Genomic DNA, 57,671 nt, shown 5'->3' on the forward strand with positions numbered 1-57,671 from the left:
TTTACCATTGCATATGGCGTTAATACTAAATAACTATACATTATTGCTTTTATGTATTTTTCATCTAATCCCATGAATATTCTGTTGTCCATTTTGCTTAGTAGGTTTTCTATTTCTTTGGCAAATGGCTCTATTTTTCCATCTTCTAATATCGTTATTATTGCATTTTCTATTTCGTCTGTGTCTATATATTCTGTTAGCCTTTCTTCTATGTATTCTGTGAAGTATTCTGAGAATATTTTTTTCATTGAGTAATTGGGTATTTTTAAATATGTCCTTAATCCTTCTTTTTCAAATGTCATGAATCCAAGATAGAATAATAATGATTTTATGTCTTTTATTTCTATCCTTTTTCCTGGGTTGAACATTGTTGTTAGTTCTGGTAATGTTGTTCTTCCTGTTAATAGTATTTCATTTAGTAATTTCCCTATTATTTTTTTTGGACTTTCTTTTGCTTCTTGTTTTTCTTTTTCAGTTAGTTCTTTTTTGTTGTTTTTGTCTATTTTTACTCCAAGCAATTCACCAAGACTAAATAAATTCTGTACTTTTTTGTAATCGCTCATTATGTTGTCATCTATTATTTTTTCTGGTGGTTTTTTTTCTGAAAAATATTCTGTTATAAAATAAAATACCATGTCAGGATTATATACTTTTTCTTTTGCGTTTATGTTGAATATATATCCATTATAATTTTCCTGCATTTCTTTTAATAATTTTTCTGAATATATACCATAATATTCCAATAATTCTTTTACTTCTGCTTCTTTGAATCCAAGCATCTCGTTGAATTTTATATCTATTGTTTTATTTTTAGTTATATTAAATCCGCTGGTTAATGAGTCTAACATTATTGGACTTACACCTGTCATGAATAGTCTTTCTATTATTGTTTCTGTTCCTTTTTTTATTTCTTCATAGAATTTTCTTACAAATCCATGTTTTGTTACGCTGTCTTTGAATAAATCAAGGTTAAAACTCAATAGTTCATTTGCAAAATGATCATATTCGTCTATTAATAAGTATATTGGTTTTCTTATTTCATTCTTTATTCCGTCAAGAAATGAGCCAAGAATATCTGCTGGTTCTGTTAGTTCTTTTTCTATTTTTAGTTTTAATTTATAATCATTTTTAAAATTATCAAGAGAACGTATAACTTTATTTTTAAAACTATTTATTAATTTTTCTTTATTTTCTGTTTGTATTCCAGAAAAATTCATTTTTAAAATATAATAATTGTTTTTTAACGATGTTGGATTTTTTCCTATGTATAATTTTCCAAATAATTTTTCAAATTTCTCTGCATAATTGATATCATAATACTTTGCAAGTGTATCTAAGAACAATGTTTTTCCAAATTTCCTTGGCCTTAAAAACACTATATTTTTTTCATTTAATGATTCTAATTTTTCTATATGTTCTGTTCTATCTATGTAATAATAATTTTGCAATATTACTCTTTCAAAATTTTGTTCCCCATATGGTATTTTTTTCTTCATAAACACACCTCTTCTAATAAATAATGACAAAATCAAAAATACTTTTTTATTTTATTCTTATATATCAAGCAGAAAGCCGCTATTTTTTATTTCTTGTTTTATATATTTAAAATTTCAGATAACAATTCATTTTTTCTTTCATTTCGCTTTTATTTTAACATTTTTATCATATATTTGTCAATCAGTTTTAGAAAGATATGTGATTTCCCTACGAAAAGAGTGGATAATCAAGATTAATGAATCTGTTTTTACAGTATAAAATATTTATATTTTATCATATATTTCCTCACTTATTTTGGAAGAGAACTTAAAATATTGATAATAATAAAATAATTTGTGGTAGTTGCAATTTATTATTGTATAAATTGTTATATAATAAAAAAGAGAGGCCATTAGACCTCTCTTTTTTATTTTTAGAAAATAGTCCATGGTATAGAACCAGCTGGAACGTTTTTTACAAATCTTGCATCTTCAATAAATCCTTTTGACTCATTTTCTGGAATTATACCAATAACAGGAACTGGGTTTCCATTTATTGTTGCAATTCCTGAGAAAGTTATTTCAGAAGCTGACTTTGTAACATCTCTGTATATTATTAATTTAAATTGTCCACTTAAATTTGATAAATCAGCTGAAAATTCTGTGGCTTCTTCCGAAATAGAAAATTCTGTAGCTTCTTCTGTGGTATCAACATCTGTTACTAACAAAGTTGATCCTCCAGTTATTGTGGAATCTAATGTAATATCTAATTTAAATGTTGAATCTAATACTAAATAAATTATGGTACTTTCATCGCTTAATGTAATGTTTTTTGTTAATACAGTTGCTTCTTCTGATCTATAATTTAGTGAATCAAATTGCATATAATCAGGTCCACTTAAAACTAAAGTGTAATCTCCAGGATCTACAGAATAGAATGTGCCATATCCATCATCTGTTGTAACATAATAATTTGCTCCTTCTCCTGATTTTCTTATAAGAGAAATAAATACATTTGATAATGGTGCTCCAGCATTAGACATAACATAAAAATCATAACTTGCTCCCGATGTGGATGGTAATGTTTCATTTACAGCTGCAGCTGCATTTATTCTTCCATAACCTGCAGCATGATCCCAACCTGCAATATCTATGTCATCTGCAGTATTTTCTATCATTTTTCTTATTTGATATGGTGTTGCATTTGGATGTAATTGTTTTAACAATGCTGCCAAAGCGGAAACATGTGGTGTTGCCATTGATGTTCCGGCCCAATAATCATATGGTTCTGAATAAACACCATATATTTGAGCTGAATGTCTTGGAATAGTAGATAAGACCTTTTCTCCGGGTGCAGCTACAGAGATAGTATCACTTCTATTTGAAAAATCTGTAACTTCATCTCTTGCATTTGAAGCTGCTACTGCTATAACTCCAGGGTATGAAGAAGGATAATGCCAGTGTTGGTCAGTATGATCATTTCCTGCTGCTGCAACAAATACTGCATTGTGGAATAATGCGTAATCTATAGCAAGTTTTAGAGTTTTAGAATATCCTCCGCCACCCCAACTGTTTGATAATACTTGAGCACCGTTGTCAACAGCCCATATAATACCTCTTGCAACATACGCATCACCAATATAGTCTGGTTGGAATATTGGTATTGACATTATTTTTGCACCATATGCAAGTCCAACTACTCCATTTCCATCTTTTTTAGCAGCAATAGTTCCTGCAACATGTGTTCCATGATCATCTCCATCATCACCAGGGCCACCAATTACTGCATCATAATCTTCATCAGGCATTATTAAATTTCCACTAACTGGATCAAATCCTGCTACAAATTGACCGGCTAAATCTGGATGTTGTGCATCAATTGGTGTATCAATAACAGCAACTATAACATTTGTTCCAGTTGCAACTTTCCATGCATCAATAGCGTTAATTTTATTCATTCCCCACAAGCTATCTTCAGAAACACCATCTATATTTTTTGTAATTGTATCATCTATTATTTCAGGTTTAGGATCTATTAAATCTCTTTTAAAACTTGGCTCAACATATTTAATTCCATCAAGCTTTAATGATTTTAATTTATCATAAGCCTCTTTTAATGTTCCGTCAAATTTTATTCCAACAACCTTAATTTCTGGAATTTCAATATAAACTTCACCATTTAAAGCTTTTTTTATTTCTTCAATTGAATCTTTATTTTCGTATCCTACAAGTATTCTCCCTTCAAATACTTCTGCATTATTGAATTCGCTAAACACAACATTGTTATCTTTATCATTTTCATTCGGATTCAACAAAGTGGTCTGACAACTAGCAAAAATGAACAATATTGATAAAAGACCTATTAAAATATATTTTAAATTTTTCATATTCACCCCTCCTTATTATTGTTTTGACCAGTCATCGTCGCTTCTTAGACTGATTTCCCAATATGTTTTATAATATTTCAAAATACCTTTCACATCAAGTCTATCTCCAATAGTGGCATCTGAAGTTAATATATTAGATCCACCTTTATATACATATATTGAAGCTGTACTGTCCGTTGTGTCATATTCAAGACTTAACCCATATTTATCAATACTTGTTATTGTTCCTGATGAGCTAACTAAAGCACTTGCATAAGGATTTAATCCTATATCATTTTCCTCTAATATAGAAGGATCTAAAGGTATAGCATTTAATTCATTTCCAGATAGCTGATCTAATATCATAACATTTTTCACAGCAAATGTTTTTCCAAAAGTATCTGAATACATATCGCCTTTTACAATAAGAATATCACCGATATTTACATTATAAACATTAGAATCAAATTTCAATTTTAATGCCTTATTTGTTATAGGATCTTCTAAATATACATAATTTTTATATACATCTACTACAGAACCAACAATATTAGCACCAAATAAATATGTTGAAAGATATTTATCTTGAGATTCCTCTATGGAATATATATCATAAATATCTGTTCCAGTAGTAAATGTATTAAATGCATCGGCATCCACTCTACCAAATGGATCTACACCATATCCCTGATCTATAGAAATTGATATTGCACTTGATACATCATTTTGAGTATAAGCATATGCAAGATCTATTGCCCATGAATATGTTTTATTAGGAGCAAGTGGCTCATTATACATATATAATCCGTTAGCATTTAGTAAGAACCATTGTTGAGATGCATAATTTACTGCTAAAGGATAAGGGCCCATAACATCATACATTTGTTGATATACCTTACCATCTTCACCTATATATCCAGGCAATAAATGTTGTTCAGATTGAACTAAATCATAAATCCATAATGTATATTCAAAAATAGCATTATTCAATGAATTATCATAAACTTTTGGTCGGAATTCAAAAATAGGTTCTCTTGCAACGTTTGTTGATAACATAGATGGTGAGGTTAACTCTACATCAAACATACCAAGTGGAATTACAGAACCTAAATAATGTAATGTTGTTTCACCATCATCATAAACAGCCGTAACACCATAATGAACTTCTTTGCCAGGTTCCAACTTAGGGCTGTAGTCTCTGAAGATAAAGTTATTTTTTGAATATTGTGACACATATCCTGCTTTTTCCCAATTTAAGCCATCAAATGACCTGTATATATTATATCCATTTGGATATTGATACAATACCCCATCAGGATCAAACACATTAACAGGGATCCACCATACTTCAACCCATAAATTGGAATTTGGTTGTGCTGCTTCAATATTATAATCTAACTTTTTATTAAATTTTGACTCAAGCAATTTAATCTTATTTTCAACATTTCTTTTAATTAAATTATTTATTTTTACATTAGCTTTTTCAATATTGCTTCCTTGACTATAAAATCCTATTTCCATTCTTCTTGTGTAAGAATCCAAATTAGTTCCCATTCCGTAAGATGCCCAATCTGCAGGTGTATATTTCGGAAGAACTATGTCATTATTATTTAAAATATTTAAATACTTTACAATTTCAATTTGATTATCATTGTAATCATAAACTGTTATATGTAAATCCGTTAACCCATTGTAATCAAAAGTATTAAACACAAATGCCACTTCTGAAGCTCCTGATGTATAACCTCTATCGCCAGTCATAAACCCAGATCCTGGAGTTTTTCCTAAAGATGCATAAATAATATTTATATGATCATTTGATACAGGAGTTGCTGTAATTTCAACAAAAATAGGGTAATTAATTACAACATTATCAATATCTAAAGCTTCTGGTTTATTTTCAGGCGTTGCTCCATTTGAAGCCCAAAGATAGTAATCATTGTATTTATAAACACGAAAATCCACTTCTGGTAATTCTTGTGTATCTGGATCTGGATTTAATTCTGCTTTTCTTAATGTAATATAAACATCTTTTACTTCTCCTGCTTTAAGCTTTAGTCCATCAACTTTTGTCAATGCATGATTCAACTTAGTTGCTTCTATAGTTAATGTTGTAGAATCGGAAGTTAAATTCAATGTAATAGTCGCCATGCCATTTGCATCTGTTGTAGTTGAAATATTATTCACCAAAATATTTGCATTATCAACAGCAGGACCTGATTTTGCATCAGTTACATAAACTACAACAGTAGCATTCCCTGTTATTTCAGATGTAGGTGCAGTATATATGAATCCTTTTTCTGCTATTCCGCCAAATGGATCTTTTGCTACGATTATATAATTTCCATCTTTATTTTCAGTATTAAAGAAATTTGCATATTTTTCCCCTATTAAAGTCGAAGCTTCCTGAGTTCCTGAATATATTTCATATTTTAATTCATCGTTATCATTATCAACAGCATTCCATGTGAATTTAACTACAGAATCATTTACGGCTTCAGATGCAACTTCTGTTTCAAATACTGGTGCTGTATTTGATTTTGTTGTAAATAACCATACAGGACTTTTCGTTTCAAATCCTTTATCATCTCTAACAATAACATACCATGAAACACTATTTCCAGGTAAAAAACCGCTTATTGAAATCTGGGTTTGATCTGTTGTCGCAACAAATGTGTTATTAATATAAACATCAAATTCTAGCGGATCATCATCCACATCAGTTGCAACCCATGATAAGTTAACAACAGCACCGCTTTTAAAAGTTGAATACTCCCATGATACATCATTAGCATTATTATCTGGAATAGGTGTATCTATTTCCGGGAAATGATTATCTCCTTCATATACGCTATTAGCAACCTGAAAATTTATTTCAGGACTTTCGATTTCAATATTTCCTAATTCGACAGCTATAATTTTTACAGAATAATTACCAACTGTAATTAAGTTGGTTATTTGGTATGTTTTATTGGTTGTTGTACCATCTAAAGTAAATTCGCTTTCTCCAGGCTTTTTCATCAATATTTTATATTCATAATCTCTTCCATCTATATATGAAAATATTTCCCATGAAATAATTTTTGATGAATTTTTTAATATAGATGTGTTATTCTGAGTAAGAATTTTTATTTCTTTAACACTTGGAACAACTTTAAAAGTTAACTTGTTGGTTTTAACAGTTTGGTCTCCGGCTATAACTTCAACATAATAATCATAATCCCCTAACTCCCAAAGTATATCTTCTGGAATAGTTACATTTGTTAATTTTAAACCGCTCTTTTCAAAAACCTTTTTTCCAGATTTTTCTACAACTAATTTTGCAGTAAACGAATCAACTCCTGCAACAGACCAGCTAATATCTACAGATGTTTTTACAGGCACAACCCCGTTAATACCAGTAACAGCTTTTGTAATAGTTATAGCTATCGGTTTTTGTTGTGTTAAACATGACGTGAAAAGAAATAGTAATACAAAACTAAGGATTAGAAAAACAAGCTTTTTGCTACTTTTCATCCAACTACCCCCTTTTATAAGATATTGATAATTTACTAATTATTTAAATTTTTCTTTTTTTAATTTAACATCATATTATACAATAATTTTTTACTGTTTTCAAGTTACTTAAAGGTAAATTTAAATAATTAGGAAACCGAATATTAATTAATATAAAAAAGAAGCAACGTTAAGTTGCTTCACTCAAATAGTTTTAATATATCATCTTTTGATAAATTTTTTAGTATGGATTTTTCAACAGTTATTGCAAGATTATACAGATCTGATTTTGCCTTTTTTAATTTTAATATTTTTTCTTCTATTGAATTCTTTGTTATAAATTTATATACAAATACCGGTTTTGTTTGTCCAATTCTATAAACTCTGTCTGTTGCTTGATTCTCAACAGCTGGATTCCACCATGGATCATAATGTATTACATAATCAGCACCTGTAATATTTAACCCAGTTCCACCAGCTTTTAAACTAACTAATAGTAGTTTAATCTCATTATTTCTATTAAAATCTTCAATAATCTCTACTCTTTTTTTTGTTTGACCAATTATTTTACTATATTTTATATTCTCTTCATTCAACCATTCTTCCATAATATTAATCATTTTAACAAATTGCGAAAACACAACTATTTTATGATTTTCACTTAGTACTTCTAATACAAATTTTTTAAATTCATTAAATTTAGAAGATTCTATATTTAACCCAAGCAGTTTTGGATGATTTACAACCTGTCTTAATCTTAACAATCCTTCTAATATGCTAAAGTTTAAATTTCCCTGCGACATAGCTATTTTTTGTCTATATTCATGTAAAATTTGATGATATATTTTCACTTGATGTTGCGTCATCTCGTTAAATATATATTCTTCTGTTTTTGGCGGTAATTCGTTTAAAACATTTTCTTTTTTTCTCCTTAATATAAAAGGATTTATCTTTTCTTTTAATTTTTTTATACTTTCTTTATTTGCATAGGTATATTTTCTGTTAAATTCTTTTCTTTTTCCAAAAAAGCCTGGCATTAAAAAATCAAAGATATTGTATAAATCATTTAGTGAATTTTCTAATGGCGTTCCTGTTAAAGCTAACTTATGTTCGGCTTTTAATTTTCTAATTGTCTTATATAATTTGGTTTCATTATTTTTTATGTATTGTGCCTCATCTAAAATGATATAAAATAATTTTATTTTTTTAAATTCTTCAAATGAATTTCTTATTGTTCCGTAAGTTGTAAGTATTACATCAACATCTTCAGGTATTTCTTTTTGATTATTATGATAAATATAATATTTTATATTGGATGTAAATTTTTCTATTTCATATGCCCAGTTATATACAACAGAACGCGGAGCTATTATTAAAAATTTTCTATTATTTCCTTTTAAAGATAAAATTAAAGCTATAGTTTGAAGAGTTTTTCCGAGCCCCATATCATCTGCCAAAATTCCATTGAAATTGAGTTCTTGAAGATATCTTAAAAAATAATACCCGTATATCTGATAATCTCTCATAGGTATTTTTAATTCAGGAATTTCATACTCTTTTATTTTTTCAAAATTTTTAATATTTTCAATAAACTGTTTTGTTTTATCATCAATGGTATTTATTTTTAATTCTTTGCTATTTAATAAAGAATATATGTTATAGACTTCTATTTCTATTTTTTCATCCTTAAATTTAATTTCTTCTAATTTTTCAAGGATTTTCGGCGGGATTTTTATAAATGTTTCGTCTTTTAATATTATAAAATTATTTTTTCTATTTTTGGCAATATTTAAATCTATTTTTCTATTATCTTTTAATTCAATTTCACCATCAATATCAAACCAGTTATTCTTCAAATTCAGGTTTAATTTCATACTTTTTATTTCATGCATTTTTATATTTTTATTCATTTTTACTATTACGTTTTTATCCAGATTTTTGATTTTATTTTCTATAAAATCAAAAAATGATTCTATTTCTAAAAACCCCTTTCCCTGATTATCCAATTCAATTCCAGCATTTTTTAATGAATTAATTAATTTTTCTTCTTCTTCAAGATTTCTATGTTTGTAATCTTCATAGAATTCTACTTCATTACTATATAAAAATTTTCCTTTCAGATAGAATTTATCTTTAATAAAATTTATATATAAATTCAACTTAGGAATAAATAAATCCTTTTTTATTCCCAATTTATCGTCTATTTCAAGTTCTAACCCGTAACGTTCATATTTTATTAAATGTTCTTTTATAAATTTTTCCAATCCTTCTTTATTTTTAAAAGTTATATATGTTTTTATATTATCGTATTTTGGTAAATGGATAGAAGCTTTTGTTTTTATTAAAGATATCATGTTATTTTCAATATAAGCCATATCATTAATCGAAGAAATAATATTATCATATTTTAGTTCTGGCAATATTTCTATTGTAGCTTTATTTTCTTCTTTATCTTTTTTTAGATGTATTTTTAATTTGATATCTTCCCCCCAATTTATCATTTTTTTATTTCTAAAAAGTACTTTTTTATTATTAATTTTTTTAATATCTTCAAAACTTTTTAAGACAAGTTCATAACCTGGTTTTGTTTCTATATATCCAGGAGTCAATAATTTTTTTATATCGATTTCATCCTCAGGTACTTTTAATTTTAAAAAATCCATAACTTCATTATATGAGTTTATATCTTTTCTTAAAAGAATTCTGTTATTTTTTTTATATCCCAATTTTACTATCGTTTTTTGTCTGTCGGGATATATTAAATAATATGTATCGCCATAATCTTTAAAATTAAAATAATTGTCTAATCTATAATCCAGTGTATAATCATCATCAAATATACCCAGACTTTCAATATATTTTTCAATTTCAATAATTAAACGAACGATATGTTTACACAAAAACGGTGCCTTTATATTATCCTGGCAAGTACAGTTGTATTTTATTTCATGTTTTTTTTGATTGAATATTAATTCAGGCTTTGCATAATTAAAATATTCAAGGAAAATTACTGAAAATATTGTTTTTTCTTCATCATTGTAAATTGCAAATTCATAATCTTCATAATAATATTGAGCTAATTCAAGTTCCAATGCTTTTTTTATCAATTTTTCTGGAATTACTTTTTTTATATTTTTCAATCTTTCCAGTAATATACCGGTATTTTTTATATATATCTTTTTATCCATGATAATCTCCCCTTTTAAAAACTGAGTTTTTTTGTTATAATTATATATACAAAATTTATATATAAGGTGATAATATGGAGAATTTGACATTATCAATCCAGCCGACTATAAGTTATCTTGGATCATTTTTGGGCGGAATACTGTCATTTTTCAGCCCATGTGTTTTACCTTTAGTTCCTCTGTTTTTCGGTATATTGATACCTGATATTAAGAATTTACCCCTAACGTTAAAACGAGGTATTGCATTCTTTATCGGATTGTCAATGTTTTTTTCTTTACTTGGAGCATTAGCCGGTAGTATAGGTTTTATATTATCAAAATATCAGTTTATACTTAATATTATAGCAGGGATTTTTATTATAGCAATGGGAATATATTATTTAATTGATAAATCATTTTTTAAGGGGTTAAAATTTAATTTTTCAAAATATAAAAATACATCATTTATAAGTGCTTTTATACTTGGAATTTTGATTTCATTCATATGGATACCGTGTTCTGGACCTGTATTGGCCGCTGTTTTAGCCTTTGCCTCTACAACGTCAAATGCTTTTAAAGGTGCGTTTATGCTATTTTTGTATTCACTTGGAATTTCAATACCTTTTTTATTTTTAAGTGGCATAATCAGCAAAATAGTTTCAAAAATTACATTTGGTACCCCTAAATGGGAAAAATATTTAAGAATTACAGGAAGTGTTATTTTGATTTTAATAGGTATTTTAGTTATTTTTGGTAAATTCAATTCATTACAGGGAGTGTGATAAAATGAAAAATTTATTTGTTTTTGCGATGTTTATATTTGCAATATCTATATACAGTTATGCAGCAAACCTTGATGATTTTATTATTCATGATTTTAATACAGCTCTTAAAATAGGTGAGATAACAGGAAAAAATGTTGTCATTATGTTTTCCTCTAAAAGCTGTTATTATTGTAAAAAATTTAAAGAGGATGTATTAACAGATAAGGAAATTCAGAAATGGTTAAGAACAGAATTTATATTCGCTGAAATATATGCAGATAAGAATAAAATTGCAAATTTTAAGAATAAAAGTATGAATTATGTTGAATTATTCGGTGCTTTTGGAATACGTGGAACACCAACATTTTTCTTTTTTGATAAAGAACCACTTGCTCAATTACCAGGATTTGTTGAGAAGGATACTTTTTTGTCCATCTTAAAATATTTTAAATATTTGAAAACAAGAAATATTAAGTATCAGGATTTTGTGAAAAGCAATATAAAAGTTAATATTGAACGCAAAATTTTAAAACTAAAAAAAGAAGATATAGAGTATTTACTTTTAAATGATCCAAATACAAAAAAATACAATGAAAAAATGGATAAATATACAAATGTGATTTTGGATAAGGTTGATAAAAAATTAGAAGAAAACTTTTATGTTATAATTTATGAAAAGTAAATATAAAAAATATTGTTTTTAGTGATTTTCTATGATATAATATCCATGTAAAATAATAGTAGATATATAATAAAATCAAAGGACGGTTTTATTATGAAAATAACAAAAATAAAAAAATTATATATAAAAAACAAAAAGCCCTTTAATGGGGCTTTTTTACTTTTTTGGAGGTGAAAAGGATGAAAAGGGTTGCTATTGTTGGAGCACAATGGGGTGATGAAGGTAAAGGAAAAGTTGTTAATTATTTCTCAAATAATTATGAATGGATTGTAAGATTTTCTGGTGGAGCCAATGCAGGACATACTATATATTACAAAGGGAAAAAATATGTAAACCATTTATTACCTTCAATTATACCTGAAGGTAATTCAAAAGCTTTTTTAGGAGCAGGAATGGTTATAGATATAGAGCAATTAATAAAAGAACTGGAAATTCTGGAAAATGATTTTCCGGGTGTTTCTTCAAAAATATATATAGATTTAGAAGCTTTTATAGTTTTACCATATCATAAAGAAGAAGATGCAATTTTAGAAAGTTTAAGAAAAAATCCAATAGGAACAACAAAAAAAGGAATTGGTCCTGCATATACTGATAAGGTATCAAGAGAAGGATTCAAAGTTTACCACCTTTTTGATGAAGATTTATTAAAACAAAGACTTGAAGAGATTATTTATTTAAAAAGGAATATATTTGGTGAAAAATATAATTTTATGCCAGAAGATATTTTTAATTACCTGATAAAGCAGAAAAAAAGATTGGAAAAATTGAATGTGAATTTCACTTCTGCAATAGATATGGCTGATGTTTTCAGAAACACTTCTGTATTATTTGAGGGTGCTCAAGGTGTGTTACTTGATCTTGATTTTGGCACATATCCTTTTGTGACTTCCGGTGCAACAATGGCTCATGGTGTTTCTTCCGTCGGTTTTTCAACATTTGAGCTCGATGAAGTATTGGGTGTATTAAAAGCATATACAACACGCGTTGGCGAAGGGCCTTTCCCAACAGAAGAATTTGAAGAAATTGGTGAAGTAATAAGAAAAAAGGGAAACGAATTTGGCGCAACTACAGGAAGGCCAAGACGTGTTGGCTGGCTTGATTTACCCGCATTGAGATATGCAAAATTAAGATCTGGCTTAACAAAATTTGTCATTACAAAAGCAGATGTTTTAAATGGACTTGATGAAATAAAGGTTTGTGTTGGTTATGAAATAAATGGAAAAATAAAAGAAATTCCAACATCATCCTATGATTTTTTTGTGGCAAAACCTATATATGAAAGTTTAAAAGGATGGCCTGATACAAAACATATTAATTTCTTGAAATATATGGCATTTATTGAAGAAAAAACAGGTATTGAAATTTCTCATATATCCTACGGACCTAAAACAGAAGAAATGTGCAGTAAAAATGAGATGATATTTAATATTTAATTACAGATTATGTTATAATAAATAATAGAATAATGCTAATCGTGTATAAGGAGGGGTTTCATGTTGTATAATATGCCAACAAAATTATATTATGGAAAAAATATTATTTCGCAACATAAAAATGAAATGATCTGTGGTGAAAAAGCTTTAATTGTAACTGGTAAAAATTCTGCCAAAATAACAGGCGCTCTGGATGAGGTGATTTCTGTTCTTAATGAATTCAAGATACCCTATGTTCATTATGACGGAATTGGCGAAAATCCAACATATGATATGATCTTAAAAGGAAGAGACATTGGTTTAAAAAACGAATGTGATTTTGTTATAGCTATTGGTGGTGGAAGCCCTATGGATGCCGGAAAAGCTATAGCTGTATTAACAGCAAACCTAGATTTGATTCCTGATGATTTGTTTGATAATAATAATTATGACGTTTCACTACCAATTGTTGCTGTGCCAACGACTGCCGGAACAGGAAGCGAAGTAACTGAATATGCTGTTTTGACAAAGCCAAATGGAAGAAAAACCGGTTTTAAAAGTAATTTAATCTTTCCTGATGTCTCTTTTTTAGACCCTATATATATGTTAAAGATGAATAAAAACCTCACATTAACTACTGCGGTTGATGCGCTGTCCCATGCTGTAGAAGGGCTTCTCTCTAAAAAATCAACTCCAATATCAAATATACTTGCCAGAGAATCCATTGAATTAATATATAGATATTTACCAAAAACTTTGGAAGATCTGGAAAATATTGAATACAGAGAAAAGCTGGCTATTGCATCAACTTTAGCTGGTATGGTTATAGCACAAACAGGAACAATCTTACCTCATTCATTAGGATATAGAATTACAATACATAAAGGAATAAGACACGGACAGGCTACAGCTATATTTTTACCAATAATTGCCAAAGAGGTAAAGAAAGAAAATCCAAAAAAAGTAGAAACTCTTGAAAAAATTTTTGGAACTTTAGAAAATTTTGAAATCTTTTTAAAAGAAATAGGAACATATAATTTTAATATAGTTTTTACTGAAGAAGAATTAGAATTATTTTCTGAAGAAGTTATGAATTCATCGCATATAAAAAATACACCTGGTAATTATGATAAAAATAAAATTAAAGAAATGTATAAAAAAATTGCAAAAATATGATAAAATATTGAATAAGGGGGAAATGCATTGAAAATATATTTTGTAAGACACGGAATGACGAATTGGAATCTTCAAAAGAAATGGCAGGGTAATGTTGATACTACTTTAAATGATGTAGGTTTAAAACAGGCTGAAAATCTGGGGATAAGATTTAAAAAAGAAGATTATGATATTGTTTATTCTTCACCTTTAAAAAGAGCCTATCAAACGGCTGTTAAAATAGCTGATAATATAAAATCAAAACCTATAATCATAGAAGATTTTAAAGAAGCTCGTGTTAAATTATGGAATGGGTATAGTATAACTGAAGTAAAAGAAAAATTCCCAGAAGAATTTAAATTATGGTCTGAAGATCCCTGGGCTTTTGTAAATGGTGTTGAATCATTGGCTGAAGTTCAGCAAAGAAGTGTAAAGGCATTAAAAAAAATTATATCAGAAAATAGTGTTGATAAAAACATTGTGATTGTATCCCATGCTTTATTAATAAAAACACTGATTTGCTGGATATTGAATTTAAATTTAAATCAACACAGGAATTTTATGCTTGACAATGCATCTGTTTCGATTGTGGAATATAATGAAAATAAATTCAGATTACTGAATTTAAATGAAACATGGCATCTTGATTTAGAAAAAATAGAACATCCCAAAACGGTGGAGGAAGAAGTATGAGACTTTATACATATTTTTTACCTGATGAAAATATTGAAACTCATAAGTATTATATAGTTATAGATACATTAAGAGCTACATCCACAATTGCCACCGCATTGTCTGTCGGAGCATCTTATATTGTTGTTGCTAAAAATCCAGAAGAAGCTTTTAATCTTAAAGATAACAATACACTTCTATTAGGAGAAAGGAATGCTTTAAAAATTTCAGGGTTTGATTATTCTAACTCTCCTTCGGAAATACTAAAAAATGCGGCAGCATTTAAAAATAAAAAGGTGGTTTTATGTACTACAAATGGCTCTAAAGCATTAATAACAGCAAATCTTAGAGGGATAACTATAGCAACATCATTATTAAATTTAAAAGCCGTTTTGCAATATCTAATAGCAAAAAAAGTAGATGATATTGGATTTATCTGTAGTGGCAATGAGGGTAATATATCGCTGGAAGATGTATTTACCGCAGGAAGAATGTTAAGCGTATTATCAAAACAAGATATTACATATTTCAATGATGAATCCTATATTGCTTTAAACATGGCTAACATCCCACATACAAGAATATTACAGTATTCAACACATGCTCAGAAATTAAAGAAAATAGGGTTAGATAAGGATTTAACCATGTGTTTTAATGAAGGGCTTTTAAATGTCGTTCCAATTTCCAAGATGAATAAAAATGAGTTTAAATCTAAAATAGATATATAAAAATCTGGAGGTGTGGTATGAAAAAATTTGTTTTAGTTTTACTATTGGTTGCATTCAGTATTTTAAGTTTTTCTGAGATTATAGGTTATTTAACAAAAAATGGAAAAGTATTGGAAAATTATTATCTGGATGATAAAAGGTTTGAAATTGAGTATTTGAATAGAATCAATTCAATGCAAAAAAATGGTCAGCAGTATGATAAAATGAAAGAACCATATTATATGTTATCTACAATAAAAGATATTTTGAATTACAAAATTCTTGAATATTATGCGAAAGAAAGCGGCTATAAAATAGATATGGATAAAATTAATCAGCAAATTGAAACTTTAACTTCACAATATTTGAGTAATCCTCAAACTAAAGAACAAATAATAAAATATTTTGGTTCAGAAGATAAACTAAAAGAATATTTAAAAGATGCATTAGTTTCAAATGAATATTATAAATTTATAGACGAAAATATTGGAAAAGTTACAGAAAAAGATTTAGATGAATATATCAACAAAAATTTCGAAAATATAAAACTAAGAAATGAAAAAGTTCTTACAAGACATATATTGGTTACAGATGAAGCTACAGCTAATAAAATATTAAAAAATATTAAAAACGGAAATATTTCATTTGAAGATGCTGTAAAAAAATATTCAATAGATACACAATCTGCAAAAAATGGAGGAAAAATTGAATGGGTTGCAAAAAATCAGGTTGTTCCAGAATACTTTGATGCTGCAATTAATGCCAAAATTGGCGAAATTGTTGGGCCCATTAAAACAAACTATGGTTACCATATAATTAAAGTTGATGATAAGAAAGTATATAAATCAATTCAGGATATAAAAGCAGATAATGAACTTATAAATAATCTTAAATTAGAAATCAAAAATGAAAAATTATATAAATGGTACACAGATTATTCCAAAAATTTTGGTTATGCATTAAGATATGAGCCACTTCTTTATGAAGATAGAATTGAAAAAGCTAAAACCATAGAAGAAAAAATTACTATAGAAAAAAAATTATATGATGCTATTAGAACAAATGAAAATGCTCCAGAATTATGGAAAATAAGTTACTTAAATTTAGTAAAAGAATTAAATACATCTTTACCCGAAATGCTTAAGTTAAAAGAAACAATAAATACATATAGAAATAGCACATATATTGAAATGTCAGAAGAAGATATAAGTAAAAACATTGATGAACTTGAAAAAAACATAAAAAATATAAAAGATGAAAAAGAAAAGGCTTCAAAAGAAAAATTAAAAAGAGATATGGAAAATCTTTACTATGCAAAAATTATGTATCCGGAACTTTTTACAGAAAATATGGATATAAATAAAACTAAAGATTATATTAATGAATTGAAAAATAAAGAATTTGAAATATTAAAAGGAATATATATGAAAGATAAAGATATGAATACACTTATAAGATTATATCAATTAAACCCGGATGACCCTGAAATTTCATTTGAATATAATTATTCATATTATCAATACATTAAGCAATATATTCATACACAACCTAAAGATGTTATACAACCAGAACTGGAAAAAACACTTCAGGCATTTGAAAAAATATACTCTTCTACAGACAATTCAGATATAAAAGAAAAATCTAAGAAAGTTATAGATGAAATAAAATCTACATTAAAGAATATGATGGATATAAACGGGAAAAAATAATTTTCTGGAGGATTCATTATGGATGCATTGGGAAAAATATATAATGTTACATCAGTGGTAACAATGAATGTTGATAATAAAATAAACGGAATTACTGTAGCCTGGATAACCAGAGTATCAATAAAGCCAGCTATGATTGCAATTTCAATTGGAAAAAAAAGATACTCTTATGAATTATTAGAGAAAACTGATAGATTTGGTATATGCATATTATCTAAAAAGCAAAAAGATATAGCAAAATTATTTGGAAGCAAAAGCGGAAGAATTTTCAATAAATTTAAAAATATTGAATATGAAATGACAAAAAATAAAATTCCAAAATTAAAAGACATTATAGCTTTTTTTGAGTGTAAAATAATTAATAAAACTGATGCGGGAGATCATGTTATTTATATAGGTGAAATTGAAACTGAAGAATTATTAAGTTTTGAAAAGCCATTGCTATATGGCGAACATGCATTGATATAAGATTCTATCATATGTGTAAATATAAAAACAAGCCGTTTTACGGCTTGTTTTTATATTTCTATTAATTCATATTCTTTATTTCCAAGGCCAATTTGTTGTGCATGATTTAATCCAGCTTCCCAATCAGCATTTGGATGAACAAATTTGAATTTATCCTCCCCTACAAAATCATGAGAATTGTAAATTTTGCTTCCGGGAAGAGCAGGAGCATTTTTAACCAAGTCAACACTCGCCATATCCAGAGCTACAGGATCAAAAGAAGCAGCGATTCCAATATCCGGGACAATTGGATAATCATTATTTGACCAGCAATCGCAATCCGGGGAAACATTCATTATGAAATTTATATAAAATGCGGGTTTATCTTTTACTATAGCGTATGTGTATTCTGCGATTTTCTTATTCATTATTTCAGATGATTCATTCCAGACCACCTGTGCAGCATTATATTGACAAACAGCAATACATTGACCACAGCCAACACATTTATCGTAATCAATATATGCAATCTTTTTTTCATTGAGATGAATAGCATCATAAGCGCAATTCTTTACACATATACCACAGCCAACACAATTCTTATCTACAATTTTAGGCTGAGATGTTGAGTGTAATTCTAATTTTCCTCCTCTGGATGCACATCCCATTCCCATATTTTTTAAAGTACCACCAAATCCAGCCTGCTCATGCCCTTTAAAATGCGCCATGGAAATAATCACATCACTATCCATTATTACGGTACCAATTTTTGCAGTTTTGCAATAATGTAGATTTATAGGAACCTCTACATAATCAGTACCTTTTAAACCATCAGCTATTATAACATGACAACCTGTTGAATGTGGGTTAAATCCATTTTCATAAGCACTTTGAATATGATCCAACGCATTTGATCTTTTTCCAGAATACAAAGTATTGGCATCTGTTAAAAAAGGTTTCCCTCCAAGTTTTTTAATTAATGCCACAATTCTTGCAGCGTAATTTGGTCTTATATAGGCTAAATTCCCAGGTTCTCCAAAATGAATTTTTATTGCAACAAATTTATCTTTAAAATCAATTTTTTCAATACCAGCTTTTTTTACCAATCTTTCCAGTTTGTCGAGTAAGTTCATACCAGGTCTTGTTCTTAAATTTGTAAAATAAACCTTTGAAGCCATAAAAATCCCCCTTTTATAATATTTCAATTTTTTTCAATAAATCTTCATATGTTATTTTAGTATTATTTAGTAGAAAATATTCTTCATTATGAAATTTGATTTTTGAATTCTCAAGTAAAGGCAAATTTTTCCTTTTAAAACCTATGAAATTTGATTTTAATTTTAATGGAACTGTAAGCCTTTCTTTTTTAAATGTAATCATAATATTTTCAGCTATTTTTGTTCTGACAAGATCGCCAAAAGAATCATGATACGGGCCAGCTACTACATTGTCTCGTTCTTTTCCATATAAACATATACCAAGTCTTATAACCTTTTTTCCTGTAGATTCTATAATTTCTGTCATTTTTGCAGCTTTTTCGACAGCTGTGCCTAATGTTTCGGGAACATACTCTCCTTTTTTAAACATAATTTCCAGTTTTGAATTTTTTAATATGACTGTTGGATGGATTCTTATACTTTTTACTTTTAAAAAAGATGTAATTATTGCTGAGTTTATATCTTTATTATAAGAACTTTCAGGTAATCCAGTCATTAGATGAATGCCATAACTTATATTATTTTTTTCAAGCAGGTCAATAGCGGTCCATACGTCATTTAAAGTATGAGGTCTGTTTGCAGCTTTTAAAATATTGTCGTAAAACGATTGAACACCAATTTCAATAAAATTTATCGAATAATTTTTTAAAATATTGATTTTTTCGCTGGTTATTTCTTCTGGTGATGTGGAGAATCTTATTCCAAATGCCTTATAATTGTTAATTTTATCTTGAGCCCATTTTAAGTAATATAGCATTTCATCATCTTTCATTCCTGTAAATGTTGCACCATAAAATGCAATATAGGGTTGGGAATTTTCAGGAAAATAATTTATATATTTTTCGAAGGTTTCATTCATTTTGTTTATGTCGGGTTTTATTTTTATTCCTGTTGCAGAATATTCGTTACAAAATACGCATATTTTTTTGCATCCTGCATGTGGAATGAAAATAGGAATTATATATTCTCTTGACAAAATTCTCACCTCAAAAATCATAATAAGACTGTCTAAAAAGTCTAAAATGAAATGAAGGCTCGAAGATTGCCCTTAAAATTATGAATGGAAGCCGTCAAAAAAACAGGACGTTTTTTTGAGTGAAGCTTTTTCATGGATGAAAAATCTGAACGACGGCTGAGAATGAATAATTTTAAGGATAAGCAATCGAGCTGCCTGAGTGAATTTGACTTTTTGGACATCGTAATCATAATTTTAAACAGGCTATTATAATTTAAATATATTAAAATTATAACATAAAATTCATCTATAACCCAAAATAAATCGACGGTAAAACCGTCGATTTATTATTTTATGCCTATTAATTTTTTTACGAAATTTGGTAATGCGAAACTTGCAACGTGAATTTCTTCGTTATAATATTTTAAAGTTTCTTTCTTTTCAAAGTTTTTAATTTTTTCGGGATTAAAATCTTTTAGCGGGTCTAACCCTTTTGATGCAAAAGTATAACTCCACATACCAGATGGATATGTTGTCATGAATCCCATATAAACTTTTGTAACAGGAAATGCACTTTTTATTCTATTGTAAGCAATTCCAACCCAGGCTCTATCATAAAAAGGATCTTCTGTTTCTGCAGAAAATACACCATTTTCTGTTAATGCATTATTACATGCTTTATAGAAATCTTCAGTAAATAGATGACCGCCTTCTCCAGCTGTAGGATCTGTAGAATCTACGATTATCACATCAAAATAATTTTCAAATTGTCTTACATATTCTGCACCATTTTCATTCACTATTTTTAATTTTGGATTGTCAAATTCAACGCTTGTTGTTGGTAAATAATTTTTTGCTGCTTCAATAACCATTGGATCAATTTCACACAAAATAACTTCTTCAACGGACGGATGTTTTAAAACTTCTCTTGTAGATCCTCCATCACCACCGCCAATTACTAAAACTCTTTTAGGTTCTGGATGAATGAACATTGGAACATGGACCAACATTTCATGGTACATAAATTCATCAACTTCTGTTGTCATTGTGATACCATCCAATGAAAACACTCTACCTAATTCTGGATTTTCGAACACATCAACACGTTGATATTCACTTTGGCCTGAAAATAATATTTTATTCATTTTCATAAATAATCCAACATCTCCACCTGTGTACCATTCCATATATAATAAATGTCTTCCTGGTTCTAATTTTTTTTCCATTTTTATCCCTCCTTAAACTTCCACTTTATGTGGTGAGTTTTCAGCTATACCTATTTCTTCATAAACTCCTCTTAAATGTTCTATTGTTTGTGCTCTTTGAGAGTTAAATGCTTTTTTTAAGAATTCAAAGCTTTTCCACGGATCAACATGATCACCGCATGTATAAATATCAACAGAAGCATAACCATATTCTGGCCATGTATGAATAGCAAAATGAGATTCAGAAACTATTACAGCTCCACTCACCCCATGGGGTAAAAACCTGTGGAAAGTTGAGGTTACTATAGTTGCTCCAGATTCAATAGAAGCTTTTTTCATTAATTCTTCTATTTTGTCTACGTCGTCTAATATATCTTTGTCACATTCATAAAATTCTGCTATAATATGTCTTCCTAATGATTTTGCCATTTGCAACCCTCCCCATGGAATTTTTTTATTGTATTTCAATCCATAAAACTTTGGCTTTTTTCTTTTTGCTGGCATTTTTTATATAATGTATTTTATCAGATTTAAAATAAAAAGCATCTCCCGTTTTAGCTTTATATTTTGCATCATCTAACCATAATTCAATATTACCTTCTAAAACATAACCAAATTCAGAACCTTCATGATAATTTTCTTCTTCTGTTTGCGCCAATGGTTCTAATTCTACAATCATAGGTTCTATTTTTTTTACTTCTGTATCTGTCATAAGCAATTCTTCCTTTACACCATCTGGCGTATCATAAATAGGAACCCTTTCACTTTTTTTATAAATAACTTTTTGATCTTCAAAATCAGAAAAGAATTCTTTCAAATTTGTACCCAGTGCTCTTAAAATCATTTCTAAACTTTCAAGGGTAGGCGAAGTTAAATCTCTTTCTAATTGAGAAATAAATCCTCTTGTTAAGTCAGCTCTTACAGCTAATTCTTCTTGAGTCAACCCTCTCGAAAGTCTTAATTTTTTTAACTTTTCGCCTATTTTCATAATATCACCTGTGTTTTATATATGTCTTTTGTGTATTTTATAATAAACAGCTCAAAACCTTTTTAAAAAGTCATTTTATCATAAAACAATAAAATTTTACAATAAAAAAATCTTGTTTTTTGCAATTTTATGAGTAGTATAATAAACAGTACGTTTATTATTATAATCTTTTTTTCTTTTTATGTCAACAATATTCTTGTCAAAAACGTATTTTTAATATTAATTTTTTTTTACATATATTCTTTGTTTTATGAGAAATTAATGTTATAATCAAATTAGACGATATGTATTTAGGATATAGGAGGTATTTTTATGGATAAAATTAAGGTAAAAGTTATTTATGAATCTGATGACCAATCTTATGAAAGAGAATTTTCAAAGGAAGAATTTAATAATTTCAATGAATTGGTGAATTTTTTTCAAACAGAAAAAGCAAATTCTGTATTGACAGGAATGAAAATAAACGAAAAAGAAATTCCAATGAAATATTATGATGAAATAAAAAATGCTTTTTTCGAAGGCGGAGAGAATATAGAATTGATATTTGACGATCTTTATGGTCTTGTCAAAAAACTCTTATTGGAAGGAAAACAATACATATTCAAAATAGAAAATTCACTTAGTTCAATATCAAAGGAAATTATGCTGAATACTCAAGAAGGTCATAAAATGATAAAAGCCCTCGCTGAAGGACTACAAGCAATGAATACTATTCTTTCACAGGCATCTAAAGTATTAAATAAAACTTTTATTACAGAAGAAGAAATGGAAAAACAAAAAGAAATTCTGGAAAAAATAATAGAATCACAAAGTATTTCAGATAATGTTGAAATTTCAGATATCATTGATTATGAATTTTCTGAAATTCTGGAAATTTTCAAAAAAGCATTTGAAAGAGCCATCGATGAAATTGAATAAGAATAAAGTATATACACCGGAGGTGTGAAAATGTATCAACCAAATAATTTTCAAACAAATAATTTTCAAAACGCCAACAATAGATATGTTGAAAACATGGTTAAAACTGCAAGTCCAGCAAAATTAGTGGAATTGTTATATTTGAATTCTATAGAGCGTTTAAATAGAGCTGTTAATATGATAAAAAATAAAAAAATTGCAGAAGCTCATAATCAGATTGTTAGAGTTGAAGATATTATTATGGAATTAAATTTATCATTAGACATGGAAAAAGGAGGAGAAATTTCTAAAAATTTAAGAGCTTTATATAATTATATGTATAGACGTCTTTTAGATGCTAATTTAAATAAAGATATAGAAATATTAGAAGAAGTAAAATCACTTTTAAATACACTATTAGAAGCGTGGAGAGAAGCTATGAAGCAGGCAAGCGATGTTGTAAAACAGCAAGTTAATCAAGGGCAAAGGAAAGGTTTGGATATTTCAACATAAATAAATTTCAAAATATAATGCAAAAATAGATATCTATGAAAATATAAAAACAGATGTTAAACATCTGTTTTTATATTTTTTGTGATATAATTTTAATAGGAAGGTAAAATTTTTTTAAGTTAGGGGGGAGTTTTATGGAATTTAAAAAAGCGAGTGAAGTCCCTAAGATTACAATTGTTGATCTCGTAAATGAAACATTTAAAGACTATTCTGTTCCTATAAACTGGACTATGACATCGTTTGAATATGATTTAAGAGAAAATTCGATTTCTCTTGATGATTCCTATATAGTATATGAAGATAATAAACCAATAGGTTTTTCTCTTGTCTCAATTAGAGGTGCCAGAGGAAGAATAGATGCTTTTGGATTCTTGAAAGAATTCAGACTTAAAGGTTATGGTTCGGAATTATTATATTATACTCTGGAAAAGATGAAGTGGAAAGGTATAACTAAAATAACATTAGAAGTTGTTGATGAAGAGACAAGTGCAAAAAAATTTTATAAGAAACACGGATTTAAAGAACGTCGAATACTTGAAAGTTTTATAAAATATCTTGATAAAACTGATGATACAAAATTTAAATATGTGGAAACTGATAATAAATATATACACGATAGAGCGGTAGAAGCATTACATTATATAGGTAGAAATCCAAACTGGCAGCGAGAACCTAAAACGCTCGAATTATCCAGAGAACGTTATAAAATGGAAAGAATCATTCAAAAAGGTTTTACGATTGGTTATGTTGTATGGGGCAAAACAAAAGAAGGAGTTTTTATTGTAGATGTTTCACCAATTGTGGATACTACAAAATATGAAGAAATATTAAAGGATTTAATCAATAGATTTGCAAATATGAATTTTAAAAATATAACTATAGTATCTTTACCAGAAAATGATCCATTATATGAATTAATAAAAAAATATGAATTTACACCATTCTTAAAGCAAGTAGAGATGGAAAAAAGGATTCATTAAAAAAGCAGCGTGATTTACGCTGCTTTTTTAAAAAACATAAATTATTTAAAAAATCTAAAATGACGTCCATTCATTTCTTAACAACCCCATTATTATTTCGTCATGATATTTACCTTCTCTGAATATTTCTTCTCTAAGTATGCCTTCAATTTTGAATCCAACTTTTTCATAAGATTTTATAGCTCTTTTATTAAAACTAAAAACGTGTAACTTTACTTTATTAACATTCATTTCATTGAATATAAAATTTATCAGCACTTTCATGGCATCTGTGCCATATCCTTTATTCCAGAATGGTTTACCCAGAAAAATTCCAACAGTTGTTACAGAATTTTTCCAGTCTACACTAACAATTCCACATCCACCTATATATTTATTGTCTTCTTTTCTTTCTATAGCAAAACTGTAATTATCTGCTTTCATAGGGTTTAGTTTTTCATACCATTTTAGTTCATCTTCATAACGGAATGGAAGAGGTATTCCTGGCATTAAATATTTTTTTACATCAAAATCATTTATGTATTCTAATATATTAGCTATATCATCTTTTGAGTATGCTCTTAATCGAATTAATTTTCCTTCATACATTTGAAATCCCCCCTCTGTTATTTGCGTATATTATAACAAAATTTATTTTGTTTGTCAATAATAAAAATTTACCGAAGTTGTAAATATAAAATTTGCAAATGCTGATCTCGTTCAGACGCTCATTTGCTTATATGATTAATAATAATAACGAATTATAATCTGAGAAAAGGCTTGAAAATTCCCGAGTTAAATATTTGCGTGAGCTGTCAAAAAAACAGGACGTTTTTTTGAGCGAAACCATTGCATGNNTGATTCGTTATTATTATTTCCTCATATTTCTATAAATTTTTATTATTTACAATAAAAGATAATAATAGTAAAAAAGTATATGATTTAATATGATATAATATATCAGAAAACTTTTTTGGGAGTGATTTTATGATTTTTGATACAATTGCTGCAATTTCAAGCCCTATTGGAACAGGAGCTATAGCTGTTATAAGATTAACAGGGGAAAACACTATTAACGTTATAAAATCTCTTTTTAACATACATGCTCCTGAACCAAAAAAAATGTATTATGGCTGGATTAAAGAAAAAGATTATGTAATAGATGAAGTTACATGGGTTTATCATAAAGGGCCAAAAAGTTATACTGGAGAAGATATGCTTGAGATATTCTGCCATGGCGGTATATTAGTAACAAAAAAAATTTTAGAAAAAATAATGACGTTGAATGTAAGAGAAGCTTTACCAGGAGAGTTTTCCAAAAGAGCTGTTATGAATAGAAAAATGAATTTGTTAAAAGCGGAAGCTATTAATGAATTAATTCATGCCAATTCAGATTTCGCATTGAAAGCTGCAACAAATCAAATGGATGGTAAATTGTCAAAAAGAATAGAGATAATAAAAAAAGAATTATTTAATATTGCTGCCAGAATTGAGGTTGAAATGGATTATCCAGATGATTTTGAAGTTGATAATTTTCAATTTTTAAAATCATTAAATACAATAAAAGCAGAGTTAGAGGAATTATATGAAAACGCTGATAACGGAATATCCGCAATAGAGGGAATTAAAATGGCTATCGTCGGAAAACCAAATGCTGGTAAATCCACATTATTAAATGCTTTGTTGAGAAAAGATAGAGCAATTGTAACAGATATTCCCGGAACAACAAGAGATACGATTGAAGAGAATTTAAATATTAGAGGAATTTTTATAAAAGCTATTGATACTGCAGGGATTAGAAAAACTGAAGATGTTGTGGAGAAAATAGGTGTGACACGCTCATTAAAAGCTATTGAAGAGTCAAAACTTATATTATTTGTATTGGATAATTCAGTTGGCATAGATGAATACGATAAAGAAATATATAATAAAATAAATAAATTAAATAAAGAAGTCATTATTGTTATTAATAAATCAGATATTGTTAATGAGGATAATTTTGAAATTCCGTGGAAAGAACATGAAGTTGTTAGAATTTCAGCATCCAATGGTGAAATAAAAAATCTCGAGGATTTAATATATAAAAAATTAAAGGATACTGTAATTACAGATGAATTAACGCTTACAAACAGAAGACAAAAAAACGCTGTAAAAAAAGCCATTGATTCTATAATTAAAGCTATAGAGGGAATTGAATTAGGATTAACAAATGATGCAATAATGTTTGATGTTAGAAAAACAATAGAAGCTTTAAATGAATTAACAGGGGATGATTATACAGAAACATTATTGGACAATATTTTTGGTAATTTTTGTGTTGGAAAGTAGGTGATGATATGAACTATTTGATTTTATCTATTATTTTAGGACTAATTCCTTTTATACAACTCTTTGTTAAAGGTTGGCTCTTTTTTGGAGTTTCCTTAATAGCTTTTATTATTTATTATCAGATTTTAAAGCTAAAAGGGAAAGAGGTATTTTCATTCTTAGCGGGAACTATAATTGGCAGCGAAGCCATAGCCTTACTTTTTGGATTTACAAATTATTTTATATTATTTTATTTGTTAGTTGTTTCTGGAATTTTTCTTGTTGCCGCAAATGAAGAAAAAAAATTTGATATATTGAAAAATTATATTAGAAATAATAATTTTAAACCTGAAAACTGGAGATATTATCATTTGTTTTTTGGTCGGGGTGAAATTTCCTCAATTGAAGAAATCGGAAAATTGCTTTCTTCAACTTTAGCTATAGGTAATAATTATATTGCTTATTCTTTTAAAATGCCAAACGGCGACTATTTTAATCAGATAATATATAAAAATGAAATCGAGTCTTATAATTTGTATGATATAAAAGGAAATCAGGAATTTTATTATCCAAAAATTAGAGATTTATTTTTACCAAATAAACGAATAAGAACTTTACATAAACCATTTTTAGAAAGTTTTTGTTTAACCATAGCATTAAAAAACGGAGAAGTGATTTCATTTTATGAAGAACCCGATGTTTTACAAAAAATAATAGATGATTTGGATAATTTATAATTTGTAAAAATCTTGAAATATTTTTTTACTTGACAGATAGCGATTTTTGTGGTATTATAATTCACGGACATCTGATGAAGATGATGTGTCGGAGCGTAGCGCAGATGGTAGCGCGCCGGTCTTGGGAACCGGAGGTCGCTGGTTCGATCCCAGTCGCTCCGACCAGAAGGTGGCGTATTTTTTATGTGCGGCTGTAGTTCAATTGGTAGAACACTGGCCTTCCAAGCCAGGGGTTGCGAGTTCGAGTCTCGTCGGCCGCTCCAGCGCCCATAGCTCAATAGGATAGAGCATTGGATTTCTAATCCAAGGGTTGGGGGTTCGAGTCCCTCTGGGCGCGCCACCTTTTTTTATTTAGAGATGGTGGCATTAGTTCAGTGGTAGAACGCCTGACTGTGGATCAGGATGTCGTGGGTTCAAATCCCACATGCCACCCCAAAAAGGGAGCTTACGCTCCCTTTTTATTTTTTTAGTATGTTCTTATTCGGTGTTTTAATTTATTTCCAGCTATTTAAATATGCGATTTGTTCCGGAGTTAATTCGTCAATTTCAATACCCATAGTCTTTAATTTTATTTTTGCAATTTTTATATCAACTTCATACGGCACCGGTTTTACATCAACCTCTATATTCCCTTTATTTTCTTTTAGGTATTTAGCTCCTTCAAGTTGTAATGAAAAGGACAAATCCATTATTTCTACAGGATGTCCATCTCCATTTACTAAATTTACAAGTCGTCCCATTCCAAGCAAATATAACTTATTGCCATTTGGCATTGTATATTGAGTCACACCATTTCTAATCTCTGTTTTTTCAACTTTAATTCTTTCTAAATCTGCAACTTTAACTTCTATATCAAAATGTCCTGCGTTAGCTAAAACCACACCATCTTTCATATTTAAAAAGTGTTTTTCAACAATAACATCCGTATCACCTGTAACGGTTATAAAGAAATCCCCAATTTTAGCAGCTTCATCCATAGGCATGACTTCAAAACCGTCCATAACTGCCTCTATTGCTTTTATAGGATCAACTTCTGTAATAATGATCTTTGCACCCAATCCTTTTGCTCGCATGGCAACACCCTTACCACACCATCCATAACCCGCAATTACAACATTTTTACCAGCAACTGTTAGATTTGTAGATCTTATAATTCCATCCCATGTTGATTGCCCAGTTCCATATCGATTATCAAATAAATATTTCATATACGAATCATTTACATCTATTACAGGAACCTTTAATTCCCCATCCTTTAATAATGCTTTATATCTTTTAATGCCTGTTGTAGTTTCTTCGTTTATTCCCCAGATATTTTCTAATAATTCCGGATATTTTTCTATAATTCTAACCCCTAAATCAGCACCATCATCGATAACAATATTGGGCTTAATGGAAAGCACTTTATCTATGTTTTTCCAGTATAGTTCTTCATCGGTAGAGCGTTTAGCATAAACATTAACGCCATATGTTTTTAGCGCCTCAGCTACATCATCCTGTGTAGACAACGGATTGCTACTTGTTATTGCTACATTTGCTCCTAATTCGTGTAATACAACGGCAGTATATGCGGTTTTTGCTTCAAGATGAATACTCATTGAAATATTAATTCCTTTAAACGGTTGTTCTTCCATATACATATCTTTTAAAGTGTTTAACACTTTCATATGCTGTTTGACCCATTCAATCTTTTTTCTTCCTGATTCTATTAATTCCATTTTTATCCCTCCACTTTCAATGAATTTATGCGATTCTCTTTTTTATTTTGTTTTTTATATTTCCTTAATGTTTTTTGGTTTATCTTTGAAAATGCTATGAGATATAATTATTATACCATACTTAATACGGCTTTATATAAATAAATCTTTTTATCATCAACAGTACAATATGCTTCTAAAGGATCTGCATTTGTTTTAGTAAATATTTCTTTACTTATATTTTTTATTTCGTTTAAAGAAAATCCAGGATGAGTATCTTTTAAATCTTCTAATATTTCCTCATGTTCATGTTTTAATATATCTATTATTATAGCTTTTCCATTTTTATTCAAAACGTTTCTAAAACTTTTTAAAACTTTTTCTGGCTCTAAAAAATGGTGGAAAGCCAATGTAGATATAACTACATCAAATTTTTCTGGTTTTTTCTCCTTATAATAATCATTAGAAATTAAAATTGAATCTTTAATCCTTTCGGCAATTCCCCAAATAGTTTTTATATTTCTTTCTTCCAATCTATTCAGCATGCTAGGAGTTAAGTCTAATGCATAAGGATCAACAGAAATCCCTTTTTCTTTTAAGTTCATTATTATTTTTTCCGTAAAAAACCCCGAACCAGCAGCAACATCAAGAAGGCGTATATGTTTATTATTTAATGTAACTATTTCATTGGATATTTCTTCAACAATAACATTTATACATTTATCGTTTAGATATGATTTTACAATTTCGTCTCTGTCTGGAGCTTCTTCTTCAAAATGTTTTATTTGCTCAATAAATTCATTTATTTCATTTTTTTCATACCCTAATTTTTTTAAAAATATTTCTATTTCTTTAAAAGAAATCTTCATTTTTTCACCGCCTTAAAACCTTTTTCTAAATCTTCAATTAAATCTTCAACATCTTCTATTCCGACTGAAACTCTTATCAATGAATCTTTAATTCCTATTTTTAATCTTTCTTCTTTTGAAATTGCTGAATGAGTCATTAATGCTGGAAGTTCTATTAAAGATTCGACTCCACCTAAGCTTTCTGCCAAAGAAAAAAACTCTAAATTTTCAACAAACTTTTTTGCCTCTTCTAAATCTCCTGTTAATTCAAAAGATAACATGCCACCAAATCCTTTCATTTGTTCTTTAGCTAATTCATGCTGAGGATGGGAAGCAAGTCCAGGATAATATACTAGTTCGACTTTTGGATGATCCTCTAAATACTTGGCTATAATCATAGCATTTTTTTCATGTTTTTCCATCCGTAAGGAAAGAGTTTTAATTCCCCTCATAACCAGCCATGAATTAAAAGGAGATAAAACTGCACCTACGGCATTTTGATGATATTTTATTTTTTCATATAATAATTCATCATTTACCATTATAGCTCCGCCTACAACATCTGAATGTCCGTTTATATATTTTGTTATACTATGTAAGACTATATCTGCACCTAAATCCAGTGGATTTTGAAAATAAGGACTGGCAAATGTATTATCCACAACGGTTATTAAATTTTTATTTTTTGATAATTCTGATAAAGCCTTAATATTGGCAAGTTTTAATAATGGGTTTGTGGGAGTTTCAATCCATATGAGTTTTGTATTACCTTTTATAGCCTTTTCAACTTTATTTAAATCTCTAAAGTCTTCATAACTAGCTTCTATTCCAAATCTTTTTAGTACTTTATCAAATAACCTTTTTGTTCCACCATATAAATCATCAAATGCAATTATATGATCCCCTTTTTCTAATAAAGAAAGAATTATTGTCGTTTCGGCAGCCAATCCAGAAGAAAATGCCAATCCGAATTTTGCATTTTCAATAGAGGCTAACTTTTTTTCTAAGTTATCGCGGGTGGGATTACCACTTCTTGAATATACAAATCCATTTTCTACATCCTCGAGACTTTTTTTAGCAAAAGTTGTAGATAAATGTATTGGGTATATAGCATCACCGTGTTGAGTATCATCTGGCACTTCACCTATATGTACAGCTTTTGTTGAAAACTTCATAATAACACCTCCAAAATTTTTTCATCATTTATTTTAATGTTGTTTTTTATTAGCCAATCATCATTAAATATCTTCGTTAAATAACTTCTTCCACTATCGGGAAATATTATTACAATTTTTTTCCCTTTTATATTATTATCTTTAATATATTTAATAGTTCCAAATAACGCAGCACCAGAAGAACCTCCAACAAGAATTCCTTCTTTTTTGGCGATGAATCTTGTCATAGAAAATGATTCTTGATCTCCAACGACAACCATATCATCAATAGAATCGAGATCTACAGTTTCAGGAATCAAATCTTCACCAATGCCCTCAACTAAATATGTATGTGCATGTTCTAAAGCTTTTTTTATATCCATTCCATCTTTTACTAATTTATATATAGATCCTACTGTATCAATACCTATAATTTTTGTATTACTGCGTTCTTTAAAATATTTTGATATCCCTGTTATTGTTCCTCCAGTTCCCACACCAGCAAAAATATAGTCTAACTTACCATCAAATTGTTCCCATAACTCTTTTGCGGTTATAATGTAATGTGATTCAGGATTATATTTGTTTTCATATTGATTTGGTGAATATGCGTAAATATTTGGTTTAATATCTTCTTTTAAAATTTCTTTAAGTTTATCCAGGTCATTATTATTTACCAACTGTTGAACATATTCAACAATATTTTTAATTTCTAAAATGTCAATTTTTTTATTCTTTTTCCATATCAATTTTTTTATTACTTCTGAAACGCTGTAATATGAATTTGGATCATCTGGTTTTACATTTGTTGGTGTTCTAACTACAAAAGCTCCATATGCTTTTAATAAATATTCTTTCTCGAGACTTACTTTTGAGGGCATTGTAAAAATCAATTTATTTCCATATTTAATTGCATATAAAGCTAATCCTACTCCGGTATTTCCAGATGTTGGTTCGATTATTATTGTATCGGAATTTATCATGTTTTCTTCTCGGGCTTTCTGAAGCATATATACACCCATTCTGTCCTTTATACTTCCACCTGGGTTAAAATATTCTATTTTTGCATATAATTTATTTTCAATATTAAAATATGATTCAATAGCTTTTAACCTCATTGATGGCGTATTCCCAATTAATTCCAATACATTTTCAAATAAATTCGTTTCCATAAACAACATCCTCCTTGTTATTTTTTTAACTTTCAAATAGGATAAAAAATGTCTATTATTATTTTATCAAATACGATAAAAAAAGTCAACTTTTATTTTGTAACAAAAAAAGGCATGGAATCCCATGCCTTGTTATAAAATATTAAAAATTAATGATAAATAAAAGCTTGTTTATATTAAAGGATTATCCACAATATATTCTTCAACTAATTCTTTATAATCATCTAACCAATATGCATTTGGATTTCTTTTGTAGATCATAAATTTACCTGCATTTTCAGGATTATGAGCTCTCTGATATCTAAAGATTATATGTTCTTTTGTTAATCCAGCCACTTCAATTTTTCCTGTTTCATGAGACATAGCAAATCTTGCTCTTTTTGCAAGTCCTGAAACATTAGCAATTGCTTTTAAAAATATTTGATAGCCTTCTTCTATAGTTAAAGCAAAAGGTTTATTTCCTGCAACAGGTCTTCCCTGAAATACATAATATGGTGGGACACCTATAAATGATAATTTTTTAAACAATTCCATTAGAGTTTTCCAATCTGCATTTACACTTTTTATTAAAGGTGTTTGATTTGCCAGGATAGCTCCAGCTTTGAGTAACATATTTACAGCTTTTATTGCAACATTTGTAATTTCATTAGGATGATTGAATTGTGTCATTATATATATTTTCTTTTCATCGGTAGAATATTTTTTTATCATGTCAATTAATTTATTGTCTTCGATTATTCTATATGGATTAAATGCAACCATTTTTGACCCTATTCTTATAATTTGAACGTGTTCAATTTCGCGTATTTGCTTTATGATATTTTCTAATTTTTCTGTAGATAATAATAACGGATCTCCACCTGTTAATAATACATTTGTTATTTCTTTGTGTTGCTTTATATATTCGAGATCTTCACTTACATCTCTGACAACTTCTGCACCAATGTTTATAAATAACCTTTTTCTAAAACAAAATCTACAATATCCTCCACATACATCATTTACAAGCAACAAAGCTGTATCCCTGTATTTGTGTTGCAATCCTTTACTTATGGTATACGACTTTTCATTTGAAGCATCCAACTTTCCCCATTCGTCTAACTCTCCAATTTGTGGGATTATGAGATTTCTAATTGGATCATTTGGATCATCCCAGTTTATAAGTCCTAAATAATAATCATTTGCTCTGAATTTATATTTTTCTGTAACTTTTTTTAGTTCTTCTTTTTCTGCTTTGGTTAATTGATTTACTTTATCAATATTAACAATATACTTCACACCCAATTGAAATACCCCCTTTTAAAATATTATAATCGAAACATTAGCATAACCGAAACATTAGCATAACCAAAACATTAGCATAACCGAAACATTAGCATTTGAAAAGAAAGAATAATTTAGAACATTTATATAAATTATACTAATTAAATTATAACATAATTGTGTCAATATTCAAAAACAACCTGTGGTTTCCCTTTTTTAGGGTGTTTTGTTATTATACAATCTATATTGAAAATTTCCTTCATTATTTTCTCAGTTATAACATTTTCTGGAGAACCAGAATATTTAATTTTCCCATCTTTAAAGATATATATTCTATCAGAATATAATGATGCCAGATTAACATCGTGGAATATTGACAATATACTTTTTTCATATTTAATCGATTCGTCTTTTACCATTCGTATTAATTGCTGAGTATAACCTGGATCTATTTGAGATACAAACTCATCCAGTAATAATATATCAGTATTTTGAACCAGCGCTCGTGTTAACATAACCCTTTGTTTTTCACCACCACTGAGATAATTATAAATTCTATCTTTAAATTTTAAAGTATTTGTTTTTGTCATAATTTTTTCTACGATTTTTTCATCACTGCTTGAAAATAATGTTTCATAAGGAATTCTTCCCGATGAAATTATATTTTCTACTGTAAATTCAAATGATGTGAAGAATTCCTGTGGAACCACGGCTATCTTTTTATACAATTCTCTTTTAGTATAATCTTCTATTTTTTTTCCAGCTATTATAATTTTTCCTTTATTTTTCTTTTCTAATAATGTTAATAATTTTAATACAGTAGTTTTACCTGAACCATTTGGTCCAATTATTGAAACGAATTCTCCTTTTTTTATATACATATGATCTATTTTTAACCTAAAATGATTATTATATGAAAACTCAAGATTTTCAATTTCTAATATTTTCATATTTTTTTTCCTCTTTTCATAATAATAATAAAAATAGGAGCTCCTATTAATGATGTTGTTATACCTATGGGTAATTCTGTAGGTCTGAACAAATATCGTGAAAACAGGTCTGCAAACCCCAGGAATATTCCTCCATATATTAAAGCTCCTATTGTAGAGTAATGTATATCTGGACCTGTAATTTTTCTTACAAGATGAGGTATTATCAGACCAACAAATCCAATTATTCCAGCTTTTGATACAACTATAGATACTGCCAGAACATTAATGCCAAGTACTATTAATTTTATTTTTTCAGGATTTATTCCGGAAAAAATTGAAATGTCATCTCCCATCGCTACAACTTCTATGTGCTTTTTTAATATAAAATTAATTGCAATTTGTAAGAGTAAAAATACAATTAATATTGTCAGGTCAGACCATACAATATTTCCCGTACTTCCCATAAGCCAGAAGTTTATATGTAATAAATTTTGCCAGAATAAGACAGTAAACAGAGTAGAAATAGAATTAAATACAAATCCAACGATAACTCCACTTAATATTAAAGATATAACAGGAAATTTTTTACCTTCTCTTGCTAATGAAAAAGTTATTATTGTTGCAGTTAATGCAGAAATAAATGAAAAAAATTCTATCCCAAAAGGCAAATCAATCCCATATACACTTTTAAGTGCAGTGTATATAATAGCGCCAAAACTTGCTCCGGAGGATATACCAATAATAAATGGATCCGCAAGAGGATTTTTTATTATCATTTGAAAATCATTTCCCGCAATTGCTAAGATTGCACCAATAATAATCGTTCCCAATATTCTTGGTAATCTTAAATTGAAAATTATTTTATTATACAAAGAATTTGAAGATACATTAAAAAAGGATAAAACAACATCTTTAAATGGAATCTTAACTGTTCCTAATGATGTAAATAATATTATAGAAAATAGTATAAAAATTAGCCCAAATATCAGGGAAAAAAACGGGGAAACTTTCCCCGTTTTTAATATTTTCATCTGTTTTCACTGAAGAGTTTGTTGAGCTCTCCTAACAAATCTATTAATCCAGTATTTGGCAAAGAAGCTTTATTTCCGTCTATTATAAACACCTTAGAATTTTTCACGGCATTAACATCTTTAAATTGTTCTGCATTCATTATTAGATTATAAGCGCCTTTATCCCCAGGATAATAAGAAGGAACCAAAATTATATCCGGATTTTCCTTTACTACAAATTCTGGCCCTATTGCAAACCAACCATTGTTTCCTGTATATGGAGCAGTTACATTTATTCCACCAGCATATGTAATTAATTCATTTAAATACGAACCGGTACCACATGTCCACATTTGTGATACACTACCGTATGCGGATAAATATATTACCTTTGGCTTATTTTTCCACGAAAATGAATTTTTTGCAATGTTTAACATTCTAACTCTTAACTTTCGCGAATAGTCCTGAGCAGTTTTGCCTTTTCCAAGTATTACACCTACAAGGGATAAATCTCTAAACATTTCATTTAATGTGGTGGGATTTATTACAAAAGATTTGATTCCAAATTTTTCTAATTTTGATACTTCGCCTTCCTGAAAACCACCGGTTAATAATACAACATCTGGATTTAGAGAAATTATTTTTTCCACATTTAGAGGCATCATATTTCCTATTTTTTCAACATCTGTTATATAAGAATCAAAATCTGTAACACCTACAACTTTATCTTTTGCACCTAATTTGATTATAAAATCAGAAATGGCTGGAGCTGCAACAACAATTCTTTCAACTTCTTTGTCAAATTTCACTACTCTTCCTAAATCATCCACAAGAGTTACTGGTTGAAAAGCAAACAAAGATAATGATAACACCAATAATAACGTCAAAAATACCTTTTTCATATATAATCCCTCCTATAAAAAATCTATTTTCCATCTTCTTTTCGCGAGAAGATGGAACAAATCCCTTTAAAATAGGTCTCCCGGCTTGTGGTTCTCTCTACTCTCAGCGCCTTCCCAGAGAAATGTTTCCAGTGGCATAAGTGCTGATTTCGTCCCCACTCACGGTGGCGCGCCCGCAACGGATTTTCACCGTTTTCCCTTACATTTTAAAGGAATTTTATTTAATTGTCAGTGATATTATAACATGAAAAATTAGTAAAGTAAATATTAAAAGTAAAAATTAAAATATCCTTTTTCTAAAACATAAAAAATCCCCGGGAAATCCCGGGGATTGATGACAAATCTTTAATTTGTTACAAGATTACCAAAGTTAATCCATTTATAGTCTTTTTCTAAATTCAAAGTATAAGGTGCTGAATTATTATCTTGTAGTATGACTACACCGTTATCTCCATCAGATACTATAGAATAGTATTTTGCTCCTGCTCCACCATTTCCTACATAATTAACGCTATATCCTGTTCCCTGAGTGTTATACTCTCCTGCTACATAATCATTATCACTATCCGGATCATTACCTGAAGTATGTAAAGCATCTGCATTAGTTAATGTTGTAACATCTGCTACTCTCATTATAACAACTCCTCTATTGCCTGCAGCTAATTCATAATATCCGGCCGCTCTTTGAACAATACCTGTAATTATTGCATCATCAAATCTTACTCCACCTTGTAATGTCCAGGTTAAAGCATCTGTCCCGTCAAAAGCGTATTTTACTACTGATAGTCCTTGCGTACCATCTGCTATGAAAACATAATCATTAGCTGTATCAACGTATAAATCAAAAGCGGTTCCCGATGTATCGTATCTATCCTGTGCATGATCTCCTGTATCTGGAAGAGCTGGGGAATTTGCTGTTGATATATCAAATAATACAACACCAGCTTCACCATCTGCAATTAATAATGCGGGCTGGTTACCTGCTGTGACTGCGTCATAATCTGCATCATAACCAATAGCCATCATTACACCAACATTACTTGAACCTGTACCTGTATCTATAAAGGTATTAACATATACCGGTACTCTCGTTCTTGCCTGCGTTGTTATGTCAAATACTGCTAATCCTTTAGGACCATCTGCTACATATAAATATTCATCTCCACTCAAATCAAAATTACCATCTGTTGCATATGGATAAACATCATATGCATAACCATCTGTATCAATATTGCCTATTAATGTTATATCTGCTGCATTTTCAAATGGCGTGTCATTACCATCAGCATCAGCATTTATTACAGCAATTCCTTTAGGACCATCTGCTACATAAATCAGGTATTCTTCATTACCAGCACCGTCATCATGTACCTGATAATATACTGCTCTTGCATAACCCTGAGTATTTACTGTTTTAAGTAGAGTTGGAGCTGCAATGTTAGCTAAATTAGCACCAGCATCATATATTTTAACACCTGCTGCGCCGTCTGCTACTATTAAATATCTGTTTCCAGTAACAACTGTATCTCTCGTTACAGAACCTACATCAAAACTACCTGTTAATGTGAGTGCATTTACATCTATTATATTCAATCCATTATAACCGTCACCTATGAACCCTGTACCTCCATCAATCACTATACCTTTTGCATAACCATCTGTATTATATCTTCCAACATAAGCCAATGACGTTTTGCCAAGTTTTACCATTCCATTTGACCCATCTGCTACGTATACATAATCTCCCTGAACATCTACACTTTCTGCATATCCTGTGGTATTGTATGATGTACTTACAGATGGATTTGTTTTATCGCTTACATCTACTTTATACACACCATTTTCTCCTGCTGCAACATATACATAATCACCATCCGCTACAACATCAAGTACATTTGAAATATCACTTAATGTTCCTAAAATTGCTGGATTTGTTACATCACTTATATCAATTATTACAAGGCCGCCTGTATCAGCTGCTACATAAGCTACTGTGCCATCAACTGTTACGGATTTTGAATCTCCGCTTATTGAAAGTTGTGATTTTTGAGTTAATGTAAATTCACCTGATGGATCATCATCATCAGTATTTGCATCATCAGTTGTACCTGGATCAAATTGAACTATATATAATCCTTGAGAACCTGCAGCAACAAGTATATAGTGATTACTACCTGAACCATAATAAGCTACACCTTTTGCTTCGTCCCCAACATAGAAAGGATTTAAAGAACTATCCAATTGGAATTGTGGAGTTGTATTATCATCATCATAAAAAGCTACTTTTAATCCTTTATCTCCATCGGCTATTGCCACATATCCCTCTGAGTTAATATCAAATTTTGCGACATCATATACATATCCTTCTGTATCTATTACATTATCAACAGAGCCTCCATCCTGTTCTATTACAGGATTTGCCGGAGTACTTACATCTATTACAAATACACCTTCATATCCGCCAGCTACAAATATTTTATCAAGTGTCTGTGTTGAAAAACTATATGTTGTGTTTGAACCTGGAAGTTGAGTTTCTCCACCTTTTCCATCCTTTGCCACAACCTTCCAGTAATATGTTGCTCCTCTATCCAGTGATAAGGATGGTGTGATGGAAGTTGTTAAATCTGTTGCTATTTTGGTTGAAGCTACTAAATTGTTTACGTCTGTTTGGTTCGTTCCTAAATAAACATCATAAGTTACACTGTCACCATCAGGATCTGTTGCATCATCAAAATCAAGTGTTGTTGTGATTGATTGGTTACTTGCACCATCTGCTGGCGTTGGACCCGTTGCAGCAAATACAGGTGGTGAATTTTCTGTTGGTAAATTTTTACCATAATTTCTTGCGAATATTATGAAATCATATAAATCTATTTTCCCATCTGAAAAGGCTATGCTATATATGGAATTCGTTTGCCAATCTCCTATTGGTGCTATTTCCGATGGATAAATATCAAAATCTACATCATATGATGCGTCACCTAATTGAGTATCATAATGATCTAAAAACATTAAAAAGTCATCGATATCAACAGTATTATCTCTTTCATCACCTGTTGTATCCGGATCATCAAAATCTCCCAATAAAATTGGATCATATACTACTATATTTCCACCATATGTATCAGCAGAAACAGTGTTTAAATTGCTATCTAATAATGTAACATCAAGTGTTGTGTTCCCTTGACCCTTTGGATTTACATCTTTAGCAATAATATATATTCTTATTATATCTTCATCTTCAATTGTTAGTGTAGAACCATTTTGTGTTGTAAAGGTTATTAATAAATCTCCAGGGTTATTTATTGGATCTGAAAGCAATGTATTTACTGCTGCAGAATTTAATAATTGAACACCATTATTACCTTTGGATGTATCAATGTCTATTAATGTGTTTGGATAGTATAAATGAATTTGGAAAGTTTCAACATTTGAAATGTTTTTTGCATGAATTACTATAGATGCTTCATCCCCTGATCTTAAGGTAATTGCATCAGAAACAGATAAACCATCTTCGTATGGTGCTGTTGCTTTTGTTATTATTCTGTTTGTTTTTTCATCAAGCAATGCTGCTTTGGTGAAAATTTTATTTTTTTCAGGGTTTAAATAGTTTCTTTTAATTGAAAAGAGTTTTTCTCCTTTAAAAATATCTCTTTGAGCCTTTGAAAACATTACAACAGTTTTGTTGGTATAAGACTTTACCAACATTATGGAACTGCTTTTATCATATACAAATGCATTTTCTGGAATAGATGTGTTAAATTCCAGTTCCACTGCTGACGCGTTTACCTTTGAATAAATATCATAATTTGTTCCTAAATCAACACTTACATGATTTGTATTTAGCAGCTCTACTGGTGTAGTTTTAAAACAACTGGAGAGTACAAGTACAATAAAGACTAAAATAAAAAACAAAACACCTTTTTTCTTAATAAACATATTTTCACCTCCATGTTTTTTGAAAATCACATTAGTTATATCGTCTATACACATCCTTACTTTAATAAAAATTTATTTTTATATTTAAACAATATGAATTATCGCTTTATATTTAGACAACATAAATTTTCATTATGTTCAAAATTTTTTAAAAAAAGAGCATTTCTTTCGAAATGCTCTGTCGATGTTTTATTTTTATTGTATTGTTATAATGCCTATATCTGCAATATCCACATCTAATTCATTTCCTGCTGGATCTACAATTCTTGTGTTATTTGTGAATTTCACCTCGGTATTTCCTCTACCTCCTATTGCTGTGAATGTAATTTTGATTATATCACTATCATTTATAGTAAATGGTGAAAAAGATAATGTTGTAATTTTTAATTTTCCATTGTTTATATTTATTATTAAACTTCTTCCTGTTAATTCTCCTATAGCCTGAATTCCACTCTGGGAAATACTTAATTTTGTATTATCATAATCGATTTCAATATCAAATGCAAGAATATTTTCTAATTTCTGACCGTGAATAATAAATTCACCCTGTTGTCCAGATGTTACGATGGCATCTTTGAAATATAATTTTGGTGTGAGTGGACCTATACTTTCTCTAACAGTAAATGAATATGTATCACTTGTATTAATTCCACCTTTTCCATCTTTAACTATTACTTTCCAGTAATAAGTTTGTCCTAATTCCAAATTTGAAACATTAAATGATGTTGTGGTTAGGTTTATTTTATATGGTTCTGTTAAATTTTGATTTGTTCCAAGGTATAAATCATAGCTTAATGGGTCGTTATCAGGATCAGTTGCACTCCAGGATAATGTTATATCTGGATCCACATTTTGAGCATTATTTAATGGTTCTAATAATATCGGCTTATTAGGCGGATTATTGGTTTCCTGAGATGTGGTAAATGAAAATGTATCGCTTGGTGTTTCTCCGCCTTTCCCATCTTTTGCAACTATTTTCCAGTAATATGTTTGATTCATTTCAAGATTGATGTTATAGGTATTTCCGCTATAATTTGTTTCTACGGGAGTTGATAGAATTGGGTCGGAACTTATGTATATATCATATGTTAAAGGATCGTTATCAGGATCTGAACCTTCCCATTTCAGCATTACATTGGTTGATATGTTTTGAGCATTATTTATTGGTTCTAATAATACAGGTTTTAATGGTGGATTGTTTTCATTTATTATTTCATTTATTGTAAATTGCCATAAATCACTTTTTGATATATTACCGTAATCATCATAGGCCGTTATATACCAGTAATATGTTCCGGGAGTTAAATTGCTTATATTATAATATTTCTGAGAAATTTTGCTTATTTTTAATGTTTGGTCTTTTAAATCTCCAAAATATACATCGTAATATACATTATCGCCGTCAGGATCAGAGGATTCCCAGCTTAAAGCCACTGAATAGGCAGAGATTTCAGATTTGTTTGCTGGATATGGATTATACGGTTTCAACGGCGGTCTGTTAGATGGTATTGAAATATTATTTGGATCAATGTTTCCTGTATGTTTTTTATCTCCTAAATATATAGGCCAGGATGAATCCAATAAATTCAATGATTGACCATAAATACCGTATAAATACCCATCAATTGTTCCAAATATTATAACACCATTATTATCAATGTTTGGAGAGTGTCTTATTTTTTTATAATCTTTATACCATTTCATTTCTCCGTTGTATACTATAAATTTTTCATCTGTTGTTATATATTTTGTGTCTTCCATTAATATAAGGGTATATGGATATCCTCCCAATGATAATTTCTCTAAATGATCAATATAATAATAGTATTTATAAAGTGTTCCTGTATCCGTTTCAAAGTATAGGGATTTATCATTTCCCAATAAAATATAATTAATTATTTTCTCATCTATTTGTTTTTTAAAATTTGGCTGCCCTGATCTGTTGTAAGAATATATTTTATTATCTGCAGTAGCAAAGTATAAATTTTCATTTTCATCCATGGTCAATCCTGTTATTATTACTCTTTGAAAACTCAGTTTAAATCTTTCTTCACCATCAGAATTGTAGCTGTACAAATGATTATTTATTCCGAAATATATGTTGTTTTCTTTATCTACAACTATATTTGTTGTTGGCGCTCCATTTAAGTTTCTCTTCCATATTTCATTTCCAAATGCTCCAAGTTTATATATTGTTCCTATATCTGTTATTACGAAAATTTCACTATTTGTTCCCAGAGAAACCGGCTTGTTTATTGCACTATCAAGTTTAATTTTTTCATATAAAGTGCCATCCGAATTAATTATATATAAATTTCCATTATCATTTCCCACAATAATTTGATTTAAAGGATTTATTACAACAGGAGAGTTTATAAATCCATCTGTATTAAAACTCCAGATTTCATTACCATATGAATCGTAGGCATATACTTTTCCTGAACTTGTTGAAAAATATATATAATTTTCATCTGAAATAGCAGGTGAATAAATTATAGCCCCTTCAACATATGTTTTAAATTTCAATTTGGCAGGTTCTGGAACTGTATTAAATGCAAACACCTGACTTTCACTTTCAATTTCTCCATCATTAGCAATTATTTTCCAAAAGTACTTTTTGTCGTTTTCAAGTGTTAATTCATATGATGTTGATTGTGTTGTGGTGATATATTCCAGATTATTATTCTCACCAAGATAAATATCAAAGGATAAAGAATCATCTTCTGGATCTTCAGCATCCCATTTTAAATTTACCGTTACCGGAATTTCTATACTTTGATTTTTGGGATAGATCAAAGTTGGAATATCTGGTCTTGTATTATTTCTTATATATGAATCTCTGTTTCTATATGGGTTTTTCCCATATACGGCCCATAGATCTTTTAATATATTTTTTTCTTCTACAGATATCGCATATAATTTTTCGTTTGTTGCAAAATATAATAGGCCATCGTTTAGCAAAGCATATGTTTTTATATCATTAAATGTTGTATTTAATATTTTATCGGAATTTTTGAAAATCCCGTTGTTTGAAAAAACATATAAATTTTTATTTTCAGAAATTATCATTGTTTTTGGAAATATATCATTTGTAGAATATGTCTCCAGAATATCTCCCATTTTATTAAGTTTGAATATATGATTCTGTCCACAGGCATATAGAAATTCGCCATCATATAATATTTCACCATTTATATTCTCTGGTAAATTAATCGTCCAATTTTTTGTGCCATCTTTTTTATAACTATGCAAAAATACTCCTTCTCCAAAATATAAATTAAAATCTTCATCATTAGAAATATTTGTAGTTATTACATTATCTAAGGACAATTCTTTAGATATTTTTCCTTTAGGTTTTGTTATTATTATTTTTCCTTTATTGTCAAGATTTCCAGAAAGAACTATATATCCATTTTCAATTATTACCGGTGGAGAATCTGGAATTATATTATAACTTTTCTTCCATTTTAATAATCCGGTTTTTATATCATATACATATAAAATTCCATTTAATGTAATCACATATAAATTTTCTTCATTTTTATAATTCTCACTGGCAACAATTCCAGAAATTGCTTCTGATATTTGTATTGTGTTTTCTAAATCAAATGCCCGAAGATTTATAATATTTATATTTCCAGCATAATCTGGAATAAATAGTAAGTTTTTATACAATATACTTCCACGTTTTAAACCTTCCAATTCTATTGACCGATCTATTGAATTATCTGTATTCAATTTATAAACACTATTTTCAGAAATTGCTATAAGTTTATTATCGAACATAAAAATATCTTTTATATTTGAAATATTGCTTTCCCACTGAATAGTATCAGGTGATTTTTTTGTTTTAAAATATAATTCATCACTCGCTTTAATTCCATTATAATTATCTTTAGCAACTATTTTTAAATAGTAATTTGTATCAGGATTTAGCTGAAGTGGAAACTCTGTTGATGTAATATTTGTTGCAATTTTTGTATAATTTTTTGTATAATTTCCAATATATATATCATAGGTTAAATTGTCACCATCCGGATCGCTTCCAGTCCATTTTAATGTAATGTCTGAAGGAACTATAGAGTTTTTTGCAGGATATTCTATTGAAGGCATGTCAGGATTTCTATTGACGTCTTTAACGATGATATTTAAAAATCCACTAGCACTATCTTTTGTATCACTTACAAGAATTTTTTCCTGTATTTTTTTTTGAGTATTATCATGTTTTACAAAATCATATCCAGGTTTAAAAATATATGTGTTCCCCTGTATATATGCACCATTATTTGTAAGAATTTGATATTCAAATTGTTTATCTTCCATATCTGATACAAAAATATCTAAATTTAGTTCAAATTCTTCTCCTTCTTTTACTGTATAAGTTTTTGAAGGAAAATCAATTATCGGTGGTGTATTTAAACTCGTTTTAAAAGTCCATATATCAGATAAAGCTGTTGCACCATAAGAATCAAACGTTTCAACTTTCCAATAATATTTTTTCCCCAATTCCAGCTTGTCTATAATATATTCATTTTTAGATAAATTTGTTGCTATTGGTGTTGTTAAAGGAGTAGAATCTGATATATAAAGATTGTATAAGATATTATCCCCATCAAAGTCTATACTTTTATTCCATTGAAATTTTATATTATATGGATAAACATTGTTGTTATTATTTTCTGGATATATCAAAAATGATTTAATAGGTTTATTATTAATCTCAATAGTTTCAAAATTAGCCTCCTTTGATGATTTATTCCCTTTTATATCCACCGCTTCAATTTTCCAGTAATATTTTTTTCCTTCTTCAAGCTTATCTATTTTATATGAATTAATAGCTAAATTCTTTACTTCCTTAATTTTTACGCCATTAGAAAATAGATAAAAATTGTATGATAGCAGATCCTTTTCTGGATCTTTAGCTATCCATTGAAAAATAACATTATCTGGATTTATTTTTTCATTATTAGATGGTGTTAGACTTTCTATTATTGGAGGTTGATTTTTAAATATACATCCTTGTAATAAAAATATAATTATCAGAAAAATTAATATATTTATTTTTTTCATGAATACCACCACCTATTTCATCTATTTGAAAATTCAGTTCATAATATTATCGTGTTATTTTTCTATAAAGATTAACAAATAACCTATCTGTTTATTATTTTATAATTTTCATATTTCTGTTTTTGTAATATTCTCTTAATTGAAATTATTATAAATATGTAGTATAATTAATTTTGAAAAAAGCGTGCTTTAACTATATAAGTTAAAAAAATAACAAACAGAAGGGGGCGTTTATATATGAAGATAGTGATTATAGGTTGTACACATGCAGGAACAGCAGTGGCTATTAACTCAGCAAAATTATATAAAAATGCAGAAATCACAGTATATGAAAGGAATGATAATATTTCATTTTTGTCCTGTGGTATTGCATTACATGTTCAAGGTGTAGTAAAAGATCCAAAAGGACTATTTTATTCATCTCCTGAGCAATTGAGAAATATTGGTGTAAATACAAAAATGCGTCATAATGTAAAAAATGTTGATTTAAAAAATAAAAAAATTGTTGTAGAAAATCTTGAAACAAAAGAAGAATTTGACGATACATTTGACAAATTAATAATCACAACAGGTTCATGGCCAATTGTTCCAGATATTGAAGGAATACATATGGAAAATATTTTGTTATCAAAAAACTTTTATCATGCGCAGGATATAATTAAAAAAACAGAACAAGTTAAAAATATTATTGTTATAGGAGCAGGATATATAGGTGTTGAACTTGTTGAAGCTTTCAGGGAACACGGGAAAAATGTTACGCTTATAGATATAGAAGATAGAATATTAAGCAGATATCTTGATAAAGAATTTACAGATGTTGCAGAAAAAGCTCTATTAGAAAATGGAGTAAAATTAGCTCTTGGAGAAAAAGTTATTAAATTTGAAGGTAAAGATAATAAAGTAAGAAAGGTAATTACAACTAAAAATGAATATGAAACAGATATGGTTGTATTAGCTATGGGATTTAGCCCAAACACTGCCCTGTTTAAAGGTCAATTGGATATGCTTGAAAATGGTGCAATTATTGTAGATGAATATATGAGAACAAGCGTTAATGATGTATTTGCTGCAGGAGATTCATGTGCTGTATATTATAATCCAGAAGGCAAATACAGATATATTCCTCTTGCAACAAATGCTGTAAGAATGGGAACAATAGCAGCATACAATTTAGCAAAACCAACATTAAAATATCCTGGAACTCAAGGAACATCAGGAATAAAAATATATGGTAATAATTTTGCTGCAACGGGTTTAACAGAAAGTATGGCTAAATCGCAAAATTTGAATATTGATTCTATTATTATTACAGAAAATAACAGACCAGAATTTATGCCAGAATATTATTCTTTAACATTCAAAGTTGTATATGATAAAAACACAGAGAGAATATTGGGAGCTCAAATAGTATCAAAAGCCGATTTAACACAATCTATAAACACAATGTCAGTTGCTATTCAAAATAAAATGACAATAAAGGATTTGGCATTCATAGATTTCTTTTTTCAACCACACTTTAATAAACCATGGAATTTCTTAAATATTGCAGGATTAGAATATATTAAATAAAAATATGGCGCATGCGCCATATTTTTATTATATAACCCCACTAATTGCTTTAACAGGACATCTACTTTGACATAAACTACAACCAAAACATTTACTTTCATCAACTATAACTTGTTTATTTTCTTTGTCTACAGTAATTGCCCAGTATGGACATACCATTTCACATAATTTACAGAAAGTACATTTGTTAAGATCTATTTGTGGATATTTTGGTTCAAATATAACTTCCTTTTTCTTTAATCCAACCTTTTTTACCTCTTCTATACTACTAAACCCATATTTTTCAAGAGCTTTAGGTAATTGATCAACTATAGTTTTGTATAGCTGTTTTCCTCTGATCAATGCAGCTGATAGCATTTGAACAGCATCTGCTCCAGCCAATAAGTATTCTAAAACATCATCAGCAGATGCAATTCCACCTACACCTATTACTGTAATTTCAGGAACAGCTTCTTTTATTGTATTTACAAGTGCAAGTCCAAGGTTTTTAATTACAGGGCCTGAAATCCACACCTGCCCTTTGTCATTACCTATTAGATTTGTTCGGTTTTTTAAATCTACAAGCATAGTTGGACCTAATGAATTTATTGCAACAATACCTGTTCCCCCATTTTCGAGAACCATTTTAGCAAACGCTACAGGATCTGGAATATGCGGGCTCATTTTCATGAATATCGGCTTATCTGTGTGAGACCTTATTGTTCTAACTGTTTCTGCAATTGTATCTAAATTTTTTCCAACATAATGCGTGGAAATTTCAAATGCATCTGCAAATTTATCCAGCTGTGGAATCAAAATTTCCATATCTTCCTTGGTGTAACCTGCGCTGACTATTAAAGGTAAATCAAGTTCTTGTTTTAATTTTGGTAATATTTCATTTATCCACTTTTCCGGTGGTAATTCAGACCATAATTCTGCATTTACAATATAATTATTGGTGCCGTATATACAAGGTCTTGGAACTTCTGCAGCCTTAGTAGATATAGTTTTGGTAACCATTCCTCCAACGCCAAGTCTTGCAAGGTATAGCATCTTTTCATCATCACCAACTAATGGACCAGATGCTGGCATTAAAGGATTCTTCAATTTTATTCCTGCAAATTTTGTACTTAAATCCATAATCTCCCCCCCATTATCATAATTTCCTCCACAAGTTTTCGGCAATTTTTTTTGCTTCATTATAAATTTTTTCAACTTCAAATTTTACTTCTCTATCTTTCATTAAAAATTCGCCATTAACAATAGTATCAGCAACATCCAGATTATCCCATATCCCAAAAAATACATGCCCTAAAATATTACTTTCATCAATAGGTGTAAATGGTTTATACTCAAAAGATATTATATCAGCCTTGTATCCTTCTTTTATTCTTCCGAGTTTTATTCCAAGCATTTCACCAACAAGATTATAAACATTATCTATATTTCTTTTTAAATCCTCAAAATTAAAGAATAATGGATTATTATATCTATATTTTTGGGTAAAATATAGATTTAAATACTCTCTTGTAATGTTATATCCTAAACCATCATTACCCACAATAGTATTTATTCCTTTTTCTTTTAATAATTTATAATTTGGTAATCCCACAGCATTATTCATATTTGATGTTGGATTTAAAGCCACATATATATCATATTTAGACATTATTTCAGCTTCTTTTTTATCAATATGTACACAATGAGATAATATAGAATTTTTTGTTAGTAAATTAAATTCTTCCAATCTTTCAACTACTCTTTTTCCGTATTTATTTATAGAATCTTCCTCATCTTCTATACTTTCAGCTACATGAATATGTATAGGTGCACCATTTAAATTTTCCGATACTTTTTTTAATGTTTCGTTTGATAATGAAAGTGATGCATGAAGTCCAAACATACCTGCATATTTTTCTGAAGAATTTTTTAGAAATTCACTGTTTTCTTGTATACATTCATCTACATCAAATCTATCACTTGTTTCAAAACAAAAAATCCCTCTTATTCCTATTTCATCGCTTAATCCTTTTTTTAATTCATTTAAAGTGCCTTTTATTGATATTCCACTGGCGTGATGATCTATTACAGAAGTAATTCCATTTTTTATAAGCTCAATGCCACTGATTAAAGAGCTATAATATGTTATTTCTAAGTCTATTTTCGAATCCATTTTCCACCATAATTGTTTTAGTATATCAGAAAAACTTTTTGGGTTAAATTCTACGCTCATTCCTCGAGCAAATGTTGAATATATATGAGTATGACCGTTAACAAATCCTGGCATTATGAGTTTTCCTTTAAAATCTATAATTTCTTCATTATCTTTTTTTTCAAAATTTTCCATCGAACCTACTTCTAATATGTCTTTATCAAATCTGATATACTGATTTTCTTTATATGTTTCATAATCAAAGATATTACAATTTATAACGGCCTTTACCATCTTATCTCTTCCCTTCTTAAAAAGCGTCCTTTAATTCTGCTGCCTACAAGGTTTTCATCCTTTATAATAAATCTTCCTCTTGAAATAGTTGTTATAACTTTTCCTTTAACCTTTATATTCTCATATACTGTATAATCTGCATTTGAATGATGCGATTCTATAACCCATTCCTTTTCTGGATCAAATATTACAATATCTCCATCAGCTCCCGGTAACAATGTTCCTTTTTGTGGATATAACCCATAATACTTTGCAACATTCTTTGTGAATTTATCAATTACTTCATTTTCAAACAACGTGTACATTAACGAGAATGAAAATTCAACCCCACCAATGCCCATAGGCATAATATTTGTGTATTCTCTTTTCTTTTCTAATGAATTAAAAGGGCAATGATCTGTACCAATCGTTTGTAAAAATTTTATATTTTCAATTAATTTTTTCCTTTCTTCTTCACTTCTCAATGGTGGCGTCATTGAGTATAAATATCCATTTTTTTGTGTAAATTTTTCGTCATTAAAATAGAAATAGTGAGGACAGCTTTCCAACACAAGATTTTTTCCTATAATATCTTTGAATCTTTTTTTTAATGTTTCAAGAGAATATCCACTTGAAAGATGTACTATATATAATTGCCCATTATAATATTCCGATATCTCTGCAAGCTTTACCACCTCAGTTACCTCGGAAAGTGTTGATCTAACTTTAGAATGTTCTTTCATCGGGATATTTTTCAAGTCCTCTATTAATTCATTATTTTCAGCGTGAACTGTTACAACAATTCCGTATTCTTTTGATAATTTCAAAAGTTTTGATATATATTTATCTCCTGTCATTCTTGAACCATAGGTTGTAAATAGTTTTATACTCGATATGCCCAACTCTTTACATTTTACTATAAGGTCCTCTGGGTCAATAGTTGGATTTGAAATTGTAGCATGAAATGCGTAATCTGTCAAACTCTTTTTAGCAAGAATTTTTCTTTTTTCAAATGCTTTTTCAAGTTCTTCTAAGTTTTTTATTGGATCAAGAAAGTCTATATAAGATGTAATTCCACCAAAAGCAGCTGACGTTGAACCGGTTTTAAAATTATCAACAGATGTATATTTGCCAACTGTTAATTCAAAATGAACATGAGGATCGATAAAACCGGGAAGTATAAACTTCCCGGAAACATTATATTCTTCTTTTGATTTTAGATATGAAGAGGAAATATCTTTTATTTTTCCATTTTTAATGTATATATTTCCATCTATAAATTCATTATCAATATAAATTTTTCCATCCAGTATTGCTAAATCAAACATATAAGATCACTTCCTAATTATCTTCCACCCATTAACAATGTCATAACAGCTTTTGCTGTATGGATTCTGTTTTCTGCCTCGTCAAAGATTATAGAGTGTGGTCCATCAATAACTGAGTCAACAACTTCTTTACCTCTATCTGCTGGTAAGGCGTGCATATATACAGAATCAGGTCTTGTTAATTTCATTTTTTCTTCATCACATATCCAGTCTTTATGTTTTGCTGTTTCAGCTTTAATTTCTTCAGGATCGTTTGAAACAAAGAATCCTCCCCAATTTTTTGGGATAACAACATGTGCATCTACAAAAGCATCTTCCATTTTATGAGAAATATTCAATTTTCCTCCATATTTTTCCGCATTTTCCTGTGCTTGTTTTACTATATCTGGCATTAAATCAAACTTTTCAGGATATGCTAATGTTACATCCATACCCAATCTTGTAAATAATAATATCTGTGATTGAGGTACAGACAATGGTTTTAAATGACTTTCTGCATATGCCCAGCTAATTCCAACTTTTAAACCTCTTAAGTTCTTTCCAAATCTTTCCTGCATTGTCATAACATCTGCTAAAACCTGGAATGGATGATAAATATCATCCTGTAAATTCATAACAGGAACCTGAGATACAGAAGCCATACCTCTTAAATATTTGTTTCCTTTTCCAAATTCACAGGCTCTAACCGCAATACCATGACCCATTCTTGCAAGAACTCTCGCTGTATCTTCAGGTGTTTCACCGTGAGAAAGTTGCATCATGCTTGGGTTTAAGAAATTAGCATGCCCCCCTAATTGTGCGATACCTGCTTCCATTGAATTTCTTGTTCTTGTTGATTGATCAAAGAAAATCAAAAATAATGTCTTATACAATAAATATGGTGTTGGTATATTAGAAGCCATTTTAATTTTCAAATCTCTTGCGAGATCCAACATCATTTCTATCTCTTCATTTGTAAAATCCTGTGTTGTTATGAAATGTCTACTTTTTTCTGTTTTGAAAAATGCTGACATAATGTCTACCCCCTTGATATATTTTTATGAATTTTATGATTATCAACCTGTCCAAAAAATCTAAAATGAAATGAAGACTCGAAGATTGCCCTTAAAATTATGAATGAAAGCCGTCAAAATTACATGGATGTAATTTTGAGCGAAACAATACACGATGTATTGTTTGAGCGACGGCTGAGAGTGAATAATTTTAAGGATTAGCAATCGAGCTGTCTGAGTGAATTTGGATTTTTAGACACTCTTTGTAATTATTATTTTATTTTTTCTACCAATGTTTTTGGGAAATTAGCATAAAATGCTGCTGCTTTCACAAGATGTTCGATCTTTACTTTCTCATTCGGAGCATGTGCATATTTTTCATCACCTGGACCAAAACCAACTGTTGGAATATTATAAACACCAGCTGTAGCTATACCATTTGTGCTAAATGTCCATTTATCTATTAAAGGTTCTTTTCCAAATGTTTTAATATATGCTTCTTTTGCTGCTTGTACAACATCTGAATTCTCTTCAAGTACCCATGTTGGAAAATACTTTTCAACAGGATATTCAATTCCGGTATATGCAGGTTTTGAATATGTCAATTCCACTATTTCTGCATTAATTCCTGTTTTTTTAAATATTTCTCTTATTTCTTCAAACGCGCTTTCCTTTGTTTCACCAGCTGTAAGTCTTCTATCAATGTGAATTACACACTCATCTGGAACAGCATTATGTGAAGGTGATTTAAAGAATATTTGAGAAACAACGATTGTCCCTTTTCCAAGGAAAGGATCATAATGAAGATTTTCATTTAATTTTTCTATTTCATTTATAATTTTTGCCATTTTATAAATAGCATTATCTCCTCTTTCTGGAGCACTTGCGTGTGCAGAAAGACCAACAGTTTTTATCCTGAATTCTATTCTTCCTCTATGCCCTCTATACACATTCAAACTTGTTGGCTCTGTAATAACTACAAAATCCGGTTTTATTTTATCTTCTTCGACAATGTATCGCCAGCATAATCCGTCACAATCTTCTTCCATAACTGTCCCAGTTACATAAACGGTAAAGTCATCTAATAAATTTAATTCTTTTAAAATTTTCATTCCGTATACCATGGAACACATACCTGCTTTTTGGTCAGATGCTCCTCTTCCATATACCCATTCATCATCCCAATCGCCACTAAATGGGTCTTTATCCCATAAATCAGGGTTACCAACTTCAACAGTATCAATATGTGCATCCATTGCAATAACTGTTTTACCATTTCCTATTCTTCCAAGTATATTGCCTAACCCATCAATTTTCACTTCATCAAATCCTACTTTTTCCATTTCTTCTTTAATAACCTGTATAACTTCTTTTTCTTCTCCAGAGTAACTCCTTGCTTTTATCAATTTGCTCATAAACTTAACAATGTCTTCACGGTATTTTTCTGCTAATTCTAATGTTGTCAAATTTATCCCTCCCTGCATAAACTTTATAAAATTATATAACTTTTATTTTAAAATTAAAAACCTGTACAATTCTCATTAACACTATTTTATCAATTAGAATTTGAAATATAGTTGATTATCTTGTTTATTTATAATATTCCTCTTGATAACACTATTTTTATAATGAAACGTATCATTATCTTTAATGTTTTATATATAATATTTGTATAAATTATTGTTTGATAATATGTATATTTCAGCTGTTAGTATATGATACAAATTATTTATAATAGATAAAATCTAAAATTCTTTCATTTTCAAATTTGATATTTTTTTTTGATAGAGTTATAATTTTTAATATCTTGGGGAATGGGTAATTAAATTGAAGGGGTGAAAAAATGTTTGATACAGGAAACACAGCATTTATGCTTCTTGCAACAAGTCTTGTTATGCTTATGACACCTGGGCTTGCTTTCTTTTATGGTGGATTAGTTGGTAGAAAAAATGTTCTAACTATTATGATGCAGAGTTTTGTTTCTATGGGATGGACTACTATTTTATGGGTAACTTTTGGATTTACTATGAGTTTTGGTAATGATATTTTAGGAATAATTGGAGATTCCAAATATTTATTTCTTCATGGAATTTCTATAAATACACCATTTGGTGCAAATACAGGAATACCAATGATTGTATTTGTTGCATATCAGATGATGTTTGCTATAATCACACCGGCTTTAATAACAGGTGCTTTTGCAGATAGAGTAAAGTTCAAAGCTTATATGATTTTTTTGACTGTTTGGCTTATTTTTGTTTATTTCCCTCTTGTTCATATGGTTTGGGGAGGAGGATTGTTTCAAAAGTGGGGAGTTTTAGATTTTGCAGGTGGTATTGTGGTTCATGCAAGTGCTGGTGCAGCTGCATTAGCTTCGGTGTTTTTTGTAGGTAAAAGAAAACAAAAGAATGTAAAACCACATAGTATTCCACTTGTTGCACTGGGAACCGGATTATTATGGTTTGGATGGTATGGTTTTAATGCTGGTAGTGAGTTAAGGGTAGATGCTGTAACTGCAAATGCTTTTTTAAATACTGATGTTGCAGCCTCATTTGCTGCTATTACATGGTTGATTTTAGCTATAATTTTTGAAAGAAAACCTAAAATACTTGGTATGCTTACAGGAGCTGTTGCCGGTTTGGCAACAATTACACCAGCTGCTGGTTATGTAACAGTTCAAACTTCAATGTTAATAGGAATAATCGCTTCTATTGTTAGCTATGCTGCAGTATTATATAAAAACAAAAAAGGCTGGGATGATGCTTTAGATGTATGGGGAGTACATGGTGTAGGTGGATATCTTGGTATAGTTCTATTAGGATTATTTGCTACGAAAAGTGTTAATAGTAATGGCGCTAATGGTTTGTTATACGGGAATGCAGGTTTTTTCTGGAAAGAATTTATAGCAGTAACTTTAGTTTCAATTTATGCATTTATTTTTACATATATAGCATTATGGCTTATAAACAGAATTACACAGGTTAGAGTTAGCGGTGAAGCTGAAATTGAAGGATTGGATAAAAACGAATTTGGCGAGGAAGCTTATTTATAAAAATGATAATATATGTTTTCATAAAAAGTGACTCCTTATGGAGTCACTTTTATTAAATTATATGTTTTTATATAAGAAATTATGATTAAACTTTGTCTTTTTATTTAAGAATGAAATATAATTATTTTAATCACTTTTTATCCTGGTAGTAATTGCAAAAAGTTTTTATAGGACAAATTTCACATTCCGGATTTCTTGCTTTACAAATATTTCTTCCATGATATATTAACCAATGATGAGCTTTTCCCCATAACTCTTGTGGAATATTTTTCATTAAATCTTCTTCTGTTTTTTTTACATTTTTTCCATTTGCCAAACCTATTCTATTTGCAACTCTAAAAACATGTGTATCAACAGCAATAGCATCTTTCCCAAACGCAACACTTAACATTACATTTGCGGTTTTTCTTCCAACTCCAGGTAATTTTATTAGTTCTTCTCTTGTTTCTGGTATTTTTCCATTATATTTTTCTAATAACATCTTACACGTATTTATTATATTCTTGCTTTTTGTTTTATATAATCCCACACCCTTTATATACTTTTCCAGTTCTTCTGGTTTTAATTTAGCAAAATCTTCTGGTGTTTTGAATTTTGAAAACAATGTTGGAGTTACTTTGTTTACTTGATTATCTGTAGTTTGAGCTGATAACATTACAGCAATTAATAATTCAAATGTGTTTTTATATTTTAGCGCTGTAGTGGAATTAGGATATGTTTTTTCTAATATTTCCAGTATTTTTTTTATTTCTTTTTTGCTTTTTTTCATTATACATATCATCCTTTCGATTATATCATTTCTTAAATTATATCATATCTCTATTATTTAATTTGAGAGTTTGAATTATTTTAGAACATCGTGTGTAGGTAATGTGTTGATTAAAAATATGTTATAATTATTATGTATATATAAATTTTACTAAAAGGAGATTCTTATATGAAAAAAAAGGAATTAATTTTAAACTTAATTAACCAAAAAAAATTTGATAAAGCTGAAACATTAATTGAAAATATAAATGATATAGTTCAAAAAAATAACTTAAAGGGATTGTTATATTTTAATAAAGGTGAAATTCAGAAAGCAAAAAACTTTTTTGAAAAAGCTTTAAAAGTTGATTCTGAAAATGATGATGTTTTATTTAATTATGCGTATATACTGAAATTAATGAATAAAGATTTAGATTCTTGGAGATATTTAATGAGAATAAAAAATAAAGATTGGGCAACGTATGATTTGTTAGGAGATATAGAAATAAACAATAGAAGTAAAGCTGCTGGTATTAAAAATTATTATATTGCGTCAACTCTAACAAAAGATATGTCTATGAAAGAAAAATATGATCTTGCTAAGAAAACTTTTTTTAAAAATATAAAAATAGCTTTTTTATGCTTACCAGGTCTTGATACTTTCATAAAACCCATTTATGAATATATATCATTTTTATATCCGTCTAAACTTGTAATATCAAATAATAGTGAAGAGTTGAAAAATGCTGTTGAATGGGCAGATGTTATATGGTTAGAATGGGCTAATGAGGTAGCTAACTTTGTTACAAATAACATCGATTTAAAAGAGAAAAAAGTTGTATGTAGATTACATGGATATGAAGTTTTCACAAATATTCCAGGTCAAATAAATTGGAATGCTATTGATCATCTCTTTTTTGTTGCAAAGCACAAAAGAGAAATATTTTTTAAAAGATTCGGTGAGAAAATAAATATTAAAAAAACAAGTATTTTAAGAAATGGAATTGATTTAAGTAAGTTTCAATATCTTAATAAAAAAACTCCCGGAAAAAAACTTGCAATAATAGGAAATATTAATTATAGAAAGGGTTTTGAAATCTTATTATGGGCTTTTTATGAATTAATAAAAAAAGATGACGAATATAAATTATTTATTAGAGGAGATTTTCAAGATATACGTTATAAAATAGCTATAGAAACAATGATTGAAGAATTAAATCTAAAAAAATATATAAAGTTTGTTCCAAGAGTTGAAAACTTATCTATGTGGTTAAAAGATATAGATTATATTATATCATCTTCAATAGAAGAGTCTTTTCATTATACAATTGGAGAAGCTATGGCTATGGGAATAAAACCTGTAATACATGCTTGGAAAGAAAGTAGAGAAATATGGCCAGAAAAAAATATTTTTAGAAACACTGAGGAGTTTTTAGATATTATATTAAACCAAGAATATAACTCAGAAAATTATAGACTTTTTGTAGAAGATAAATATCCTATAGAAAAACAATTGTTTGAAATTGAGAAATTACTTGATAGTTTTGAAAAAGACTTAAATAACTCAGAAAATTATATGCTAAATAATAATAGAATTTTAAGATTTAATTATTCAAAAACATCAGAAAATAAATATATATGGTATTTAATGAATGAGTTTGGAAGATTTCAATATGGCGGTGGTGAAAGAGTTTTAGTATCTTTTTCAAAAGAGGCTAAAAAATATGGATATAAACTTATTTTTATTTCAAATAATTATACAA

General features: G+C 28.9%; 42 protein-coding genes, 4 tRNA genes and 1 riboswitch (1 of these 47 running past the window's edge). Of the genes, 20 read left to right on the forward strand and 26 right to left on the reverse strand.

Features of this window, described 5'->3' with window-relative positions; translation table 11 throughout:
• From X274_RS09350 to X274_RS09365, 4 genes are all read right to left on the reverse strand, one after another.
• A partial coding sequence (locus tag X274_RS09350; protein ID WP_047266568.1) for an AAA family ATPase occupies positions 1 to 1,496 on the reverse strand: 1,496 nt, incomplete at its 3' end.
• 413 nt (positions 1,497 to 1,909) lie between these two features.
• Positions 1,910 to 3,862 carry a S8 family peptidase gene (locus tag X274_RS09355; protein ID WP_052913277.1) on the reverse strand — a complete coding sequence of 651 codons (1,953 nt, stop codon included), beginning with the start codon at positions 3,860 to 3,862 and terminating at the stop codon, positions 1,910 to 1,912.
• 15 nt (positions 3,863 to 3,877) lie between these two features.
• Entirely contained in the window at positions 3,878 to 7,357 is a 3,480-nt protein-coding gene (locus tag X274_RS09360) for a carboxypeptidase regulatory-like domain-containing protein (protein WP_047266569.1), read from the reverse strand.
• A 179-nt stretch (positions 7,358 to 7,536) separates the two neighbouring features.
• The gene (locus tag X274_RS09365; protein WP_047266570.1) at positions 7,537 to 10,524 is read right to left on the reverse strand and encodes a DEAD/DEAH box helicase; all 2,988 of its coding nucleotides are present in this window, start codon (positions 10,522 to 10,524) and stop codon (positions 7,537 to 7,539) included.
• Positions 10,525 to 10,598: 74 nt separating this feature from the next.
• Between X274_RS09365 and X274_RS09370 the strand changes: the two genes are divergently transcribed.
• The 8 genes from X274_RS09370 to X274_RS09405 all read left to right on the forward strand — a co-directional run bounded on the left by X274_RS09370 (position 10,599) and on the right by X274_RS09405 (position 18,072).
• Positions 10,599 to 11,285 carry a cytochrome c biogenesis CcdA family protein gene (locus X274_RS09370; protein WP_047266571.1) on the forward strand — a complete coding sequence of 229 codons (687 nt, stop codon included), beginning with the start codon at positions 10,599 to 10,601 and terminating at the stop codon, positions 11,283 to 11,285.
• A gap of 4 nt (positions 11,286 to 11,289) precedes the next feature.
• A complete protein-coding gene (locus X274_RS09375) occupies positions 11,290 to 11,949 on the forward strand; it encodes a thioredoxin family protein (RefSeq protein ID WP_052913278.1) in 660 nt (219 codons plus the stop codon).
• Positions 11,950 to 12,128: 179 nt separating this feature from the next.
• Positions 12,129 to 13,382, forward strand: coding sequence for an adenylosuccinate synthase (locus X274_RS09380; protein ID WP_047266572.1), 1,254 nt, complete (start codon positions 12,129 to 12,131; stop codon positions 13,380 to 13,382).
• 60 nt (positions 13,383 to 13,442) lie between these two features.
• On the forward strand, positions 13,443 to 14,537 hold the full coding sequence (locus tag X274_RS09385) for an iron-containing alcohol dehydrogenase family protein (protein WP_047266573.1): 1,095 nt from the start codon (positions 13,443 to 13,445) through the stop codon (positions 14,535 to 14,537).
• A gap of 27 nt (positions 14,538 to 14,564) precedes the next feature.
• Positions 14,565 to 15,209 carry a histidine phosphatase family protein gene (locus X274_RS09390; protein WP_047266574.1) on the forward strand — a complete coding sequence of 215 codons (645 nt, stop codon included), beginning with the start codon at positions 14,565 to 14,567 and terminating at the stop codon, positions 15,207 to 15,209.
• Positions 15,206 to 15,916 carry a 2-phosphosulfolactate phosphatase gene (locus X274_RS09395; protein WP_052913279.1) on the forward strand — a complete coding sequence of 237 codons (711 nt, stop codon included), beginning with the start codon at positions 15,206 to 15,208 and terminating at the stop codon, positions 15,914 to 15,916. Before X274_RS09390 ends, X274_RS09395 begins: the two co-directional genes overlap by 4 nt.
• A 17-nt stretch (positions 15,917 to 15,933) precedes the next feature.
• Positions 15,934 to 17,604 carry a peptidylprolyl isomerase gene (locus tag X274_RS11675; RefSeq protein WP_052913280.1) on the forward strand — a complete coding sequence of 557 codons (1,671 nt, stop codon included), beginning with the start codon at positions 15,934 to 15,936 and terminating at the stop codon, positions 17,602 to 17,604.
• Positions 17,605 to 17,622: 18 nt separating this feature from the next.
• Complete coding sequence (locus X274_RS09405; protein ID WP_047266575.1) at positions 17,623 to 18,072, forward strand: flavin reductase family protein; 450 nt, start codon at positions 17,623 to 17,625, stop codon at positions 18,070 to 18,072.
• A 50-nt stretch (positions 18,073 to 18,122) separates the two neighbouring features.
• Here X274_RS09405 and X274_RS09410 read toward each other — a convergent pair whose 3' ends face one another.
• From X274_RS09410 to X274_RS09430, 5 genes are all read right to left on the reverse strand, one after another.
• Positions 18,123 to 19,229, reverse strand: coding sequence for a DUF362 domain-containing protein (locus tag X274_RS09410; RefSeq protein ID WP_047266576.1), 1,107 nt, complete (start codon positions 19,227 to 19,229; stop codon positions 18,123 to 18,125).
• A gap of 13 nt (positions 19,230 to 19,242) precedes the next feature.
• Positions 19,243 to 20,244: an elongator complex protein 3 gene (locus X274_RS09415; protein WP_052913281.1), complete on the reverse strand. Its 1,002-nt coding sequence runs from the start codon at positions 20,242 to 20,244 to the stop codon at positions 19,243 to 19,245.
• Positions 20,245 to 20,570: 326 nt separating this feature from the next.
• The gene (gene speE / locus X274_RS09420; protein ID WP_047266577.1) at positions 20,571 to 21,449 is read right to left on the reverse strand and encodes a polyamine aminopropyltransferase; all 879 of its coding nucleotides are present in this window, start codon (positions 21,447 to 21,449) and stop codon (positions 20,571 to 20,573) included.
• A gap of 12 nt (positions 21,450 to 21,461) precedes the next feature.
• Entirely contained in the window at positions 21,462 to 21,857 is a 396-nt protein-coding gene (gene speD / locus X274_RS09425; RefSeq protein WP_047266578.1) for an adenosylmethionine decarboxylase, read from the reverse strand.
• A gap of 25 nt (positions 21,858 to 21,882) precedes the next feature.
• On the reverse strand, positions 21,883 to 22,416 hold the full coding sequence (locus X274_RS09430; protein ID WP_047266579.1) for a cupin domain-containing protein: 534 nt from the start codon (positions 22,414 to 22,416) through the stop codon (positions 21,883 to 21,885).
• A 312-nt stretch (positions 22,417 to 22,728) separates the two neighbouring features.
• Between X274_RS09430 and X274_RS09435 the strand changes: the two genes are divergently transcribed.
• The 3 genes from X274_RS09435 (at position 22,729) to X274_RS09445 (ending at position 24,806) form a co-directional block, all read left to right on the forward strand.
• Positions 22,729 to 23,334 carry a hypothetical protein gene (locus tag X274_RS09435; RefSeq protein ID WP_047266580.1) on the forward strand — a complete coding sequence of 202 codons (606 nt, stop codon included), beginning with the start codon at positions 22,729 to 22,731 and terminating at the stop codon, positions 23,332 to 23,334.
• A 30-nt stretch (positions 23,335 to 23,364) separates the two neighbouring features.
• Complete coding sequence (gene fliS / locus X274_RS09440; protein WP_047266581.1) at positions 23,365 to 23,826, forward strand: flagellar export chaperone FliS; 462 nt, start codon at positions 23,365 to 23,367, stop codon at positions 23,824 to 23,826.
• Between the two features lie 134 nt (positions 23,827 to 23,960).
• On the forward strand, positions 23,961 to 24,806 hold the full coding sequence (locus tag X274_RS09445) for a GNAT family N-acetyltransferase (protein ID WP_047266582.1): 846 nt from the start codon (positions 23,961 to 23,963) through the stop codon (positions 24,804 to 24,806).
• 54 nt (positions 24,807 to 24,860) lie between these two features.
• Here the strand turns inward: X274_RS09445 and X274_RS09450 are convergent, their stop codons facing one another.
• Positions 24,861 to 25,394 carry a GNAT family N-acetyltransferase gene (locus tag X274_RS09450; RefSeq protein ID WP_047266583.1) on the reverse strand — a complete coding sequence of 178 codons (534 nt, stop codon included), beginning with the start codon at positions 25,392 to 25,394 and terminating at the stop codon, positions 24,861 to 24,863.
• A 378-nt stretch (positions 25,395 to 25,772) separates the two neighbouring features.
• Between X274_RS09450 and mnmE the strand changes: the two genes are divergently transcribed.
• The 6 genes from mnmE to X274_RS09480 all read left to right on the forward strand — a co-directional run bounded on the left by mnmE (position 25,773) and on the right by X274_RS09480 (position 28,264).
• Positions 25,773 to 27,113 (forward strand): tRNA uridine-5-carboxymethylaminomethyl(34) synthesis GTPase MnmE, encoded by a 1,341-nt coding sequence (mnmE, locus tag X274_RS09455; RefSeq protein WP_047266584.1) that lies wholly within the window; start codon positions 25,773 to 25,775, stop codon positions 27,111 to 27,113.
• A gap of 8 nt (positions 27,114 to 27,121) precedes the next feature.
• Entirely contained in the window at positions 27,122 to 27,829 is a 708-nt protein-coding gene (locus X274_RS09460; protein ID WP_047266585.1) for a hypothetical protein, read from the forward strand.
• 89 nt (positions 27,830 to 27,918) lie between these two features.
• Positions 27,919 to 27,994 (forward strand) — tRNA-Pro (locus tag X274_RS09465).
• A 22-nt stretch (positions 27,995 to 28,016) separates the two neighbouring features.
• Positions 28,017 to 28,092, forward strand: a tRNA-Gly gene (locus X274_RS09470).
• Positions 28,093 to 28,169: transfer RNA gene (locus X274_RS09475), tRNA-Arg, on the forward strand. It abuts the tRNA gene before it with no gap.
• Between the two features lie 20 nt (positions 28,170 to 28,189).
• Positions 28,190 to 28,264, forward strand: a tRNA-His gene (locus X274_RS09480).
• Positions 28,265 to 28,323: 59 nt separating this feature from the next.
• Here X274_RS09480 and X274_RS09485 read toward each other — a convergent pair.
• The 10 genes from X274_RS09485 to X274_RS09530 form a co-directional block, all read right to left on the reverse strand.
• The gene (locus tag X274_RS09485) at positions 28,324 to 29,547 is read right to left on the reverse strand and encodes an adenosylhomocysteinase (protein WP_156166194.1); all 1,224 of its coding nucleotides are present in this window, start codon (positions 29,545 to 29,547) and stop codon (positions 28,324 to 28,326) included.
• A 110-nt stretch (positions 29,548 to 29,657) separates the two neighbouring features.
• Entirely contained in the window at positions 29,658 to 30,395 is a 738-nt protein-coding gene (locus X274_RS09490; protein WP_047266586.1) for a class I SAM-dependent methyltransferase, read from the reverse strand.
• A complete protein-coding gene (locus X274_RS09495; RefSeq protein WP_047266587.1) occupies positions 30,392 to 31,549 on the reverse strand; it encodes a trans-sulfuration enzyme family protein in 1,158 nt (385 codons plus the stop codon). Before X274_RS09495 ends, X274_RS09490 begins: the two co-directional genes overlap by 4 nt.
• The gene (locus tag X274_RS09500) at positions 31,546 to 32,700 is read right to left on the reverse strand and encodes a PLP-dependent cysteine synthase family protein (protein ID WP_197073356.1); all 1,155 of its coding nucleotides are present in this window, start codon (positions 32,698 to 32,700) and stop codon (positions 31,546 to 31,548) included. The genes X274_RS09495 and X274_RS09500 overlap by 4 nt, the downstream gene beginning before the upstream one ends.
• 171 nt (positions 32,701 to 32,871) lie before the next feature.
• On the reverse strand, positions 32,872 to 33,984 hold the full coding sequence (locus X274_RS09505) for a KamA family radical SAM protein (RefSeq protein ID WP_047266589.1): 1,113 nt from the start codon (positions 33,982 to 33,984) through the stop codon (positions 32,872 to 32,874).
• A 161-nt stretch (positions 33,985 to 34,145) separates the two neighbouring features.
• Complete coding sequence (locus X274_RS09510) at positions 34,146 to 34,913, reverse strand: ABC transporter ATP-binding protein (RefSeq protein WP_047266590.1); 768 nt, start codon at positions 34,911 to 34,913, stop codon at positions 34,146 to 34,148.
• Positions 34,910 to 35,926 carry a FecCD family ABC transporter permease gene (locus tag X274_RS09515; RefSeq protein ID WP_047266591.1) on the reverse strand — a complete coding sequence of 339 codons (1,017 nt, stop codon included), beginning with the start codon at positions 35,924 to 35,926 and terminating at the stop codon, positions 34,910 to 34,912. Before X274_RS09515 ends, X274_RS09510 begins: the two co-directional genes overlap by 4 nt.
• Positions 35,923 to 36,807: an ABC transporter substrate-binding protein gene (locus X274_RS09520; protein WP_047266592.1), complete on the reverse strand. Its 885-nt coding sequence runs from the start codon at positions 36,805 to 36,807 to the stop codon at positions 35,923 to 35,925. Before X274_RS09520 ends, X274_RS09515 begins: the two co-directional genes overlap by 4 nt.
• 53 nt (positions 36,808 to 36,860) lie before the next feature.
• Positions 36,861 to 37,031: riboswitch (cobalamin riboswitch) on the reverse strand.
• A 121-nt stretch (positions 37,032 to 37,152) separates the two neighbouring features.
• Positions 37,153 to 40,746 carry a hypothetical protein gene (locus X274_RS09525; protein WP_047266593.1) on the reverse strand — a complete coding sequence of 1,198 codons (3,594 nt, stop codon included), beginning with the start codon at positions 40,744 to 40,746 and terminating at the stop codon, positions 37,153 to 37,155.
• Positions 40,747 to 40,941: 195 nt separating this feature from the next.
• On the reverse strand, positions 40,942 to 45,816 hold the full coding sequence (locus tag X274_RS09530) for a cohesin domain-containing protein (protein WP_047266594.1): 4,875 nt from the start codon (positions 45,814 to 45,816) through the stop codon (positions 40,942 to 40,944).
• A 237-nt stretch (positions 45,817 to 46,053) separates the two neighbouring features.
• Here X274_RS09530 and X274_RS09535 point away from each other — a divergent pair, with 237 nt between their 5' ends.
• Positions 46,054 to 47,385, forward strand: a complete 1,332-nt coding sequence (locus tag X274_RS09535; protein ID WP_047266595.1) for an FAD-dependent oxidoreductase — start codon at positions 46,054 to 46,056, stop codon at positions 47,383 to 47,385.
• 27 nt (positions 47,386 to 47,412) lie between these two features.
• Here X274_RS09535 and X274_RS09540 read toward each other — a convergent pair whose 3' ends face one another.
• From X274_RS09540 to X274_RS09560, 5 genes are all read right to left on the reverse strand, one after another.
• Positions 47,413 to 48,504, reverse strand: a complete 1,092-nt coding sequence (locus X274_RS09540) for a 4Fe-4S binding protein (RefSeq protein WP_047266596.1) — start codon at positions 48,502 to 48,504, stop codon at positions 47,413 to 47,415.
• A gap of 16 nt (positions 48,505 to 48,520) precedes the next feature.
• Positions 48,521 to 49,810 (reverse strand): amidohydrolase family protein, encoded by a 1,290-nt coding sequence (locus X274_RS09545; protein ID WP_047266597.1) that lies wholly within the window; start codon positions 49,808 to 49,810, stop codon positions 48,521 to 48,523.
• On the reverse strand, positions 49,804 to 51,117 hold the full coding sequence (locus X274_RS09550; protein ID WP_047266598.1) for an amidohydrolase family protein: 1,314 nt from the start codon (positions 51,115 to 51,117) through the stop codon (positions 49,804 to 49,806). The genes X274_RS09545 and X274_RS09550 overlap by 7 nt, the downstream gene beginning before the upstream one ends.
• A gap of 17 nt (positions 51,118 to 51,134) precedes the next feature.
• Entirely contained in the window at positions 51,135 to 52,130 is a 996-nt protein-coding gene (locus X274_RS09555) for an ornithine carbamoyltransferase (RefSeq protein WP_047266599.1), read from the reverse strand.
• A gap of 251 nt (positions 52,131 to 52,381) precedes the next feature.
• Complete coding sequence (locus X274_RS09560) at positions 52,382 to 53,593, reverse strand: YgeY family selenium metabolism-linked hydrolase (protein WP_047266600.1); 1,212 nt, start codon at positions 53,591 to 53,593, stop codon at positions 52,382 to 52,384.
• A gap of 359 nt (positions 53,594 to 53,952) precedes the next feature.
• Here X274_RS09560 and X274_RS09565 point away from each other — a divergent pair, with 359 nt between their 5' ends.
• Positions 53,953 to 55,161, forward strand: a complete 1,209-nt coding sequence (locus tag X274_RS09565; RefSeq protein ID WP_047266601.1) for an ammonium transporter — start codon at positions 53,953 to 53,955, stop codon at positions 55,159 to 55,161.
• Between the two features lie 130 nt (positions 55,162 to 55,291).
• On the opposite strand, the gene nth is transcribed toward X274_RS09565, so the two are convergent.
• Positions 55,292 to 55,930, reverse strand: coding sequence for an endonuclease III (gene nth / locus X274_RS09570; protein ID WP_047266602.1), 639 nt, complete (start codon positions 55,928 to 55,930; stop codon positions 55,292 to 55,294).
• A 168-nt stretch (positions 55,931 to 56,098) separates the two neighbouring features.
• On the opposite strand from nth, the gene X274_RS11680 reads away from it, so the two are divergent.
• Positions 56,099 to 57,671, forward strand: the 5' portion of a protein-coding gene (locus tag X274_RS11680) for a glycosyltransferase (protein ID WP_052913282.1). The gene runs 1,034 nt beyond the window's last position; 1,573 of the gene's 2,607 nt are visible here — the first part of the coding sequence; it begins with the start codon at positions 56,099 to 56,101; its stop codon lies off the right edge, out of view.

This window comes from Marinitoga sp. 1155 (assembly GCF_001021175.1).
Taxonomy (GTDB): domain Bacteria; phylum Thermotogota; class Thermotogae; order Petrotogales; family Petrotogaceae; genus Marinitoga.

Excerpts from the sequence above, each read along its gene's own strand:
- fliS (WP_047266581.1), top strand. The coding sequence starts at position 23,365 with ATGTATCAACCAAATAATTTTCAAACAAATAATTTTCAAAACGCCAAC.
- X274_RS09460 (WP_047266585.1), top strand. The coding sequence starts at position 27,122 with ATGAACTATTTGATTTTATCTATTATTTTAGGACTAATTCCTTTTATA.
- X274_RS09545 (WP_047266597.1), bottom strand. The coding sequence starts at position 49,810 with ATGGTAAAGGCCGTTATAAATTGTAATATCTTTGATTATGAAACATAT.
- X274_RS09445 (WP_047266582.1), top strand. The coding sequence starts at position 23,961 with ATGGAATTTAAAAAAGCGAGTGAAGTCCCTAAGATTACAATTGTTGAT.
- X274_RS09565 (WP_047266601.1), top strand. The coding sequence starts at position 53,953 with ATGTTTGATACAGGAAACACAGCATTTATGCTTCTTGCAACAAGTCTT.
- mnmE (WP_047266584.1), top strand. The coding sequence starts at position 25,773 with ATGATTTTTGATACAATTGCTGCAATTTCAAGCCCTATTGGAACAGGA.
- X274_RS09485 (WP_156166194.1), bottom strand. The coding sequence starts at position 29,547 with ATGGAATTAATAGAATCAGGAAGAAAAAAGATTGAATGGGTCAAACAG.
- X274_RS09510 (WP_047266590.1), bottom strand. The coding sequence starts at position 34,913 with ATGAAAATATTAGAAATTGAAAATCTTGAGTTTTCATATAATAATCAT.
- X274_RS11675 (WP_052913280.1), top strand. The coding sequence starts at position 15,934 with ATGAAAAAATTTGTTTTAGTTTTACTATTGGTTGCATTCAGTATTTTA.
- X274_RS09405 (WP_047266575.1), top strand. The coding sequence starts at position 17,623 with ATGGATGCATTGGGAAAAATATATAATGTTACATCAGTGGTAACAATG.
- X274_RS09550 (WP_047266598.1), bottom strand. The coding sequence starts at position 51,117 with ATGTTTGATTTAGCAATACTGGATGGAAAAATTTATATTGATAATGAA.
- X274_RS09525 (WP_047266593.1), bottom strand. The coding sequence starts at position 40,746 with ATGTTTATTAAGAAAAAAGGTGTTTTGTTTTTTATTTTAGTCTTTATT.
- X274_RS09500 (WP_197073356.1), bottom strand. The coding sequence starts at position 32,700 with ATGGAAACGAATTTATTTGAAAATGTATTGGAATTAATTGGGAATACG.
- X274_RS09360 (WP_047266569.1), bottom strand. The coding sequence starts at position 7,357 with ATGAAAAGTAGCAAAAAGCTTGTTTTTCTAATCCTTAGTTTTGTATTA.
- X274_RS09540 (WP_047266596.1), bottom strand. The coding sequence starts at position 48,504 with ATGGATTTAAGTACAAAATTTGCAGGAATAAAATTGAAGAATCCTTTA.
- X274_RS09560 (WP_047266600.1), bottom strand. The coding sequence starts at position 53,593 with ATGCAGGGAGGGATAAATTTGACAACATTAGAATTAGCAGAAAAATAC.
- X274_RS09490 (WP_047266586.1), bottom strand. The coding sequence starts at position 30,395 with ATGAAGATTTCTTTTAAAGAAATAGAAATATTTTTAAAAAAATTAGGG.
- X274_RS09520 (WP_047266592.1), bottom strand. The coding sequence starts at position 36,807 with ATGAAAAAGGTATTTTTGACGTTATTATTGGTGTTATCATTATCTTTG.
- X274_RS09515 (WP_047266591.1), bottom strand. The coding sequence starts at position 35,926 with ATGAAAATATTAAAAACGGGGAAAGTTTCCCCGTTTTTTTCCCTGATA.
- X274_RS09355 (WP_052913277.1), bottom strand. The coding sequence starts at position 3,862 with ATGAAAAATTTAAAATATATTTTAATAGGTCTTTTATCAATATTGTTC.
- X274_RS09555 (WP_047266599.1), bottom strand. The coding sequence starts at position 52,130 with ATGTCAGCATTTTTCAAAACAGAAAAAAGTAGACATTTCATAACAACA.
- X274_RS09395 (WP_052913279.1), top strand. The coding sequence starts at position 15,206 with ATGAGACTTTATACATATTTTTTACCTGATGAAAATATTGAAACTCAT.
- speD (WP_047266578.1), bottom strand. The coding sequence starts at position 21,857 with ATGGCAAAATCATTAGGAAGACATATTATAGCAGAATTTTATGAATGT.
- X274_RS09535 (WP_047266595.1), top strand. The coding sequence starts at position 46,054 with ATGAAGATAGTGATTATAGGTTGTACACATGCAGGAACAGCAGTGGCT.
- speE (WP_047266577.1), bottom strand. The coding sequence starts at position 21,449 with ATGGAAAAAAAATTAGAACCAGGAAGACATTTATTATATATGGAATGG.
- X274_RS09370 (WP_047266571.1), top strand. The coding sequence starts at position 10,599 with ATGGAGAATTTGACATTATCAATCCAGCCGACTATAAGTTATCTTGGA.
- X274_RS09380 (WP_047266572.1), top strand. The coding sequence starts at position 12,129 with ATGAAAAGGGTTGCTATTGTTGGAGCACAATGGGGTGATGAAGGTAAA.
- X274_RS09365 (WP_047266570.1), bottom strand. The coding sequence starts at position 10,524 with ATGGATAAAAAGATATATATAAAAAATACCGGTATATTACTGGAAAGA.
- X274_RS09375 (WP_052913278.1), top strand. The coding sequence starts at position 11,290 with ATGAAAAATTTATTTGTTTTTGCGATGTTTATATTTGCAATATCTATA.
- nth (WP_047266602.1), bottom strand. The coding sequence starts at position 55,930 with ATGAAAAAAAGCAAAAAAGAAATAAAAAAAATACTGGAAATATTAGAA.
- X274_RS09410 (WP_047266576.1), bottom strand. The coding sequence starts at position 19,229 with ATGGCTTCAAAGGTTTATTTTACAAATTTAAGAACAAGACCTGGTATG.
- X274_RS09430 (WP_047266579.1), bottom strand. The coding sequence starts at position 22,416 with ATGAAAATAGGCGAAAAGTTAAAAAAATTAAGACTTTCGAGAGGGTTG.
- X274_RS09530 (WP_047266594.1), bottom strand. The coding sequence starts at position 45,816 with ATGAAAAAAATAAATATATTAATTTTTCTGATAATTATATTTTTATTA.
- X274_RS09450 (WP_047266583.1), bottom strand. The coding sequence starts at position 25,394 with ATGTATGAAGGAAAATTAATTCGATTAAGAGCATACTCAAAAGATGAT.
- X274_RS09495 (WP_047266587.1), bottom strand. The coding sequence starts at position 31,549 with ATGAAGTTTTCAACAAAAGCTGTACATATAGGTGAAGTGCCAGATGAT.
- X274_RS09385 (WP_047266573.1), top strand. The coding sequence starts at position 13,443 with ATGTTGTATAATATGCCAACAAAATTATATTATGGAAAAAATATTATT.
- X274_RS09435 (WP_047266580.1), top strand. The coding sequence starts at position 22,729 with ATGGATAAAATTAAGGTAAAAGTTATTTATGAATCTGATGACCAATCT.